Below are 57,671 nucleotides of genomic sequence, written 5' to 3' on the forward strand. Positions count from 1 at the left end.
CATAAATTGTTTTGGCACCCGCAGATACGACTTTGTTTCCTTCAGTAATAATCATCTGACCAAACATATCACGACGATTTGTTGGCAGCTGAACACCTATGTCTAAAGAAAGAGGCTCAATAGTAAGTTTTCCCGATTTTTGAGGATATAAAATCGTCTTTTTTAATACCACAAAATAACATCTTTCTCCTTTATAGCTTCCTTCTTCAACAACTAATCGTTTGATTTCTATGTTCTGATTCCAAAAGTCATTGTATTTCGGTTTTGATAATTCCTTAAAACCGGTTACGCCAATATTATTGAAATATAATTTGTAAACTGCCGTAATAGGTTCGTTTACATACGGATTTGTTTTTGAAATCTCTGCTACCAGATTCAATGTTTCATTTCCTGATCCTTGTTGCTGTTGTGCATTAGGATCTCTTTCCTGAGCTACGGCATTGGTAACCGTTATTTTTATAGGGGCCGTTCTGTAGATCTGTCCGTTATATTCAATGGAAGCTTGTTTGATGGTAACGGTACCTTTTTGATTTGGTAATAAAAAATAAGAATAAATTTTCTGAAAAGAACTTCTTCCATTTACCCAGGACTGACTTATTTGCTGGCTGGGACCGGCAACAATTCTAAAACCGTCAAAAGATGGCTGTTCAAAATTGTCTCCGTCAACATTCATAATAAAGTCGATGCGAAGTCTTTCGTTAAGTCCAAGTGTATTCTTGCTTACTCTGGCTTCAAATTGAACCTGAGCCATAAGCCCCTGAAAAGTGAATAGTAATAGAATTAAATATTTTTTCATTTAATTTTTTAATTGTTTGTTTTAACAATTTAGTAATGATTATTATATTTCTTCTTTGTCAGGCTGAGCAGAGTCGGAAGCTCGTTATGTTATGAGCCTTCGACTCTGCTCAGGGTGACAATTGTTTTAAAGAAAAAGTGTTTACCAGTCTTTTTCTGCTTTTTTAGGATTTGCTTTTACTTTTTGTGCGTTTACTTTATCCTGTATTTTCTTTTCTTCGTTGTTTACGGCATCCAGTAAGTTCTGAACACGTTCTTTTGAAATTCCTCCGGGCATTGGTTTTGGTTCACCTTTATTATCTGACTTGTCATCTTTTTTAGGATCGTTTTTACCGTCTTTTTTATCCTTGTCCTTGTCTCCCTTATCGTCTTTCTTTTGGTCGTCTTTCCCGTCCTTTTTATCTTTATCCTTATTGTCCCCGTCTTTTTTCTGATCGTCTTTTTTGTCGTTCTTCTTATCCTTATTTTTGTCTTTATTTTTGTCGTTTTTCGGAGGATTTTCTTTTAATTTTTGTTTCGCCAAAGCATAATTGTAGCGTGTTTCATCATCAGTCGGATCATTGCGCAATGCTTGTTTGTAAGCTTCGACCGCTTGCGTATAATCTTTCTCTTTCATAAAAACGTTTCCCAAATTATGAAATGCCTTGTGTTTCTCAGGTTTGGTTTTTGCATTTTTAATGGCTTTACCATAAGCAAATTTAGCTTCAGAAACCTGATTTTGTCTATAAATGGTATTTCCTAAATTATAAGAGGCTGTAGCTTTTTTTGGAAATTTTGATTGCGAAATCCTGTAATTTGCTTCAGCATCAACAAATTTATTCTGTTTATATTCTTCATTGGCATCAGGCAATGTTTTGTCTTTCTCCTGAGCTGAAACTGCCAAAGAGAAGGTTAGTAAAATATAAAGAAGTAAATTTTTCATTCTGATTTTTATTTTTTTTGTTCCAAACTTATTAAGAACAATTATTTTTTTTCGTTAAATAAATTCAACTCGTTTATCCAGTTTGTTTTTTTCTCTAACAGAAAAATATCCAAAAACAATAATAAAAAGGCAAAACCCAAAAACCATTGAAATTGTGATTGAAAGTCAGCCATTTGTGTTGCTTCAAACTCTGTTTTCTGAATATTGTTTAATGCATTTTTTATATATTCCAAAACTTCTTTAGTACTTCCGCCATAAACGTAACCGCCTTTGGTAGCTTTTGCAATAGCTTTTAATCCTTCCTGATTCAGTTTTGTAATTACAGTTTCACCGTTATTATCTTTTTGGTAACTCTCGACAACACCATTTCTTTTTAATGGAATGGTGCTTCCTTTTTCTGTTCCGATACCAATTGTAATGATTTTCATTCCAAATTTATTGGCTTCTTCAGCTGCGGACTCAGCACCTTCAGAATGGTCTTCACCATCAGAAATCAGAATTAATAATTTGCTTGTCTTGCTTTTTTCATCAAAATATTTTGAAGATAAATAAATAGCTTCATCCAGTGAAGTTCCCTGAGATGAAACCATATCAGGACTCATACTCTGCAGGAACATTTTTGCTACACTATAATCTGTTGTAATTGGTAAAACCGGAAAAGCACTTCCTGCATACGCGACAATTCCTATTCTGTCGCTTCCTAACTGATTGATAATTTGCGAAACCAATTGCTTACTTTTTTCTAAACGGTTTGGTGCTACATCTTCAGCAAGCATACTTTTTGAAACGTCAACAGCAAAAACAATATCAATTCCTTCGCGTTTAACGGTTTCCATCTTTGTTCCGATTTTTGGATTAACTAATCCTATAATCAAACAGGCCAATGCCAAAAGGAACACTATCAGTTTCAAAACCGGTTTAAAAACAGAACGCTCAGGGCTTAGTTTTTTTACCATTTCCAAATCACCAAATTCGCGCTGTTTTTTTCTTTTCCAATACATATTAAAAAGAAAAACACACACCACAATGGGGATGATAAATAATAGATATAAATATTTTTTTTCGTCTAATTCCATTTTAAATTTTAGATTTCTGAATTTAGATTTTAGATTTTTACATCTAAAATTAAATGAAGCTTCTGTAAACCGTGTTTCGTAATCCTATTTCCAACAATAATAAAAATCCTGACAGAAGTACAAAAAACCTGTATTTTTCATCATAATCGTAGAATTTTAACTCTTGTATTTCTGTAGTTTCCAATTTGTTGATCGAATTATATATTTGGGCTAATTTATCATTACTGGTAGCCCTGAAATAAGTTCCGTCAGTTTTTCTGGCAATACTTTTTAATAATTTTTCGTCAATTTCTACTTTTTGCATTTTAAATAAAAATCCGCCATTTGGAGCGTAGGCATAAGGAAATTCAGCCATTCCGTTTGTTCCAATTCCAATAGTATATACTTTTATTCCGTATTGTTTCGCAATATCCGAAGCCGTTTCAGGTTCAATAAAACCGGCATTATTTACACCATCAGTCAATAAAATAATTACCCTGCTTTTTGCTTTACTGTCTTTCAATCGATTTACTGCCGTTGCCAAACCCATTCCGATTCCGGTTCCGTCCTGTAAAACATTGTCATATTTTATACCTTTTATTGCTTCAAGAATAATTGCCTTATCACTTGTTACCGGTGTTTTAGTATATGCTTCTGAGGCATACACAACCAATCCGATTCTGTCATTCGGGCGCTCAGTGACAAAATCTGCAGCAACTCTTTTTAAAGCCTCCATACGGTTTGGTTTTAAGTCTTTTGCGAGCATACTTCCGGAAACGTCAATTGCCATTACAATATCAATTCCTTTGGTAGTTTTAGTCTGATTGCTGATATCAACAGTTCTTGGCCTTGCTAATGCAATAATTAGAGAACATAATGCAATGATTCTAAAAACATATAAACAAGGTTTTAGCCTTGTTAAAAGTGATTCTGAATTTTTAAAACCTTGTATTGAACTTATTTTTAAAGTAGCTGATTGTTGGTTGCGTTTCCAGAAAAACCAAATGATTGCAATTGGAATTAATAAAAACAGCCAAAAAAATTCCGGATTCAAAAAAGTTATCTTCTCCATTAGTTACTTGCTTTTTTAAGTTCAACAGAATTTAGAATTCTGTCCGAAATATCATTAGCATACGTGTCACCCTCTTCATGAAATATTGCAATTTGCTGCAAACCGCCATCTTGTTTGAACAGTAAGACTTCATAATAAAGTTTAGTGCTGGATTTCAGGTTCTCATTAATATAGGTAAAAGTTCCGTAGCCTTTTATGCCTGTGATTCCTTCTTTGGTCTCAAAATCTTCTTGTTTTACAATCATATTTTTTGCCCCCTGAGTTTCGATTATTTTTAAATTACCTTCCAGTGCTTTTGATAAGTCGATTTCGGTTGGATTTTTAAATTTTGATGTCGAAACAGTCACATAGAAATTATCAAATAAGCTTCCGTATCCAAAAAGCTGCATTTCTTTTATAAGGGCCATTGCTTCTTTTGGTAAAACTTTCTGGGTATCTAATCGTTTTAAAACCCTGGGAGTTTCAATTAAGATACCAGGATTTCCATACTCACTTTTTACCCATTCTCCTTCCAGTAATTCTTTTGTTGGATGTCCAAAAACATTGTCTTTTACATAGTTGAAGCCTTTAGTAACTATAAAAAATGTAGTAGTTGCAGTAAGTAAAAAAACTACTGTACCAACAGCAATTGCAATGCGTTTGTTTCTTTTTTTCTTTAATTGAAGTTTGATCTGCTTCTGCTTCTGAGCTTCATTTAATAATTGATCTTCTTCTTCAGCAGGAATTTCTGTTGGAATTGCGTTATCAAGCGTTAAGATTGCCTTTTGAATTTTATTTCTGTCTTCAGTAATTTCAAATTCTAATGGCTTGGATTTTGCAAATTTCACTAAATCCGCCTGTCTTAAAACACGTTCCAGATTTTCAACAGTTTCAGGCGTTAAACTCATTTTCTTTTTTGCAGAAGCTGACTTTATTCCCTGAATCAATTCAGATGTAGTGCTTTCCATAGCCGGAATCTGAATGGCTTCTTCAATATAATTACGTGCAATATCTGTTAATTCACTATAATATTCTTTTATTTCGCCTTTTTGCCAAAGTTCTTTTTTCTCCAGATTATTTAATAAACTTGTTGCTTTCTCGATAGGTGTTTTATAAACTTCCTCTTCAATTTTTTTCTTTTGGTGTTTTTTGAGAAACCAATAGATAAAAACACCAATTCCGATAATGATTACAAAAATTAAAATATAAATCCACCAGCTCCCAATTCCACTGTTAACAGAAGAAATGTCTTTGATGTCATACATTTTTTGTTGTAACGTATCTACTTTAATATTTGTAACCTCTACACGTATAGAGTCTGATAAAAAAGGTTTTTTATCAATTAAAACTTTAATACATGGAATAGTATATCTTCCTGAATCAAATTGGGTTAAACCATATTTTTTGATCAGCTCGTAAGTATCATTTTTCTTAACCGTATCAATTGGATAGGATTCGATTACCTCTAAAGCGCCAATGTTCTTTAATTTAGGAAAAACAACTTTAGATTTTGAACTCACCACAGTTTTAAGCGTTAGCTTGAATTCAGCTCCAATTTTATTTTTTGTGGTATCAACACTTGTTTCTACCTGTTTTTGTTGTGCAAAAACAACTGTAGAAAGTAAAAATAAAAATATGTAAAATTTTAATTTCATTTGATTTTTGATTTCAGATTTTAGTCTAAAATGAATGCTTAAAAATGGAACACGGATGACTCAGATTTAAGCGGATTGTTGTTTTTGTAATTTTTTGGCAGAGATAAATTAATTGATTTTCAAAAAAATGTAAAATGTAAAATCTGCAATCTAAAATTATATTTATCTCGATTTGAAATAGCCTAATAATTTGGTTACGTAATTCTCGTCAACTCTTGTATTTACAACTCCAGCACCGGATTTACTAAAAATTTCCTTGAAATAATTGACTCTCTCCTGATAATGTTTTTCGTAATTCATACGCACCGATTTAGAACCTGTATTTACCAATTGAATTTTTCCGGTTTCGGCATCAAGCATTGTTACCATTCCTAAATTTGGGATTTTTTCTTCTCGGATATCGTATACACGAACACCTGTAATGTCGTGTTTTTTAGAAGCGATCTTTAAAGTTTGTTCGTAATTCTCAGACATGAAATCAGAAATCACAAATACAATAGCTTTCTTTTTTTGAGTTCCCGAAAGAAACTTCAGGGCCTGGGCGATATCTGTTTTTTGACTTTTCGGCTCAAATTCGATTAATTCACGAATGATTCTCAAAACATGTGAACGGCCTTTTTTTGGCGGAATGTACAATTCAACATTATCAGAGAATAAGATTAATCCAATCTTATCGTTATTTTGTGTAGCCGAAAAAGCCATAGTTGCCGCAATTTCGGTTACGATGTCTTTTTTAAATTGGCTTTTTGAACCAAAACCTTCAGAACCGGAAATGTCAACCATTAACATCATGGTCAGTTCGCGTTCTTCTTCAAAAACTTTTACATGGGCTTCATTATAGCGTGCGGTAACATTCCAGTCAATGTTACGAATATCATCGCCATATTGGTACTGACGTACTTCGCTAAAAGTCATTCCACGCCCTTTAAATGAAGAATGGTATTCTCCTGAAAAGATATGATTGCTCAGTCTTTTGGTTTTGATTTCTATTTTCCGTACTTTTTTTAAAAGCTCTTTTGTATCCATTTTTGATTTGGTTTACGGTTGTTGGTTGTTAGTTAATGGTTTTGAGGCCATCAACAAAAAACAATCAACCATCAACTTTTTAAGGTACTTCAATCTCGTTTACGATTTTGTTGATAATGTCTACAGAAGTAATGTTTTCGGCTTCAGCCTCATAAGTTATCCCAACTCTGTGACGTAACACATCATGTACAACAGCCCGAACATCTTCCGGAATTACATAACCACGACGTTTGATAAATGCGTAACATTTTGCTGCATTAGCTAAATTGATACTTCCACGTGGTGATGCTCCAAAACTAATAAGTGGTTTTAGGTCGGCTAATTTGTATTTTTCCGGATAACGGGTTGCAAAGATGATATCTAAGATATATTTTTCGATCTTTTCGTCCATATAAACCTCACGAACAGCTTCTTGTGCACGCAAAATTTGTTCAACTGAAACTACCGGATTTACTTTTTCGTAACTTCCTTTTAAGTTTTGACGAATTACAAAACGTTCTTCATCTATTTTTGGGTAGTCAATTACCGTTTTCAACATAAAACGGTCAACCTGAGCTTCAGGAAGCTGGTAGGTTCCTTCCTGTTCAACAGGATTTTGAGTTGCCAATACTAAAAACGGACGATCCAGTTTGAAAGTAGTGTCGCCAATAGTAACTTGTTTTTCCTGCATTGCCTCTAATAAAGCCGATTGAACTTTTGCCGGAGCACGGTTAATCTCATCTGCAAGTACAAAATTGGCAAAAATTGGCCCTTTTTTAATCGAAAATTCATTTGCTTTGATGTTGTAAATCATTGTACCAACAACATCGGCAGGTAATAAGTCAGGAGTAAACTGAATACGGCTGAAAGAACCTTGCACTGCCTGCGACAAAGTATTTATCGCTAAAGTTTTGGCCAGTCCGGGAACACCTTCAAGTAAAATATGCCCTTGTCCCAAAAGCCCGATTAATAAACGTTCGACCATATGTTTCTGGCCCACAATAACTTTGTTCATTTCCATTGTAAGAAGGTCTATAAAAGCACTTTCTCTCTCAATTTTTTCATTTATCGCTCTAATGTCTAAAGTCGTTGTATTTTCTTCCATATAAATATTTTTAAAACCTTGATTTTTATGCCTAACTTTTGAGAGTGCAAATTGAATATTTTTTGAGAAGTAAGATGTTAAAGAATGGTTAAAACTTCGACCAACGACCTAATTTTAAGGACGAATTGTGATTCTATTTTTATATTTTTAAGAACTTTGATGATTATGCTTTATCCGCACATAAATATCATTGAAAATAACATAATAAAAACATGAGTAAAACACTATTGTCACCTATAATTTCAGGCACTATGAACTGGGGTGTGTGGGATAAAAATCTTACAAACAGCGAGATGGAAAGTACCATACAGCTTTTTGTCGAAAATAAAATTACTACTTTTGATCATGCCGATATTTACGGATCATATACTACCGAAGCAGACTTTGGGGAAGCATTTAAATCGAGTAAAATTTCGCGGGAAAAAGTGCAGTTAATTACCAAATGCGGTATTCAGATGGTTGCTGAAAATCGTAAAAATAAAATCAAACATTATGATTATTCTAAGGAATATATTGTTTGGTCTGCAGAGGAATCCCTTAAGAAATTAAAAACAGATTATGTAGATGCTTTCTTGCTGCACAGACCGAGTCCTTTAATGCAGGCAGATGAAATTGCCGAAGCAGTTGAAAAATTAAAATCGGAAGGAAAAATTATTGATTTTGGCCTTTCGAATTTTACAAGTTCTCAAACTGAACTGATCCGCCAGAAAACCGAGATAAGTTTTAATCAGGTACAGTTTTCGGCAACCCATTTTGAAGCTATGACTGACGGAAGTTTTGATTACATGCAAATGCACAAAATCAGACCATTGTCATGGAATCCGCTTGGGACTGTTTTTAGAGAAGATACCAAGAAAACACGACGCTTAAAAAAATTACTTTCTACTCTGGTTGAAAAATATCATTTAGGATCTGATACCCTTTTACTTGCCTGGATTTTAAAACATCCGGCAGGAGTTATTCCGATTGCAGGAACTGTAAATGTGGCCAGGATTCAGTCATTGATTAAAGCGGTAGAATTGGATTTGGATAAGGAAGACTGGTTTGCCATCTGGACTGAAAGCATGGGTAATGATGTGCCTTAAAATAATTAAAAGATCAAATAATAATAATTGAAATTAATAGGGATGAAAAAAACAGTTTTAATTACTGGAGCTACAAGCGGAATCGGAAAAGCTACGGCTCAAATATTTGCCAGAAATCAATATAAAATTATTATTTGCGGAAGACGTAAAGAACGATTGACGGAATTGGAAAATGAACTTTCAGAGTATACAGAAGTACATTCTTTAGTTTTTGATGTTCGTGATAAAAACGGCGTTCTTGAAAGTATAAAATCATTACCGGAATATTTTTCTGAAATTGATGTTTTAATAAATAATGCAGGGAATGCACATGGATTAGACCCAATTCAAAACGGAGATTTAGATGATTGGGATGCAATGATAGACATTAATGTAAAAGGACTTTTGTATGTTTCGAAAGCGATTATTCCTCAAATGACTGAAAGGAAATCAGGACATATAATTAACATTGGATCAACAGCTGCAAAAGAAGTTTACCCGAACGGTAATGTCTATTGTGGGTCAAAACATGCTGTTGATGCTATCACTCAGGGAATGCGAATCGATTTGAATCCATACGGAATAAAGGTAGGAGGTATTCATCCCGGATTAGTTGCTACAGAATTTAGCGAAGTACGTTTTAAAGGTGACGTTGACAGGGCTTCAAATGTTTATAAAGGGTTTGATCCGTTACAAGCTGAAGATATTGCTGATATAATTCATTTTGTGGTGTCAAGACCGTATCATGTTAATATTGCGGACTTAGTTGTTATGTGTACTGCGCAGGCATCATCAACGATTGTAAAAAGGGATTAATTATTGTTTATTTCTATTATTTATTCATTATAAAATATGGCGAATTATAATTCTTTTGAAGAAATGGTAATTTATCAATTGGCGAGGGAACAAAGTAATCAGGTTTGGAGTTTAATTTTGACTACAGCTTTAGGACAGGATTATAAGTTGAGAGAGCAAATAAACGATCTTCGGGTTCCGTTATGGATAATATAGCAGAAGGGTTCGGTCGTGGAGGGAATAAGGAATTTATAACTTTTTTAAGTTATTCAAGAGGATCGTGTTGTGAAACTAAAGCTCAATTGCAAAGATGCTTTGATAGAAAACATATTGATGAGATACTTTTTTTAGAATTAAATACTAAAGCTCAAATTATAATTGATCAGATTTCTAAGTTTATGAATTATTTGAAAACTTCAGATAAAAAAGGGTCAAAATATGATTAGTAATAAAATGAATGTGTTAAATATTAGGCAGTAAGAAGAATAAATAATAAAAAATAATCAATTATTGATATGATCAATAAGCGCCTTTTAATAAAAAACCTGCTCGCTCATAATGATGAGAGTAGTTTTTATGATAAGAAGAGGCAGCTGAACTTGCATTCGCGTGAAGGAAAGGCAAAATTTCTAAAACACATTTGTGCTTTATCCAATTCAAATCCAACCAATAACTCTTATATCGTTGTTGGTGTTGAAGATCAGGACAATGAAATTGTTGGAGATGATTTCTTTGACGATAGCCGAATTCAGAATCTGGTAAATGCTTTTCTTGAAAATCCTCCTAAAATTCAATACGAAAATGTACCATTTCCAAACCTTCCAAAAGATAAAGTGATTGGATTGGTAACTATTAAACCCAAAAGTAAAGTATCCTGTTTCAAAAAAGGAATCCATACAATTCCTGCTAACAGTGTTTTTATAAGACGGGGCAGTAATTCGGTTCCTGTTGAAGGTGAAATTGAAAAGAATTATCAGAATACCGAAACGGTTATCGGTATCGAGAATAGTTCCCGAAACAGTATTCAATACACACTTGACGGTGTATTTGATTTTATGAATTTCAGGCATAAAGATATGTCGCCTAAATATCGTGTTTTTAAGGAATTGTTTGTAATCTGCTGGGCTGGCGTCCCTAAAAAATCGAGGGATAAGACCTTTCTTTCCCGTGTAGATATTGAATTAATCAACGAACAGATAAAACTTTTTTATTCGGCTCAGGATGTGGTTACGATTGTGTTTGATGATGATAGTTTTACTATAACTGAGTATGTTCCGTTAGGATTAAATGATAAAACAAGTTATTATCCTCTGGAAAAACAAACCATACATTTTTTTGATAACGGCTATTATAAAATTGATCGTGAGATGCTTTTTCAGCCTCCGGAATTCAATAAAAGAATGCTGTTTCATATTTATAATTCGAATATAGCATTACTTCAAAAATTGCAAAAAGGATTTCCTTTGTCAAACCGTGAATCAAAAGATTTAGAAAACCTTCCTTCAACTTTTATGATTTGTTATTTAAATGGCTTTGATGATGCCAAGCAAAAACTGATTGATGCCAAATTGCTTTTAAAACCATTCGGACAGGTGTATTTGTCGTTTAAAGAAGCATTACGAATTTTGCGAAAAATGAAATATGATTTTCAGGAAGGTTCAAAGTAACAAAGGTTTTTCTGTATAGGCACACTGCAGTGCGTATAACTTTGGCTCAATTATTTTTATTTGAAATTCAAATCATTGATATTTCAAATATTTACTGATTTTATTATAGGGAAACAGAATGTCTTTTGGCCCATCAGCATATGAGGCAGCTTCATACGAATTGTAATATAAGAGCAGGCCGTCATTAGTATAAAAAATATTTTGAGGCAGCTGAAAAGTATCTTTTTCGAACATCAGGCCAGTAACGTTTATATTTGCTTTGGCTGGAATTTTATATTTGTTTCGAAATTCTTTTTCGGCGAAAGCCCTGAATTCTTTTTCGTTTTTAAAAAGCTGATTGTTAAAAATGGTTTTTCCTGTTTTAGGATTAAATAATAAGGAACGAAATCCCTGATAGCCGTGTGCTCCGCCTGTAAAAGTATAATAATCGATTTTGATGTTTAAAATTTGATCTGATTGGTATTCAATATTTCCTTTGATTTTTGCCTCCCAACCAAAGGTTTCATCTGGAAATTTTTTATGCATTTCTTCGTATGAAGTAATAAAAGAAGTAGCAAGATTGTTATAATCTTTTACTTCTGAAGGTTTTTCTCCAAAATAAACAATTTCTTTTACAACGTTTAATATTTTTTTATTGATGCTGTCTGCTACAACAGGAATATTTTTTGCAATAGGAATATCGATTATGATTTGAGGACAATCTGCTTTGCAAGGCAAAGAGGATTTTTTATTAAATGTTTCATTCTTAAATGAAAGTTCTTTGTTACAGCTAATGAATATCAAAAACAAAAAGACTAAAAAAGCATACTGTTTCATATCTAAAAGTGTTAATTATATACAAAGGTAAGAAGTTGCATCAGGATTAGAATAAATTAAACGGTAAATTTGTACAATATTCAAGTGTTTAAAAACTGTAACTATATGAAATTCAATACTAAAGTAATACATGGTGGTCAGCATCATGATCCAACTACAGGAGCGGTAATGCCTCCCGTTTATCAAACTTCAACTTATATTCAGACAAGTCCGGGACAGCCTTTAGGTGATTATGAATATAGCAGAGCATCAAATCCTACGCGTACAGCATTAGAAAATGCTTTGGCAAGTATTGAAAACGGAACCCGTGGTTTGGCATTTTCATCAGGTCTGGCTGCAACAGACTGTATTTTGAGAGCATTTAAAGCCGGAGACGAAGTAATTGCCATGGATGATTTATATGGCGGGACTTACAGAATGTTTACAAGAATTTATAAAGATTCCGGAATTAAATTCCATTTTGTAGATATGACAGATATCACAAAACTGAAGTCTTTGATTAACGAAAACACCAAATTGGTTTGGGTTGAAACCCCTACGAATCCGTTAATGAAACTGGCAGATATACAAGAAATTGCCAAAATTACCAAAGAGCATAAAATTTGGCTGGCAGTCGATAATACTTTTGCAACTCCCTATTTGCAAAAACCACTTGACTTAGGTGCTGATATCGTGATGCATTCGGCCACAAAATATTTAGGAGGACACTCTGATGTTATTGCAGGCGCATTAATTGTAAAGGATGAAGCTTTAGGAGAGCAATTGCATTTTCAACAATTTGCAACCGGTGCTACACTCGGCCCTATGGACAGTTTTTTGGTTTTAAGAGGAATAAAAACACTTTCCTTGAGAGTTCAAAGACATTGTGAAAATGGAGAAAAAGTGGTAGATTTTTTAAGCAATCATCCCAAAATAAAAACTGTTTATTATCCTGGCTTAAAAAACCATCCTTATCATGACATTGCTAAAAGACAAATGAAGGCTTTTGGCGGAATGGTTTCTTTTACTTTTGTTTCAGGTAAAAAAGAAGATTCAATTGCATTTTTAGAAAAGCTGAAAGTATTTACTCTTGCAGAATCTTTAGGAGGAGTGGAATCTTTAGCAAATCATCCTGCTTTGATGACCCATGCTTCAATTCCGGCTGATAAAAGAGCGGAAGTAGGTATTACTGATGACTTGGTTAGATTAAGTGTTGGTATCGAAGATGCAGAAGACTTAATCGCCGATTTAGAGCAGGCCTTAGCATAAAAAAACAAACCCCAATTTTTACAAAAATTGGGGTTTGTTTTTATTAATATTTTAATTCTTTAAAATTCTAAATAATGAGAATATCCTAAATTGAACCAAACTTGTGAATCATTTGATTTATTCTCTTTGTAAAGATCTTTGTTGGGATTTAATCCGTCAATCCAATCTGAATCAAATGCCTGATAACGTATTTCAAAGATTAAATCATTCATTTCGTTTAATTTATAATGAACTCCGACCCCAAGTAGAGCCGAAATTGTAAGACCACTTTCGGTTGCAAAACCATACTGATGCCCATCTGAAGGGGTAAGATATTTATCGATAGTTGTACTTTCTAATCCTAAGGGACCCAGAGAAGAATTGGCTTCGGTGTTATAATAGCTAGCCATAACCCCCAGACTTATATAAGGGGATAGGCTCCCTATATTGTTTTCAAAATCGTGGGTTGTTGTAAAAGGAGTAAAGTTTAATTGGGTGCCAACATTAAACAAAGAAGTTTTTCCGTTCATAGCTTTTAGTTTTTCTTTTCCGGCAGAAGGTTTTCCTTCAACCCAACGGCCAAAATGTTGAAAATCTGTTTTACTAAAGGAAATCTCAGAACGAAGTTTAAAATGTTCATTGAAAAAATAATTTCTATTGGCAGCTGATGAAAAATTTAAAAAATGAACTACTCCAATTCCAAATCCTGTATTACCCAGGTTTGTAGAATTATCGTGTCTTTGTCCATAATCAGACTGAAAAGCTACGGGGCCAAATATCACACCCACTTCATGGGCTAATTGTGCATTTGTTATCGTAGTAACGCCAAATATTGTAAAAAGTGTAAGTGCTATTTGCTTGAACATGAGTTTTTGTGCTTTCAGATCAGGGACAAATATATAAAAAACATAGACGATTTGAAATAATAAATTCTTCAATTAAAAAATAAGCATTAAAATACTTAAAATGATAAGTATAATAAAGGATTTTTATTGGAAATGAACAGTTGTAAAAGCTGATTTTAAGATTGTTTGAAAAATATATAATTCCGATAAAAATGTTATAAAAATTATTATTAATTATGATTTTGATATACCTTTGTTTTAAATAACGAAAACGTTTTCTTGGACGGATTTCCTTATTTAATCAACCAAATACTGGTTGTTTTAAATAATTTATTTCAAAAAATAATGGAACAAAAAATAAATGAATTTATGGCTCTTGTGGAGTCAAAAAACCCAAATGAACCTGAATTTCTTCAGGCTGTCAGAGAATTTGCAGAAACAGTAATTCCATTTATTGCCGAACAAAAAAAATATGATGGAAAAAACTTACTTCTTAGAATTGCTGAGCCGGAGCGCTCTATAATATTTAGAGTTCCTTGGGTTGATGATAAAGGAGAAATTATTGTAAACAGAGGTTTTAGAATTCAGATGAATTCAGCAATTGGGCCTTATAAAGGAGGAATTAGATTTCATCACACAGTAAATTTATCAGTTTTAAAATTTTTGGCTTTTGAACAGGTATTTAAAAATAGCCTGACAACACTTCCAATGGGTGGTGGAAAAGGTGGCTCTGATTTTGACCCTGAAGGCAAATCTGATGGTGAGGTTATGCGTTTTTGTCAATCATTTATGACAGAATTGTGTCGTCATATTGGGCCTGATTTAGATGTTCCTGCAGGAGATATTGGTGTAGGGGCCAGAGAAATTGGTTACTTATTTGGCCAGTATAAAAGAATAAGAAATGAATTTACCGGTGTATTAACCGGAAAAGGGATTGCTTATGGGGGGTCATTAATAAGACCTGAAGCAACTGGATATGGAGTGGTTTATTTTACAGACCAAATGTTACGTACTATCGGGCATGAAATAAAAGGAAAAATAGTATCAATTTCCGGATTTGGAAATGTTGCCTGGGGAGTTGCCTTAAAAATAAATGAATTAGGAGGGAAGGTAGTTACAATTTCCGGGCCTGATGGTTATATTTATGATGAAGAAGGAATTTCAGGAGATAAAATTGAACATATGCTTGAGATGAGGGCAAGCGGTGATAACAGAGCTGAGGTTTATCTTAAGAAATATCCAAAAGCTGTTTTTCATAAAGGAAAAAGCCCATGGGAAGTAAAAGTTGATATTGCTATTCCGTGTGCTACTCAAAATGAATTAAATGGAGAGGATGCTAAAAAGCTTATCGATAATGGTGTTTTATGTGTGACTGAGGCAGCAAATATGCCGTCTACGTTAGATGCAATTAAACTGTTTTTAGATAATAAGGTATTATTTGCACCCGGTAAAGCTGCAAATGCAGGTGGGGTTGCGGCATCCGGGCTGGAAATGACACAAAATTCAATTCGTTTAAACTGGACAAGTGAGGAAGTAGATTTAAGATTAAAAGATATAATGGTCGGAATTCATAACCAATGTAAAAAATACGGTATTGGTAAAGATGGCTATGTTAATTATGTAAAAGGAGCAAATATTGCAGGGTTTGTCAAAGTAGCTGATGCTATGCTTGCTCAGGGAGTGGTGTAAATTTACTATAAAAATAAAAATGCCTTCATTCATTCTTTTAGAATAGAATCGAAGGCATTTTATGTTTTTAGGTTATTTGATGATGATTTTTTAAATCCTACTTAAATTTTAGGTATTGAAAAGAACTTTAATTTTTTGCAGAACAAAATTCAAATACTTTCGTTTGTATTATATTTGTCAATCTGAACCTTCTAAATAATGAAAAAGAGTTTTTTATACATTTTATTTTTAATAACTTTTCAAAACAGTTTTTCTCAAAATAAATTGTCCTGGCAAGGCTATTTTTCATATAACGAAATCAAGGATGTCTCTGAAGCTCCAACTACTGTATTTGCTGCATCTGAAAATGCTTTGTTTTCAAAAAATTCAACTACAAACGTTATCAAAACCACTACAACTATTGATGGGCTTTCAGGACAAACAATATCCACAATATATTATAGTGAAGTTTCTAAAAAAACTTTGGTAGGATATGAAAATGGTTTATTGATTGTCATAAATGAAACAGACGGCAGCATGCTGAAAGTGGTGGATATAATTAACAAACAATTGCCTTCAGGTTCTAAAAGGATAAATCATTTTATGGAACATGATGGATTGGTTTATGTGTCCTGCAATTTTGGAATTGTACAGTTTAATTTGACCACTTCACAATTTGGTGATACTTATTTTATTGGCGATACCGGAGCCGAAATAAGTGTAAAACAAACTGCTTTTTTTAGCGGATTTATTTATGCTGCAACTTCAAACGGAATCAGGAGAGCAAATAGTACTAATCCAAATTTAGTCGATTACAATCAATGGTCAGTTGTGAATCCTGGTGATTGGTGGAGTGTGGAAGCTTTAGATTCAGAACTTATTGCAATTAATTCAGGGGGCTACATTCATCGCTATAATTCTAATGCTTTTATTGGGTTTTCACAACTTCCTCAATCTTCTACAGATATGAGGGCGGTTAATCATAATTTATTTATTACAACACCAGAGGCAGTTTTTGTTTATAATGACAAAATGGTGTTGAGTCGTCAAATTAGTAATACTCAGGTTTTAGATGGTAGTTTGAGTTTTACTTGTGCAACAGCAATAGGAGACATAATTTACATCGGCTCCAAAGATAAGGGATTGTTTAGTTCTTCTCTTTTGAGTGTTGGTGCTTTTGACAATAATACGCCAAGCGGACCTTTTAAAAATAACATTTTTTCTATTGATGCAAGCCCAAATGAAACCTGGGTTGTTTATGGCGACTATGATATATCTTACAATCCGTACGGGTTAGATACTTACGGGATTAGTAAATACAGTTCTTCAGAATGGTTAAATATTCCGTATGATAATGTCTTAGGTGCTAAATCTATGACTCGCATAATCGTAAATCCAAGTAATGAAAAACAGGTATATGCAAGTTCATTTTTCTCAGGGTTATTGAAGATTGAGAATGATATGCCAACTTTTTTGTATAATGAAAAAAATAGCGGTTTAGAAACGTTAACTTTTGTAGGGCCAAATTACATAGATGTTCGTATAAATGGAACTGCTTTTGATAAATCAGGAAATCTTTGGGTAACCAATAGTTTGATAAAAAACGGTTTGAAAGTTTTGAAAACTAACGGCGATTGGGGCAGTTATCCGATGACTTCTATCCTTATTAATGCAGAAAACACCAGTTTTTCAGATGTTGTGATTGATAAAAATAACACGAAATGGATTGGAACCAACCGAGATGGTGTGATTGGTTTTAATGAAAGTACAAATACATTTAAAAAAATGACATTTGGTACAGATAACGGAAATTTACCAGTTGCTGATGTTAGAGCTCTTGCAGTTGATACTAAAAATCAATTATGGATTGGAACTACCAAAGGACTTCGGGTTTTGTCTAATGTAGGTAATTTCCAATCGGAAAGTCAATTAAAAGCAAATCCAATTATTATTATGGAAGATGATTTGGCTCAGGAATTATTATACGAGCAATTTATTACTTCAATTGTAGTTGATGGAGCTAATAATAAATGGATAGGCACTATTGATTCTGGAGTTTTTATGGTTTCGCCAAATGGTCAGGACACTAAATATCATTTTACAATAAATAATTCGCCACTTCCAAGTAATATTATAAACGATATCAAAATCAATAATGCTACAGGTGAGGTTTTTATCGCAACTAATAAAGGAATGATTTCTTTTAAAGGAGTTTCTACTGAGGCAAATGAAAATTTGAATAATGCATATGTGTATCCAAACCCCGTACGTCCTGAATTTTCCGGAACGGTAAAAATTGCAGGCTTGATTGACAAAGCAAATGTAAAAATTACCGATATAGAAGGGAACTTAGTTTATGAGGCCACTTCTGAAGGCGGAACTGTAGAATGGGATACAACAGCTTTCGGTAGCTATAAAGTAGCTTCAGGAGTTTATATGATTTTCATTTCAGCCCAAGATGGAAGTGAAACAAAAGTTAAAAAGGTAATGATAATTCGTTAGTTTTTTGGGTTATTCATATTCAAATTACATGAAATAAGAAGTTAATAATCTAACAGTATAATTTTGCTGATCAAAACAAAAGCAATCGTAATTTCATCACTAAAATTTCAGGAAAAAAGCCTCATTGTAAAATGTTTTACATTTTCAAGTGGTCTGAAATCTTATTTTGTACGTGATGCTTTTTCAAACAGAAAAGCCAGTCAGAAAATTGCTTATTTTCAGCCTTTATCTATTCTGGAGATTGAAGCAGTTCATAAAAACAAAGGTACTTTAGAAAACTTCAAAGAAATAAAAACGGCAGTTCCTTTTCAAAGTATCCATACCGATATCGTAAAAAGCACAATGGCTATGTTCCTGTCTGAAATGCTCCATTATTCTATTCAGGAAGAAGAGAAAAACGAATCGCTTTTTGAGTTTTTAGAAACAGCATTGACGTGGTTGGATCATCATGATGAAGTTTCTAATTTCCATTTAATTCTACTTTTAGAAATTACCAAATATTTAGGATTTTATCCTGATATTTCAGAGATGGATATGCCGTTTTTTGAAATGAATGGCGGGATTTTTACTCTTTTTCATGGAATCGATTCTTTAAATGAACATGAAACGAATTTGTTTAAAAAACTAATCAATTTAAGATTTGACAATGGTCAAAAAGTTTTTCATGTGATAGAAAGACAAATTTTGTTAAAAATCTTAATTGATTATTATAGTTTTCATTTAGATGGATTCAAAAAGCCCAAATCTTTGGAGGTTTTAAAGGAGGTTTTCTCTTAAACCTCTAAAAAGATAAATCCCTTTTGCAAAATCAATTAGAAATTTCATTACATCTTTCTTTTTTCTGTCATCTTTTATCTATTTTACTCAAAATTCCTTACTTTCGCACCTCGATTAAGAAAAGGATAAAATGAGCACAAAATTTACTGAATACAAAGGACTTGACTTACCAACAGTAGCGTCAGAAGTACTTGACTTTTGGAAGAAAGAAAATATATTTGAAAAGAGTGTAACTACTCGCGAAGGTGCTGAGCCTTACGTATTTTTTGAAGGTCCTCCTTCAGCAAACGGATTACCGGGAATTCACCACGTGATGGCGCGTGCGATTAAAGATATTTTTTGCAGATATAAAACTCAAAAAGGTTTTCAGGTAAAAAGAAAAGCCGGATGGGATACGCACGGATTGCCTGTAGAATTAGGTACCGAGAAAGAACTTGGAATTACAAAAGAAGATATTGGTAAAACGATTTCCATCGAAGAATATAACGAAGCATGTAAAAAAACCGTTATGCGTTATACTGACGTATGGAATGATTTGACTGAAAAAATGGGTTATTGGGTAGATATGGAAGATCCATATGTGACTTATAAGCCAAAATATATGGAGTCTGTTTGGTGGCTTTTAAAACAAATCTACAATAAAGGTTTGTTGTACAAAGGATACACGATTCAGCCTTATTCTCCAAAAGCCGGAACAGGGTTGTCTTCTCACGAAGTAAATCAGCCTGGTGCTTACAGAGATGTTACGGATACTACTATTGTAGCGCAATTCAAAACTTTACCGGAAACGCTTCCAGGCTTTCTACAAGGTTTTGGAGATATTCACATTTTGGCATGGACGACAACGCCATGGACATTGCCTTCGAATACTGCTTTAACAGTTGGTCCAAAAATCGATTACGTTTTAGTAAAAACTTTCAATCAGTATACTTTTGAACTAATCAATGTTATTTTGGCTAAAAATTTAGTTGGAAAACAATTTGGAAAAGGATTTTTTGCAAGTGAAGAGGATACTGATTTTGAAAAAGTAAAAAATGGCGACAAACAACTTCCATATAAAATTTTAGCAGAAGCAAAAGGAGCTGATTTAGTAGAAATTCGTTATGAGCAATTATTACCATACGTATTGCCATATCAAAATCCTGAAAATGCATTTAGAGTAATTACCGGAGATTTTGTTACCACAGAAGATGGAACAGGAGTTGTACATACCGCTCCGACTTTTGGTGCTGATGATGCTAAAGTAGCAAAAGAAGCAAAACCGGAAGTACCGCCAATGTTGGTTTTAGATGAAAATGGTACTGCAGTTCCTTTAGTCGATTTACAAGGAAAATTTACTTCTCACATGGGTGAATTAGCCGGTAAATATGTAAAAAATGAATATTACGACGAAGGTCAGGCGCCAGAGCGTTCTGTCGATGTTGAAATTGCTATTCGATTAAAAGAAGAAAATAAAGCCTTTAAGGTTGAAAAATACGTACATAGTTATCCACACAGTTGGAGAACAGATGAGCCATTATTATATTATCCGTTAGATTCCTGGTTTATTAAAGTAACCGATGTAAAAGACAGAATGTTCGACCTGAACGAAACAATCAATTGGAAACCTAAGTCTACTGGTGAGGGACGTTTTGGAAATTGGTTGAAAAATGCCAACGATTGGAACTTATCTCGTTCCAGATATTGGGGTATTCCGTTGCCAATTTGGAGAACAGAAGATAAAAAAGAAGAAGTTCTTATTGGTTCTGTTGAAGAATTGTACAATGCGATTGAAAAATCTATTGAAGCTGGTTTTCAAAAAGAAAATCCGTTTAAAGGTTTTGAAATTGGAAATATGTCTGAAACAAATTATGATTTAATCGATTTGCATAAAAATGTGGTTGATCAAATAACTTTAGTTTCAGCTTCAGGTCAGCCAATGAAACGTGAGAGCGATTTAATTGATGTTTGGTTTGATTCGGGAGCAATGCCTTATGCACAATGGCATTATCCTTTTGAGAACAAAGATAAGATTGACGAGAATAAAGATTTTCCTGCGAATTTTATCGCAGAAGGCGTAGATCAGACCCGTGGATGGTTTTATACCTTACATGCTATCGGAACTTTGGTTTTTGATAAAGTAGCGTACAAAAATGTAGTTTCGAATGGTTTGGTTTTGGATAAAAACGGACAAAAAATGTCGAAACGTTTAGGCAATGCAACAGATCCTTTTGAAACGATAAAAGAGTATGGTCCTGACGCCACACGTTGGTATATGATTTCTAACGCAAATCCATGGGACAACTTAAAATTTGATCTTGAAGGAATTGCTGAGGTTCGTCGTAAATTCTTTGGGACTTTATACAACACTTACTCTTTCTTTTCGTTATATGCGAATATTGATGGGTTTAAATATGCTGAAGCGGAGATTCCGTTAAACGAAAGACCTGAAATCGACCAATGGATTATCTCTGAATTACATTCCTTGATAAAATTTGTTGATGAATGTTATGAAGATTACGAGCCAACAAAAGCAGCAAGAGCTATTTCTGACTTCGTTCAGGAAAACTTAAGTAACTGGTATGTTCGTTTATGTCGCCGTCGTTTCTGGAAAGGCGAATATGCTCATGATAAAATTGCGGCTTATCAAACGCTTTATACTTGTTTATTAACGATAAGCAAATTAAGCGCTCCGATCGCTCCATTTTTCATGGATAAATTGTACCGCGATTTAACAAGTTCTACAGGATCTGAGCAATATAGCAGTGTTCACTTGGCTGAGTTTCCAAAATTTGTCGAAAACTTTGTTAATAAAACGTTAGAAAGCAAAATGCAGAAGGCGCAAACCATCTCATCGTTGGTTTTATCGCTTCGTAAAAAGGAAATGATTAAGGTGCGTCAGCCTCTGCAAAAGGTAATGATTCCGGTACTTGACGAAAATCAGCGTGCAGAAATTGAAGCCATCTCCGAGCTCGTAAAAGCGGAGGTAAACGTGAAAGAAATAATACTTTTAGATGACGCATCCGGTATTTTGGTGAAACAAATTAAGCCTAATTTTAAAGCTTTAGGACCGCGTTTCGGAAAAGATATGGGTCTGATTTCTAAGGAAATACAAAATTTTTCTGCAGATCAAATCAATATGTTAGATAAGAAAGGCACGTTAGATATTGTTATTGCTGGAAATAATGTAACTTTATCACTGGAAGATGTTGAAATAACATCTCAGGATATAGAAGGCTGGCTGGTTGCAAATTCAAATGGAATAACAGTTGCACTTGATATTACAATTACCGATGATTTGAAAAAAGAAGGTATTGCAAGAGAATTAGTAAACAGAATTCAGAATATCCGTAAAGATTCCGGATTTGAGGTTACTGATAAAATTAAAGTGCAAATTAAAAGAAGTGGACTTTTAGAAGAAGCCATTCTAAAAAATGAAGACTATATTAAGTCTGAGACATTAACAGATAGTTTGGTTTTTGTTGACGCTTTGGAAAACGGCACAGAAATTGAGTTTGATGATATTAAAACAACGATATTAATTTCAAAATAATAGATAAATGATAGATGAAATTACAAGATACTCAGATGCTGATTTGGCAGAGTTCAAAGAAATAATTCAAAATAAAATACAAAAAGCACAAGCCGATCTGGATTTAATAAAAAGTGCTTACATGAACGATTTAAATAACGGAACAGACGATACTTCTCCAACTTTCAAAGCTTTTGAAGAAGGAAGTGAAACGATGTCTAAAGAAGCGAACTCACAGTTGGCCATCAGACAGGAGAAATTTATCCGTGATCTTAAAAATGCACTATTCCGTGTAGAAAATAAAACATATGGTATCTGCAAAGTTACCGGTAAATTAATCGGTAAAGAAAGACTGAAAATTGTTCCTCACGCTACAATGAGTATAGAGGCTAAAAACATGCAGCGCTAAAACACCTGAAATTACAAAATATTTAACGCTCCAAATGGAGCGTTTTTTTTGATTTAATTTCTTACTTTTACACATTAAAATTCATAAAATGTCATTAAGAAAAGCATATCTCCTTATATTTATTATATTATTGATTGATCAGGTTTCTAAAATCTATGTAAAAACAAACTTTCTTTTAGGTGAAGAAGTTCATGTTTTTAGATGGTTCAGAATACATTTTATTGAAAATGAGGGAATGGCATGGGGAACAAAAATTCCTGGGGAATACGGAAAATTAATTTTGACGGTTTTTAGAATTTTTGCCGTTTTTGGGATAGGTTATTGGTTGTATGATTCTGTAAAAAAGAAGGCTTCTTCTTATTTAGTTGTAGCAATCGCACTTATTTTTGCAGGAGCTACAGGTAATATTCTGGATTCTGTTTTCTACGGAGTTATTTTTAATGGCAGTTATAATAATGTATCAACTCTTTTTTCGCCTCAGCCTTATGGAACGTGGTTTCATGGTTTAGTTGTGGATATGTTTTATTTTCCTATCTGGAAAGGAGACCTGCCCGGCTGGATACCATTTTTTGGAGGAAAACGATTTGAGTTTTTTAATGCTATTTTTAATGTTGCCGATATCGCTATTTCTACAGGCGTTGGTATTTTGCTTTTTTTTAATAAAAAAGCTTTTCCAAAACATTAAACTTGTTTGTATAATAAATTTTGGTTTTGTAATTAATAGTGCTTTAGAAGTGCTATTTTTACAATACAAAATCAAACTTCATGCAAAGTCCGTCTTTTTCAATTTATGATGCCTCTGCAGGTTCTGGAAAGACCTATACTTTAGTCAGGGAGTATTTGAAAATTATTCTTTCATCACCTAAAAATGATGCATATCGTAACATTCTTGCCATAACATTTACCAATAAAGCGGTTCATGAAATGAAAAGCCGTATTGTTGGGAGTCTGTCTGAGTTCACGAAAGAAGAACCTTCTTCCAAAGCGATAGAGTTAATGGAAGATTTATCTCGTGAAACAGGACTTTCTTTAATCAAAATTAAAACAAAATCTCAAAGTATCATTAAGCATCTTATTCATAATTATGCTGCTTTTGATATTTCTACCATTGATAAATTTACACATAAAGTTATACGTGCTTTTGCCCATGATTTGAATTTACCTATGACTTTTGAGGTGACTTTAGATACTGAGAACTTATTGATAGAAGCTGTTGATGCTATTATTGCACAGGCAGGGCAGGATGAAACATTGACGAAATTACTGATTGATTTTACAATGGAAAAAACCGATGATGATAAAAGTTGGGACATTTCACGTGAAATTTTGGAAACAGGAAGATTAGTTTTGAATGAAAACAATCGAAATGAGATTTTGCATTTTCACGATAAAACCATTGAAGAATTTGTAGAAATTAAAAAGAAAATGCTTTTTCTGTGTAAAGAATTAGAATCCGAAAATGAACAGTTTGCTATTGAAGCATATTCTTTGATTGATAAAAACGGGATCGATTTAAAATCTTTTTCCCGGGGTACTTTTCCGAATCATTTAGAAAGTATTCGTAATGGTAAATTCAATCCGAAAAATAAAACCTTTCATGAATTTGAAGATATAGCGATTAATAAAACAGCAAAAGATAAACCATTAATTGAAAATCTTATTCCGGAACTGCTTCAAATATTAGATAAAGTGTATAAAAATTTCGAAAAAAGAGATTTTTATAAAGCATTTCTGAAAAATATAACACCTCTTTCTTTGCTAAATACGGTTAGTAATGAATTGGCAAAAATCCAATCCGAACAAAATGTTTTGTCAATTTCGGAATTCAATGCCATTATTCATCGTGAAATTCAAAACCAGCCTGCACCTTTCATTTATGAGCGTTTGGGCGAACGTTATCGTCATTTTTTTATTGACGAATTCCAGGATACTTCAGAAATGCAATGGCAGAACCTGATTCCGCTGATTGATAATTCGCTCTCAGGTTTGGATGATTTGGGGAATAAAGGAACTTTAATGATTGTAGGAGATCCAAAACAGTCAATTTATCGTTGGCGAGGTGGAAAAGCGGAGCAATTTATCGAATTAAGTAAAGATGTGAATCCGTTTAATAATCCGGATAAAAAAATAAAGCATTTAAATACAAATTACAGAAGTTACAGCGAAATCATAGATTTTAATAATGCTTTTTTTAAGTTGATTTCAACCGAGTTTTCTAATAAAGACTATAAGGATTTATATGAGAATCACAGTTTCCAAAATACAAATTCCAAAAAAGGCGGATACGTTAATATTTCTTTTCTTCCTGTCATTGAAAAAGATGATTTGGCTGATGATGAAGAAGTAGTAGAGAAGTCAGATTTATATGTCCTGGCAACTTTAAATACTATTCAGAATGTAGTTCGTCAGGGTTTTGAATATAAGGATATTGTTGTTCTAACCCGAAAAAGAGATCAGGGAATCGCCGTTGCAAACTATTTAACAGAACAAAATATTCCTCTTTTGTCTTCTGAAACCTTAATGATTCAGAATGCGACTGAGGTCAGGTTAATAATTCATCTGTTGAAATATCTGAATAATAATGTCGATTTGGAAGCAAAAGCAAATTTTCTGCATTTTCTGGCAGTTAATAAAGAAGTTGGAATGCCAATTCATGATTTTATTTCGATGGGTATGGCACAGAAGTTCGAGAGTGATTTTGAAAAATGGCTTTTAACTTTTGATGTTTCGCTTTCTTTCGAGAATATTAGAAAAAAATCTTTATTTGAAGCTGTTGAAATTATCATATCTAAATTTGTTCTTCCTGCTGAAGGAAATGCTTATGTGCAATTTTTTCTGGATATTGTTCTGGAAAGGGATATTCGCAATCAGGCCGGAATTGCTGATTTCCTGAGTTTTTGGGATAAAAATGCTAAGAAATTCAGTATTCCGTCTCCCGAAGGGAATAATGCGGTTCGGATTATGACAATCCATAAATCGAAAGGTCTTGAGTTTCCTGTTGTTATTATGCCTTTTGCTGAAGAAGATTATAATAGAAAACCAAAAGATAAATTATGGCTGGATACAGAAGACACAAATCTGGATGTGCCGAGAGCTTTAATTGATAACAGTAGTGCTGTTGAAAGTTTTGGTGAAAGTGCTTCGGTAGTTTTTAATTTGAAAAAACAAGAAGAATTACTTGATAATATTAATGTTTTATATGTTGCCTTAACACGTTCGGAAGAGCAATTATATATTATTTCTCAAGCCGTAAAAGAGAGAAAAGATGGAGAATTTCCAAACAATATGGCTTCTTTTTTTATTAAATATCTAATAGATAAAGGAGTGTATAATCTGGAAAAGCTGGAATATGAATTTGGAAACAAAATTAAACTCTCTCCTTTTGACAAAACGTTGAATTTAGTAAAAACAATTCCCATAGTTACGGAAGTTTTAAATCCCAAGAATATTAAAATTGCGCAACGCGAAGCTCTAATGTGGGGGACAAATCAGCAGGAAGCAATTTCGTATGGAAACGTAATTCATGAAATTCTGGCGTTTGTAAAAGATAAATCAGATATTGATTTGGCGATCGAAAAGACGATCGAAAACGGATTAATTACTTATAGACAAAAAGAAATCGTTTTAAAAACACTTCAGGAAATAGTAAATCACCCGGAAATAGGTATTTGTTTTGACCGTAAAAATATTGTCTTAAATGAACAGACAATAGTTCAAAAGCAAGGAAAAATTTTAAAACCCGACCGGATCGTTTTGACTAACAGCAAAGAAGCCTATTTGCTGGATTATAAAACCGGAGCCAGAAATCCTAAATACATACAGCAAATTCAGGAATATCAAGATGCTATTGAAGATTTAGGATATAAAGTGTTAAAAAGGGCTTTGGTATATATAGGTACAGAAATCGATGTAGTAAATTTGTGAAAAAATTAATCAGTTGTTAATAGCTTAATTAGTATAAGTTGTTAATTTTTAACACATTAAACGAATAAAAATGTACGGTAAAATAAAAGAGTATTTGCAAAGTGAGCTGCAAACTATAGAAGAGAACGGAATTTTTAAAAAAGAACGCATAATAACTTCCGCACAAGGTGCTGAAATAACTATTTCTACTGGTGAAAAAGTTTTAAATTTTTGTGCTAATAATTATTTAGGGCTTTCTTCGCATCCTGAAGTAGTGCAGGCAGCGAAAGATGCTATGGATACCCATGGCTTCGGAATGTCTTCTGTGCGTTTTATTTGTGGTACGCAGGATATTCATAAAACATTAGAAAAAAAGATTGCTGATTTTTATGGTACAGAAGATACTATTTTATACGCAGCGGCTTTTGATGCAAATGGAGGTGTTTTTGAGCCTTTATTAGGAGAAAACGATGCTATTATTTCTGATAGCTTAAACCATGCTTCTATTATTGACGGAGTTCGTTTATGCAAAGCCGCGCGTTATCGTTATGAAAACAGTAATATGGAAGATTTGGAGCAGCAATTGATTAAAGCTAATGAAATAGGGGCCCGTTTTAAATTAATTGTTACTGATGGTGTTTTTTCTATGGATGGTCTTGTTGCTCCTTTGGATAAAATTTGCGATTTGGCTGATAAATATGATGCAATGGTAATGGTTGATGAATGTCATGCAGCCGGATTTATCGGGGCAACCGGAAAAGGTACACTTGAGGCAAAAGGAGTTATGGGAAGAGTTGACATAATAACAGGAACACTTGGTAAGGCCTTAGGTGGTGCTATGGGAGGTTATACAACGGCTAAAAAAGAAATTATAGAATTGCTGCGTCAGCGCTCAAGACCTTATTTGTTTTCTAATTCATTAGCGCCGGCAATTGTTGGGGCTTCTATTAAAGTATTTGAGCTTTTAGAAAAAGATACTACATTAAGAGATAAATTAGAATGGAATACTAATTATTTTAAAGAAGGAATGAAAAAAGCAGGTTTTGATATAATCGATGGAGATTCCGCAATTGTACCGGTAATGTTATATGATGCAAAATTATCACAAACAATGGCTAACGAACTCTTAAAAAAGGGAATTTATGTAATTGGGTTCTTTTTTCCTGTTGTTCCTAAAGAAAAAGCCAGAATTAGAGTTCAGCTGTCTGCAGCACATTCTAAAGAACATTTAGACAAGGCAATTAGCGCTTTTGTATTAGTTGGACAAATGTTAAAAGTTATATAATTACCATTTAATTCCATTTTTGTAGGTTTTTTTTAACATTACATTTTGTATTTAAAAAATTAGGTGTTACTTTTGTCTGTAATTAACTAAATTGTAATTAAATAAAATAAGTATGAAACATCTTAACAAACTTTTAGTTGCTGTGATGATGGTGATGGGTTTAAGCTCTCACGCACAAGACAGTAACAATCCATGGGCTATCTCTTTTGGAGTTAATGCCGTTGATACTAGAACAAGTTCTGGGTCAGGAAGTGGGTTCTTTGATCAACACTTTTCACAGCCTTTTGGCGTAAAAGACAATTGGAATATCCTTCCTTCTTTATCTTACATTGGTGTGTCTAGATATGTAGGTAGTGGTTTTTCTCTTGGTTTACAAGGTTCTGTAAACAAAATTGATAAATATGTTACTTTTGATCCAAGTAATCCAGATCATGATTCAAGAGGAAATGTTGTTTCTAACCCTGGCGATTTGATGTATTATGGAATTGATGCTACTATTAAATATAGCTTCCAGGAATTAATTAAATCTAAAGTAATCGATCCTTCCTTATCTGTTGGTGGTGGTTATACTTTCTTTGGTGATAGTAGTTACGGAACAGTAAATCCAGGTGCTGGAATTACTTTCTGGTTTACAGATGCTATTGGTCTTGAACTTGCTTCAAGATACAAATGGGCTGTTGCTGCAGGTGATAATGGTAGAGAAGATGCTGCTGGTGTTCCAGATGCTCCATCTCATTTCCAACACACAGCTGGTCTTGTTTTCAAATTTGGAGGTAAAGATACTGACGGAGATGGAATCTACGATAAAGATGATGCATGTCCGGATGTTGCTGGTTTGAAACAATTCAATGGTTGTCCTGATACTGATGGAGACGGAATTGTTGACGCTAGTGATGCTTGTCCAGATGTATTTGGTTTAGCTGCATTAAACGGTTGTCCTGATACTGACGGAGACGGAGTTGCTGACGCTAGTGATGCATGTCCAGATGTTGCTGGTTTAGCTGCATTAAACGGATGTCCAGATGCTGACGGTGATGGTATTGCTGATAAAGATGATAAATGTCCTACAGTTGCTGGTCCTAGAGAAAATGGTGGTTGTCCTTTCGTAGACGCTGATAAAGATGGTGTTCTTGATAAAGATGATGATTGTCCTACAGTTGCTGGTCCTGCTAGTAACAGAGGTTGTCCAGAAGTTACTTCTGAAGCTTTAGAAGAACTTAAAGTTCAGGCAAGAGCAGTATACTTTAACTCAGGTAAAGCTACTTTCAAAACTGGAGACAAAGAAACTTTAGCCAGATTAGACGCTATCAAACAAATCCTTATTAACTATCCAAATGCTAAATTCAGTATTGAAGGGCACACAGATAGCGATGGTTCTGACAAATTGAACCAAAAACTTTCTGAAGATAGAGCAGCTGCTGTTATGAATGCTTTAATCGAAAGAGGAATTAGCGTTGATAACTTAGTTTCTAAAGGTTTTGGAGAGTCTATGCCAGTTGCAAGTAACAAAACTCCTGCAGGTAAAGCACAAAACAGAAGAACTGAAATCAAACACATTGGTTCTAAATATGAAGGTAAACTATAATTTACTTTTCTAAATAATTTTAAAAAGCCATTCTTAATTGAATGGCTTTTTTTATTTTTATCATATGATAGATATTTCCTTTTTAGAAAAAATTGCCGCCACTATAATTCAGGATTATTCTGGCAGACTTTTCGAAATTACTATTATACTGCCTAATAAAAGGGCTAAGGTTTTCTTAATTGATGCATTAAAGAATCAAACCAATAAAAGTATTTTTTCTCCTAATATTGTTTCAATTGAGGATTTTGTACAAGATGTGGCTTCCATTCGTTCTGCAGATTCCATTGAACTATTGTTCGAATTTTATGAAGTTTATCTTTCTATTACAGAAAAACAAAAGCAACAATCATTTGAATTATTTGCTAATTGGGCAAAAACACTTCTTCAGGATTTTAATGAAATCGATCGTTATCTTCTTGAACCATCATATGTTTTATCATATCTAAAAGATATTGAAGATATTAAAAAATGGGGAATTGAAGTTGAAGACAAAACGAAACTCCTTGAAAATTATATTGATTTTTGGAAATTACTGCCAACCTATTACAAAGCGTTATATAGCCACTTACTAGATAAAGGCTTTGGTTATCAGGGTTTAATTTATCGCGAAGCAGTCAATAACCTCAATCATTTTTCGAATACAATTTCAAATCATACTTTTGTTTTTGCAGGGTTTAATGCTTTGAATGCAGCTGAAGAAAAAATAGTACAACATCTTTTATCATTAGATCAAGCTAAAATTTATTGGGATGCAGATCAGGCTTTTTTAAACGATCCTTATCATGATGCAGGTCTTTTTATTCGACGTTTTAAAGAAAATTGGAAACACTATAAATCAAATCCTTTTGAGTGGATTGTGGATGATTTTTCGCAACCAAAACACATTCAGGTTATAGGAACGCCAAAAACTATCGGACAGGCAAAATTAACCGGAAGTATTATTGAAAATATAATTAAGGATAATCCAATTTCTTCTCTTGATAAAGTAGCTATTGTATTAGGAGAAGAAAATTTATTGATGCCAATTTTGTATGCTTTACCTAATTCTGTCGGGGCATTAAATATTACTATGGGGTATTCAGGTAAAAACAACCCTTCTCAAATTTTGATAGCGAAATTGTTTAAGATGCATACCAATGCGCTTTCAAGAAATGGGGATAGTTATGTTTTTTATTACAAAGATGTTCTTGATGTTTTGACGCATCCATTGATTGAGCCTTATGCGAAAACAAGTCAATTAGTTAAAATTATAAAAGAAAACAATTATACTTTTATAACATATTCCAGATTAAATGAACTTAACCTGAACCCTTCAGATTTATTTAGTTTGTTGTTTCAAAAGTGGGAAAAAGGTTGTTTAGCTGTCTTGGAGGATATTTCAAAACTGTTATTGTTGATAAAAGAAAATTTCAATAATAACAACGAGGAGGAAAAAATCGCAAAAACTTTTGTCTTCTCTATTTTTAAAGTTATCAATAAATTAATTAATTATTATTCTCAACACAGTCATATAGATAATATTCAGACTTTATATGCAATTTACAAACAGGTTATAGAAGTAGCTGAAGTTTCTTTTGAAGGAGAACCGCTGAATGGCCTTCAGATTATGGGAGTTTTAGAAAGCCGGGTTTTGGATTTTGATACTGTAATTGTTACTTCTATGAATGAAGGGAATTTTCCGGCAGGAAAATCTCAAAATTCTTTTATTCCTTATGATGTAAAAAAAGAACTGGGTTTGCCAACTTTTAAAGAAAAGGACGCAATTTATACCTATCACTTTTACCATATGCTGCAGCGGGCTAAAAATATTTATTTGATTTATAATACTGAAAATGAGGGACTGGATGCTGGTGAACGAAGTCGTTTCATAACACAATTAGAAGTAGAAAAGCAATCTAAGCATAATTTAACTTTTGATATTTACAATCCTGTTTTGCCAACAAAAGCATACCTGCCAATGGTGATTCCAAAATCTGAGGCAGTTATGGAACGTTTGAAAGAAATCGCTAAAAATGGCTTTTCACCTTCTGCTTTAACAAGTTACATTAGAAATCCAATTGATTTTTATTTTCAAAAAATACTTCGAATTCGTGAAGTCGAAGAAGTGGAGGAAAATATTGCTTTAAATACACTCGGGACTATAATTCACGAGACGTTAAAAACATTATACTATCCCTTTATTGGTAAATTTATTTCAGAAAGTGATATTTCAAACTGTTTTAAATTGTTAGATGATGAAGTTCTGAAGCAATTTAAACTAATTTATAAGGAAGGTGAAATTAAAAAAGGACGTAACCTTTTGGCTTTTGAAGTAGCAAAAAGGAACGTTTCCAATTTTCTTAAATTAGAATTAGATTCCATCCAAAATGGAGAAAGTATTCAAATAATAGCCTTAGAAAAGACTTTTGAACGTGAACTGACTCATCCAGGTCTGTCATTTCCGGTTCTGATAAAAGGAAATGTAGATAGAATTGAATTGCGCAACGGTAAAATAAGGATTATCGATTATAAGACAGGAAAAGTTGAAAAAGCCAATGTAGTACTTAAATCGTGGAACGGATTGACAAAGGAGCTTAAAAACGATAAAATTATTCAGGTTTTGGCATATGCTTTCATGTTTGAAGGTGCAGCAAATGAAACTCCAATAGAGGCGGGAATTATTTCTTTTAAAAATTTAAAATCAGGCTTTTTACCTTTTGGATTTAAGCAGGATAAAGAACTTAATATGACAGTTACAGCTGGAATCCTGAATAATTATCTGGAAGAAATTGTTTTGTTGCTAAATGAAATTTTTGATAGGAATATTCCATTCGAAGAAAAAATAAATTAGATAATTATTAGAAAGTTCAATAACATATTTGAGTTTTTCAAAACAACTTTGGTTATTAATTTAAGCATTTGTACCGTTGGTGTTATTTTCGGAGGGTTTGATTGTTTTTTTATATGTTTTTTGAGTTTTGGTTTTCTAATGAGTTTAGGTTTCAAAGAAATCTATCGAAAAAATGATTATTTATTTTATTTGAATAACAAAATTAGTAAAATTCAGCTTTTCGCTTATAGTTATATTTTGACATTTTTGACTACTCTGGTCTTCGGGTTGATTATTTTTTTAATAAAGAAACTATTTTGAAAAAGCATATTTTAGAAGTTGACGGAGTTCAGAAAAAATTCAATGAAAAAATCGTACTTTCTGATGTTTATTTAAAATGCGAAACTGCTGAAATAATAGGTTGATTGGAAGAAATGGTTCAGGTAAATCTACCTTATTAAAGATTATTTTTGGAATTATACCTGTACCAAACAAATGCATTCGTATTGATGGAATTTCAAAAAACCAAATCAAAAGTTTATTTAATGAAATTAGTTATTTGGATCAGGGACACTCAATTCCGAATCATTTATCAGTAAAGAAGACCATTTCATTATCAATTGAAAAAGAAAGAATAAACAGTTTTTGTGCAGACAATCATATTCAATCCATTCTAAAGAAAAAAATAAAGCACTTGTCAGGTGGTGAATTGAGGTATCTGGAAATTAAATTGATACTTTTTAATTCTTCCAAATTTGTATTATTAGATGAACCTTATAATGGTTTGTCTCCAATTATGACTGAATTGGTTAATGAATTGATAAAAGAAAATTGATTTTCCTTTGAGAAAGGGCTATTTTTTAAATAAAGTTCGTTTTTTATGTTAATTATTTTTACACATCTTGTTTTTAAAATAGTTTAAAATTATCGAATAAATAAAAGTAACTCAGGTGGTTAGATAACGCTCTTTTTTTAACAAGTGTTTAAGTTATAATTACCTTTTAAAAAATACCTTTGGCACTTCAAAAAAACAGATTTATTAAGCATATGAATTGATTTAAACACACTGGTAGCGGAGACTGGAGCTGATTCCGGATTGATTTTTACTATAGATGGAATTTTAATTGAATCTTACAATTTAGAATACGACGGTAATGTTGCTGCGATGATTGGGATGATATTGAAAATGAGTTTGGAGATGTCTGAAGATCTTAAAAATGGTGATTTAAAACAAGTGATGATTAAGAACTGTGATGGTATTTTAGTAGCTAATAAAGATCTTAATAATAATTGTATCGCTTTACTTTCTAAAGATTTAAGTAAGATGGAGCTTTTGCTTCGTAAAATGGATACGATTTTTAATAATTAAATTTAATTCACACATGTCACATTTTTTACAAGACTTTTAAAATAACCTGAAAGAAAATATTAATGGTTTATTGCTGTTTCTGTAACAGAGATTGAAACAGGAATGTCATATAGATCACTTTCAACAGATTCGAATTTTGATCCTCCAGTTTTGTCAAAATATAAAAAAGAAATAGTTTCAAGGCTATAAAGATTTTTGCCCCCGATAATGAGGAAAAGGCTGTTTCATCATATGAACAGCCTTTTTTGTTTTTAAGCAAGTTTTAAATTTTGAAAAAACTCTAATAAAACTTTCTTCAATTCTTCTTTGTTTTCAATATGGCTCATATGTCCATCATCAAATGAAACAAGTTCTGCTGTTGTATTTTTAATTTGGGAAATACTTTCATCATAATTTAAAACAGGGTCTTTTTTCCCTAAAACCAATAAGGTTGGAAAAAGATTTTGTTTCAAAAGACTTTCTCTGTCTTTTCTGATTTTCATTCCTTCAAGTGAAGCCACAATTCCCTGCAAAGGAGTTTTTAAAGCCTGTGTTTTTACTTTTTCAATTTCATCAGCTAATCGGGTTCGGTTGTTTTCGCTAAACAAATTCGCAATCGCTAAACTAACAAAATTCACATAATTTTGTTTTACTGCTTTAATAGCACGGGTTCTGTTTAATTTCTTTTCAGCGCTGTCTTCTTTGGAAGTGGAATTCTGTAAAACTAGTTTAATAATTTTAGCAGGGAACAATTCGGCGAAAGCCAAACTAACATAACCACCCATAGAATGCCCGACAATAATAGCTTTTTGGATATTTAAATGTTCCAGAACTTCATTAACCATATTTGCATTTTCTTCCATCGAATGCACATAACCCAAACAATCCGTTTCGCCATGACCTAATAAATCAATGGTGATCACGCGATAGTTTTTAGAGAATAAGGTCACATACTCCTGCCACATTTTTTTGTTTTCCAAAAAGCCATGAAGCAAAACAATAGTGGTGCCTTCGCCTGAATCAGTATAAGATATTTTGGTGTTTTTATATAGAAGAGTTTTCAAAAATGACGTTTTAAGTTATAATGCAAAGATAAGAAAACGTAAAACCATATAAGTGATATAAGTTTATTTGAGTTAAAATTACTATTTATTCAGTCCAATTTTTAAACGAACTTATATCACTTATATGGTTAAAACAGAAACGGCCAGCATTTCTGCCAGCCGTCTCTATCTATATTCTATGCTCTCTTTATGAATTCATCAAACTCTCAATCTCATCCACTTCAACCGGAATATTACGCATCAAATTAAAAGGCTCTCCTTTTTCCTGAATCACAACATTGTCTTCCAGACGAATTCCGAAACCTTCTGCCGGAATATAAATCCCGGGTTCCACCGTAAAAACCATATTGGCTTTCATTGGTTCGTGAAGCAATCCGTAATCGTGTGTGTCAAGTCCCATGTGATGAGAAGTTCCGTGCATGAAATATTTTTTGTAAGCTGGCCAGTCCGGATTTTCGTTCTGAACATCAACTTTGTCGATCAAACCTAAACCAAGCAATTCCGAAGTCATGATTTTACCCACTTCAACATGGTATTGTTTCCAAAGTGTTCCCGGTGTCAGCATTTTTGTAGCTTCGTTTTTAACTCTCAAAACGGCGTTGTAAACTGCTTTTTGTCTGTCAGAGAATTTTCCCGAAACCGGAATCGTTCTCGTCATATCGCTCGAATAATTAGCATATTCTGCTGCCACATCCAACAAAATCAAATCTCCTGCTTTGCATTGCTGATTGTTTTCGATATAATGCAAAACGTTGGCATTGTTTCCCGAAGCAATAATTGGTGTATAAGCAAAACCTTTAGAACGGTTACGGATGAATTCGTGAATCAATTCGGCCTCGATTTCATATTCCGTAACATTTGGCTTCACGAACGGAAGCAATCTGCGGAAACCTTTCTCGGTAATATCACAGGCTTTCTGAATCAAATCAATTTCTTCGCTTTCTTTTACAGAACGAATACGCTGCAAAATCGGGTTGCTTTTCGCCACATTGTGTGCCGGATACTTTTCTTTCCACCATTTTACAAAACGCGCCTCACGTGTTTCTGTTTCAACAGCTGCACGATAATGTTCGTTCGTATTAATATACATGGTATCGGCATATGCCATCATTTCGTTCAAAACTTTATGAAAATCCTGAAGCCAATAAACAGTTTTGATTCCCGAAATCTGAAAAGCACGTTCCTTAGTCAGTTTTTCGCCTTCCCAAATGGCGATATGCTCGCTGGTTTCTTTTAAAAACAAAATCTCTTTTTGATTTTCATAAGGTGCATCCGGAAACAAAAGTAAAATACTTTCTTCCTGATCCACACCGCTCAGATAAAAAATATCCCTGTGCTGTGCAAAAGGCATTGTGCTGTCTGCACTAATTGGATAAATGTCATTAGAGTTGAAAACGGCAACACTGTTAGGTTTCATTTCTGCCGTGAATTTTCTGCGGTTTTTTATAAAAAGAGCGCTGTTTATTTGATGATACTTCATAATAACGTAGTTTTTGAGCTTTGAATTTCAAAATTAGTGATTTTAGAGAAGTAGCACAAAATAGGTTTATTAAAGTTTTCATATTATTTGTGCGTGTCCCAAGGGCCGGGCTTTCGGCTATATCTTTTATTCCGCTGTCGTTTCATAAAAGGATACCGCCTCTATCCCTCACGCTAACTCGGTTTCATAAGAAAATTTATCGAAATGGATTTAATAATTCGATTTTGTATATTGTGATGATTTTGATTTAATAAAAATGAAAGAACTGCTAATTGAAAGTAAAGGAATAAGAACCGACCAATATTTTATACCGCCTTTTGAGCTAAGAGAAGGAGAGCTGGTCGTTTTGTATTTGTACGGCGGAGCTCATTTCCAAAGTATCAAAACGGAATTAGTTAATATTTTTACGGGAAAAATAAAAAACGAAAATGTAATTATCTTCAGGCCTCTGACTTATGTAGATTATTTTAAAGAATCGAAATTTAGAAACTTGTTTTTTCCAGTTAGAGTTGATGGATATTTAAGTAAAAATGCAAATTTGGAAAGTAAGTTTATCCAGAAAATTTTTGAAATTCCCTGGATTAATAAGAAGACGAAAATAAATGAACTTAACTGGAATACTAAAAGACTACTTGCATTATATGCAACGTTCTCTAAAACAAAATATATCGTTTTTGAATTAGCGGGGCAAGGACCTAAGGATGCAAAAGAAACTTGTGATATTGTTAGAAATGAAATTAGAAAAGGAGGTTCTGCGATATTAATTGACTGGGCTTCTGATATGAATGATAATTGTGATAAATTCATAACTTTAGAATGGTTAACTTTTAACCGATAGTACGGATTTGCAATCCGTGCCCCAACAATTGTTGCTAAAAACGTGTTTAATCAAAACTAAAACCACATATGAATAAACTATTTACTCTGCTTGCTTTAATAATTTCAATTAATCTTTCGGCACAAAAACTTCAATTTGATAAAAAACTTGTTGAGAGCGAAGATAAGTGGGTTGCTTTTCCGGCAGATAGTATCGGAAATTATAATTTCGGTTTTATATATATTGATGCTCAGGCTGGATTAACATTGGATTATGAAGGATTTTTTAAAATTGATCAAACCGGCAAATTTATATTTGATAAAAAAGAAAAGACAAGTTCGATGAAATATCGATTACAGCCAAACAATAACTTAGTGGCATTTATTCCCGAATCAAAATTTGCCGAGTTACATATTCAAAAAACGCCGGACTGGCTCAAACTTTATAAAGGAGATGAAAATTCAATAGGACGCCTTTATAAATGGGGATTCATGTACAACGGCTGGAATGAATGTGAAAAAGCGTTGGAATATCTTGAAAAAGCAAATAAAATGGATCCTGATTATAAAGGACTGCGTGTTGAGTTGGCTTTTTCTTATAATTGTCTAAAACAATATCAAAAAGCGGTTGATGTGCTAAAAATTGCTTTGGAGAAGAATCCACTTGATGCCTATACAAATAAGGAATTAATTTATGCTGAAACTAAAAATGGCAATCTACAGGATGCAGAGAATGTTTGCCGCAAAGTTTTTAAAGAATGTAAAGATAAGACCTATAACTCTGAAAATGCCTATAACGTTTTGCAAGCTTATTATATTAAAAAAGATATCAAAAATTTCAATAGTTGGTTTACAGAAGCGAATTCATATTTGATGGGCCATGAAAAAATTAAATTATTAGCCGAACAAATGAGGGCTGAATTGAAACAATAAAGAATTGATTATTAGATATTCGTATATTTAATTTTCTAAATTCCAGCAAGTTTTATGAAAAAGAAATATACATTGAAAAAGATTTTAAAAACCATTTGGATAACGGCAGGATTACTTTTTACACTCTGGATGTTTTATTCTTATGAATCTCATGGTGTTGATGAATCTCTTTTTCAAAGCAATACTATAGTCAAAGTAGAAAATACAGGGGAGTATTTTTTATTTACGCCAAAAAAGGAATTCAAAAACGTTGTTATTTTTTATCCCGGAGCAATGGTAGAAACTGAAGCCTATGTTCCGCTTTGCAGAAAAATAGCTGATAACGGTATTCAGGTTTATTTAATGAAAATGCCGTGGCGGCTTGCCTCAAAAGGATATAATAAACCTAAAGAATTGGGTCTTTTTAAAGATACTGCCAAAAACTATATTCTGGCAGGACATTCTCAGGGCGGAAAAATGGCAGCGCAATTTGTATATGAAAATCCCCAATTAATAGATAAACTAATATTGATTGGAACTACACATCCAAGGGATATTTCACTTGCGGAAGCTGAAATTCCAATTTTAAAAATTTACGGTTCCAATGATGGCGTTGCAAGTGAAAAAGCGATATTTGAGAATAAGTCAAAATTACCGAAGTCTGCAAAATTCTTTAAAATAGAGGGAGCCAACCATGCTCAGTTTGGATATTATGGTTTTCAGTTGGGAGACGATAAAGCGAATATTAGCAGGGAGCAACAGCAAAAGGAAACTTTAGATGAGATATTGAAATTTATAAATCAATAAAAGAATTAAAATCATACAAAATGGCATCAGAAGATATTTTAGCAAATCCGGAAAACGAAATTGTTACAACGAGAGTTATACCGTTTCCGATAGAACTTGCTTATTCAGCTTGGACAGAACCGGAACATTTAAAAAACTGGTGGGGTCCAAAAGGATTTACAAACACTTTTAATGAATTTGATTTAAGACCGGGCGGAAAATGGAGTTTTATCATGCACGGTCCCGATAAAGGAAACTACGCAAATGAATGTGAATTTCTAAAAGTTGAAAAACCCAGTTTTCTGAGCTGGAAGCGCCATTCGAAACCACTTTTTCAGGTAGCTGTATCTTTTGAACCTGTTTCGGGAAACTCGACGAAAATTGTATTCAAAATGATTTTTGATACGCCAGAAGAGTGTAATAAATTAAAACCATTTGTAGTGGATAAAAATGAAGAAAACTTTGACAAACTGGAAATTGAGTTGTCAAAAATGAAATGAGAATCAAATTCAATAATTAATTCAAAGATTTAAAATGTATTTACAATAATACTTAAACAATAAGAAGTAAATTTGGCTACTCAAATTTCTGCAAATGCATCATAATTGAATACATATCTAAAATATCTTCTTTCTCTCTTTTTGGCTTTTGTCCTGATTGCGAATGACGGTACTTTAGATTCTCAGGCAAAATCAGCAGATTATTACCAATCTTCCTATGTAATTCTCAAAAGGGAATTAGATTTCAAGGACTCCCGATTGTATGTTTTTGGTCAATTTATTTTTCGATTACCAACTTCGTTTTCAATTCCTGTTTTTTCTCTGGGTTTTTCAGTAGTTTGTAGTTTTCAAATTCGGGTTCTTTTAAAATTACGAATCTTCATTTATCAAAATATTAATTCATTTATAAAACAATTAGTATTGGTAAATGAAATGATTACTTCAAACCATTTATATAAAAGTTTATACAGCGCTTAGATAATTTCTTTTCTAAGCATTTTTGCGTTTCAACGCATGCGATGATATAATAATGTCTAATCATTTATCATTTAAAAAATGTATAAACAAAATAACAAAACACATTTGGAGAAATCCGGACGACCGCTTCTTTGGATAAAAAGAAAACTGATTCTAATCATGACTGCTTTTATGCTCGGAATGTCAAACGGAATGGATATGGAGGATCGAACTATTAAAGGAAATCACATTCATACAGAAGAACAGGATAAGAAAGATTGATTGTTTTTGCCAAATGACAAATGGTGTAAAAATAACTTTAACTAACTTGCATTCATGAAACAGTTTATAGATTATATCCTGCAGTATGGCAGTTTAAACCAACAGCAAATTGACCTGATTACAAAAAAGGCAGTCGAAATACAGCTTTCAAAAGACCAGTATTTTTCGGAAGCCGGGAAAATCGCGCAACAAGTTGGTTTTATTTTAGATGGTGTAATACGAGTTTGTTACTACAATAATAAAGGCGAGGAGATTACTAAATATTTTATTGAAGAAAATAATATGGTCGTAGATTTGGAGAGTTTTGATAATGAAATTTGTTCAAATGCTTATGTGCAGGCAGTCACCGATTGTAAAATGATTGTTTTTTCCAGAAAAGACTGGACAGAACTTTTAGATATTATTATTCCGTGGCAGGCAATTGTAAATAAAATTATTTCAAGAGCATTAAGGCAAAAAGTAGAAAGAAGAAGTCCTTTGGTTTCTGAAGATGCTACAACTCGTTATTTGATGTTTTTGAAAATCTATCCCAATATTGTTAATCGTGTTCCGCTTTCTTATGTCGCTTCTTACTTAGGGATGACGCAATCTTCCCTGAGCAGAATCAGAAAAAATATTCTGTAAGTTGCTTTTTGCCAAATGACAAATGATTTCATTTTTAAACGAATCACCTTTGTATTATTAATTTAAAACAGTAAAAAATGAAGTCAGTATTGATCACAGGGGCCAACAGAAGCATTGGTTTGGAAATAGTAAAACAGCTTTCTAAAAAAGGATTATTTGTTTATTTAGGAAGCCGTGACCTTGAGAAAGGCAAAGCAGCAGTAACAGAATTAAACGAAAATGGTTTTGAGAATATTCAGGCTATTGAAATTGATGTTACAAATCCGGATTCAATTTTAGCTGCAAAAAAGATTGTTGAAAACGAGCAGGGCAAATTGGATATTTTGATCAATAATGCAGGAATATTGGGAACAAATCCACAGCAAGCATCAGATACATCTATTGCAGATATTCAAAAAGTGTTTGATACAAATTTCTTTGGTGTAATTAATGTTACACAGACATTTTTGGAATTGCTTAAAAAATCAGAGAGTCCAAGAATCAGTAATATTACTTCTGGGCTGGGTTCATTAACATTGCACAGTGATCCAAGCTGGAAATATTATGAGATTAAAACAGCGAGTTACGGAACTTCAAAGGCAGCTCTGAATGCTTACACCATTAATTTGGCTTACGAACTAAAAGATTTGCCTTTTAAAGTAAATGCGATTGACCCGGGTTATACCGCAACGGATTTCAATCATCATAGCGGACCCGGAACAGTTGAAAGTGCAGCAAGTTTTATTGTAAAACATACGTTAACAGATGAAAATGGACCAACAGGAAAATTTTTCAGCAATGATATTGAAGATGAAAGTGAAGAAAGTCCGTGGTAAGAAGTAATTTTGGATAATTCGATTTTTTCAAATCATGTTCAGTAATAAAATGTAAAACCCGAAACGATTAGTTTCGGGTTTTGTTATTTAATCAATCCACTTATAATATCTCGCACCAATTAAATGTGGGATCTCTTTTTCGATCCGGTCTAAAATCCATTCGTTTTTAGGCGTTCTAACGCTTTGTTTTTGTTCTTTTTTGTGAAGGCTTTCATAAGTTTCAAAGCCTATTTCTGTACTTTCTTCCAGATTTTCAAAAAGTTTGGTTTTGGCTAAAGCCGATTGCCATTCCGGTTGAATCGTTCCTTCAAAAACTTTTGATTTTGATCCGCTTCCGTAAGCCAGGAATCCGAATTTAGTTCCGGCAACTTCTTGCTTTGTATCATAATAATGAGCCAAAGTCGATAATAATCCCATGAAAATGGAACCTGTATAAAGATTCCCAATTAACGATGAAGCCAACTCTGCAGGCTGTAATTTCCCGGTTACAAACTTTCTGTATTCATCAGATTTTCCAACTTCTTTAATTTTATTCTGATATTCTGCCGGCTCGATATTTTCTGAAATGATTTTATCAGTATGGTCTAAAGCATAGATTTCAGATAACATTCTGCGTCCCTGAAAAGAATAAGGCAAGTGCATGATAATACTGTTCCAGGAATTGTATAAAGTTTCGGTCGTGTTTTTTAATTTCTTGAATGAAAAGTAAGCAGCACGCGTACGATCCATATAACATTGATTAGAATATTGACCATCAAAAACCGGCTGGTCTTTATGGATTTCGATTTCAGCTTCTAAATTGTCAAACCACGGATCATTGTTTTCGTTTTGTGTAATTGCTTCTTTCGAAATGCTTCTGTACGGTTTGAAAAAGTCAAAAACACCTTTTGTACTTGTTGCCCAATTGTCATCAAAAGCAATAATTCTAGGGTTTGAACTCACTAACATGGCTAAAGCTCCCGCACCTTGTGTATATTCTCCGGTTGAATTTAAATCGTATTTGGCAAAATCAGTTGTAACCACAATTGCTTTTTTGGCTGGATTCAGCTTTACGAAATCAATACAGTTTTGCAAAGCATCAACGCCGCCGATACAGGCAAAAGTAAAATCGACAACATCACATTCGGTAAGTGAATCTTCGCCAAATTTCTGTTCCATTAAGCTGATTAAGAAAGAACTGATGGGTTTCGAACTGTCAATGCCGCTTTCGGTTCCAACATAAATTCGGCTGATTTCATTTAGGTTTATTTCGTTTTCAAGGATTAGTTTGGTTAAGGCATTGGCTCCAAAAACAACAGCATCCTGATGAACGTCCGGTAAAGTCATTTTAAGTAATCCGAGTCCTTTTTCTAATTTTTCTGGTTCAATATTTCTGGCTGTGGCCAAAGTTTTGATGGGTAAGTATATGTTGGCTACATCAAAAGAAATAGCATCAATTCCTGTTTTCATTCTCATTTTTTTTGAAGCGGATAAAGGTACGATAAAAGGGTAATTTTTTAAGGGTACAAAAATACTCTTTTCAGACACTTTTGATCAAAACAAATCAAAAGTTTGATTAAAATAATAATTTTGTAAATTTTTGTTATTTTTTTTCGGATTATATATTTTCTTAAATAAAACAGCTTAATTATGTTTTTGGAAATTTTTAATGTAAAAAAATGTATTATCTGTTTTTTTTATACGTAAAAGTACGTATACGTAGTCTATTTTAAAATCATTATAAATAACAACGAAATGGTTGTAGTTGATGTGTAATTGGTTTATTTTTGCTTAATTTTTTAAAACAAACTACTTAACACTTATGGCACAATCTGCACTATTGAATGCTTCCATTTTAAAGAAAGTCGCTATGGCACTTTCGGGAATATTCTTAATCACGTTTTTAGCGCTGCATGTTTCCTTAAATTTCATTTCTATTCTTAGTGAAGATGTTTTTAACGAAGCTTCTCACTTTATGGGTTACAATCCGCTAATACAATATGTAATGCAACCAGTTTTGGCAATCGGGGTAATTTTCCATTTTATAATGGGATTTGTACTGACTATTCAAAACAGAGCTGCACGACCAATTGCTTATGCAAATTACAACGGAGCTGCAAATGCTTCATGGAGTTCCAGAAATATGATTATTTCAGGATTGGTTATCCTTGCTTTCTTAGGATTGCATTTTTATGATTTTTGGTTTCCTGAAGTTGCCTACAAATATATTGCAGGTACTGAGCCAGATGCTACAAGATACTACGGAGAGTTAGTTCATAAATTTCATGATCCGATTCGTACAGGATTATACTGCATATCTTTTGTGCTATTAGGATTCCACCTTTGGCACGGATTCGGTTCATCCCTTCAATCTATGGGGATGCACAATAAATATTCCCGATTCTTAAGTAAAGTAGGTTATTGGTTCGCAGTTGTTGTGCCGGCCCTTTTCGTAATTATCGCATTATTTCATCATTTCAATAATTAATATCAAATTATAATGGCATTAGATTCAAAAATTCCACATGGCCCAATATCGGACAAATGGACAGATTATAAAGATCATATTAATTTAGTAAACCCTGCGAACAAGCGTAATTTAGATATCATTATCGTGGGTACAGGTTTGGCTGGAGGTTCTGCTGCGGCAACTTTAGCTGAATTAGGTTATAACGTAAAAGCTTTCTGCTTTCAGGATTCACCAAGACGTGCGCACTCTATTGCAGCGCAAGGGGGGATCAATGCAGCAAAAAATTATAAAGGAGACGGTGACTCAGTTTACAGATTGTTTTACGATACTGTAAAAGGTGGTGACTACCGTGCTCGTGAGGCAAACGTTCACCGTTTGGCCGAAGTTTCGGCAAATATTATCGACCAGTGTGTGGCTCAAGGGGTGCCATTGGCTCGTGAATATGGCGGACTTTTGGATAACCGTTCTTTTGGAGGAACTTTGGTTTCCCGTACATTTTATGCACAAGGACAAACTGGTCAGCAGTTATTGTTAGGAGCTTATTCTGCAATGAACCGTCAGATTGGCCGTGGAAAAATAAAAATGTACAACCGTCACGAAATGCTTGATTTAGTAATCGTTGACGGAAAAGCGAGAGGTATTATCGCTCGTAACTTAATTACCGGAGAAATAGAAAGACACTCTGCTCATGCCGTAGTTATTGGTTCTGGAGGATACGGAAACGTATTTTTCCTTTCGACAAATGCTATGGGAAGTAACGCAACAGCAGCCTGGAAAATACATAAAAAAGGAGCGTTTTTCGCAAATCCTTGTTACACACAAATTCACCCAACCTGTATTCCGGTTTCAGGAGATCATCAGTCAAAACTGACTTTGATGTCTGAATCGTTACGTAATGACGGTCGTATTTGGGTTCCTGCAAAATTAGAAGATGCTCAGGCAATTCGTGAAGGAAAGAAAAAAGCAACAGATTTATCTGAAGCTGAAAGAGATTATTTCTTAGAAAGAAGATATCCTGCTTTTGGTAATCTTGTACCTCGTGATGTAGCGTCCCGAGCTGCAAAAGAAAGATGTGATGCCGGTTTTGGAGTAAATAAAACTGGTGAAGCAGTTTACCTTGATTTTGCCGCCGCTATCGAACGTTACGGAAAAGAAGCTGCTTATGTAAAAGGTTTAGATGCTAATGACAAAAAAATAGTAACTAAATTAGGAACTGACATCGTAAAAAGCAAATACGGAAACTTATTCCAAATGTATTTGAAGATTGTTGATGAAAATCCCTATACAACGCCAATGATGATTTATCCAGCGGTTCACTATACTATGGGTGGAACATGGGTTGATTATAATTTAATGACTACCATTCCCGGATGTTTCTCAATCGGGGAATCTAACTTCTCTGATCACGGAGCAAACAGATTGGGAGCTTCTGCCTTGATGCAAGGTTTGGCTGATGGATATTTTGTTCTTCCTTATACTATCGGAGATTATTTGGCTCCGGATATTAAAATGGGACCAATTTCTACAGATTTACCGGAATTCGTTGAAGCGGAGAAAGGGGTAAAAGATCAAATCGACAGATTTATCAATAATAAAGGGACACATTCTGTAGATTATTTCCATAAGAAATTAGGAAAAATCATGTGGGATAAAGTAGGTATGGCTCGTAATGAAAAAGGATTAAACGAAGCTATTGTAGAAATTGCTGCTTTACGCGAAGAGTTTTACAGAGACGTAAAAGTTCCTGGAACCGCTGACGGATTTAATCAGGAATTAGAGAAAGCGACTCGTGTTGCCGATTTCCTTGAACTAGGAGAATTGTTTGCCAAAGATGCTTTACATCGTAACGAATCTTGTGGAGGTCACTTCCGTGAAGAATACCAGACAGAAGAAGGAGAAGCACTTCGTGATGATGAAAACTTTGCATACGTAGCAGCCTGGGAATACAAAGGAAAACCAAGTGATGCCGTATTACACAAAGAGCCTCTGGTTTACGAAAATATTAAATTAGTACAGCGTAGTTACAAATAGCAATTAGTCAAAAGACAAAAGTTATAAAGTCAAACGACTTTCGGCTTTCGACTTTATGACCTTCAAACTAAAACAGTATGAAACTTACATTAAAAATATGGCGTCAAAAAAACGCCCAGGATAAAGGGGGAATTGTTGATTACCCAATCGACGGAATCGAACCGGATATGTCTTTCCTTGAAATGCTTGATGTTCTTAATGAACAATTAATCAACAAAGGTGAAGAGCCGGTAGCATTTGATCACGATTGTCGTGAAGGAATCTGTGGAATGTGTTCCTTATTCATCAATGGAGAAGCACACGGACCAGACAGAGGCGTAACGACTTGTCAGTTGCATATGCGTATGTTTAAAGATGGCGATACGATTTTTATCGAACCATTTAGAGCAAAAGCTTTCCCGGTAATTAAAGATTTAGTTGTTGACAGAAGTTCTTTTGACAGAATTCAACACGCAGGAGGATTTATCTCGGTAAATACTTCCGGAAATACAATTGATGCCAATACAATTCCAATTAACAAAGACGATGCAGACAAATCATTTGATGCAGCTGCTTGTATTGGTTGTGGAGCTTGTGTTGCAACTTGTAAAAACTCATCGGCAATGTTGTTCGTGGGTGCAAAAGTATCTCAATATGCTTTATTGCCACAAGGTAGAATTGAGGCTACAGAGCGTGTACTAAACATGGTTCACCAAATGGATTTAGAAGGTTTTGGTAATTGTACCAATACAGGAGCTTGTGAAGTAGAATGTCCAAAAGGAATTTCTCTTGAAAATATCGCACGTATGAACCGTGAATATTTAGCTGCAAGTTTAAAAGGATAATAAATTACTAACATAGTTTTTATAAAAGCGCATTCATTAATTTGAATGCGTTTTTTTTATCTTTATATGAAAATTAAGTAAAAATGAAAATTGCACTTATTCAATCTGATCTTGTTTGGGAAAATCCTCAGGGAAACAGAATTAATTTCGAAGTTAAAATAAATGAAATAAGCACAGATGTTGATTTAATTGTTTTGCCGGAGATGTTTTCAACAGGATTTACTATGCAGGCTTCAGAAATGGCTGAAACGATGCAGGGAGAAACTATTCAATGGATGCAAACAATTGCTCAAAGTAAAAATTGTGCAATTACCGGAAGCCTCATTATTACTGAAAACAATAAATTCTATAATCGATTTATATTTGTTTTTCCATCGGGAGAAATCCAGTTTTATGATAAAAGGCATTTATTCTCGCTCGCCGGCGAAGATAAAGTTTACACTCGTGGTACACAAAAAGTAATAATTGATTATTCAGGCTGGAAGATTTGCCTGCAGGTTTGTTATGATCTGCGCTTTCCGGTATTTGCCAGAAATGTAGAAAATTATGATCTGCTTTTGTATGTTGCCAATTGGCCAAAAGTACGCGTGAACGCATGGGATATTCTGCTAAAAGCACGGGCTGTCGAAAACCAGAGCTATGTTGTCGGAATAAACAGAATAGGCATGGATGGACATAATTATGAACACAACGGGCATTCGCAAGTTGTTGATTTTCTTGGGAATTCAGTTTTAGAACCACAAGAAAAGGGAGGTGTTTTTATGGTTGAATTAGATAAAAACGCACTGTTGGAAGCCCGCAAAAAATTTGATTTTTTGAGTGACAAAGATGTTTTTGAAATTAAGAATTAGAAAGCAGTTTTCTTTTTCTTTTTTTCATCTTTAATCTTTTTTTCATCTTCCTTCTTTTCAATATCAGGATCGTACTGAACGCTTAAATCAAAAGCCTGGTCAACATCCCAATTGGCTCTGACATCAACTTCTTTTTGTAAATAGTTGACCTCTTCAGCATATCTTTTTTCTAAATAGTTCCCAGGGTCATACATTTTGTTTTTGTTGTCATCATAAATCACGCGAACAAAAAATACATTGGGTTCTAAAAGCTGAAATTCAAATTTTGTCTTGTCTTCAGAATAATCACTGGCAAGTACAACATCTCCTTTTTTATTGGTTAATTCAACAATAATCGGAAAACGTTTTACATTTTGTAAATTCAAGGTAAGATTTCCATATTCATCAACTGCTTTCGTAGTTAATTTGTAAGATAGCGTATCATTTGATTTTTCATAGAAATCTGTTAAAGCTCCCGGTAAAAAAGTGAAATTATATTTCTCCGAAGGCTCTTTTTTAAAATCGATAAATAGTCTTTGATCAAATTCATCATATTCAGTTGTAAAATCTACTGCAAGAGAATCCTTGTTTAGTAATTTTATTTTTGATTTGTCAAATTTTACAAGTGGAATAGTCGTTTCGAGTGTAAATCTGTCCCGAAAATGTATAATGCCGTTTTGTAGAGCAGTTATGTTTAAGGTGTCTTTTTTCTGGTTTTTAATTTTAAAATTAAACTTTTTATTATAGTTTTCTTTACTGATTTCCAGTGATAGGGAATCTGCTTTTATTGGCTGATACCAAACTTGCAGGGAATCCTTTTTTGGAAATTGGGTTATGATGGTTTCCAGAATTTCAGTATTGTTTTTAAGTACAATTTTAGGTTTTGAATTTTTGAAATTCTGTTTTCCTTCGTATGGAAGTAATAATCTGTTTCCTGAAGCTTGTATAGGTTTGAAAGCTTTTATCGGAATTTGTTCCTTAAACAATTCTAATTCAAAAACAGTATCATTCGGAATAGTAATGTAATTTTTGATAAAACCAATTTTATCATCTTTTGGATTATACCTGTTGTTGCTTCCTTTGTCTTTTAAAGCTAATAAAAGATATTTTCCGGCTTTTAAATTCTCTAATCTAAAAGTTCTTAAACTGTCTAAAGTATTGGTAATATAGCGAGGACTTTCTTTATAAATAACAGAATCCTTAAATTTATCATTCACTTCATACAGCATTACGGACACAAAATTATCAGGTGTTTTGTTATACGAATCCTTAATTCTTCCGTTTAAGGCAAGTGAATCAATATAGGTACCTGTCGAAAAAACATATTTGAACTGGTTATAAGGGTTTCCTTCGTTATTGTCTGTAATGCTTTCTCCAAAATTAAAACTGTAGGTTGTATTGGGCTGTAAAGTATCTTTTATTTTGATATTGATAAATTTACTTGCATTTGAGGGAGTAATAACGGGCGGATTTTTCATTGGAGGTGAAATAATCAGCTGTTTATTAAGGTTCTTAAGTTTTACATATTCATCAAATGTCAAAATGATTTCATCACCTTTAAATTCGGTACTGAAATTTTTAGGTGAACTTGATTTTAAAATTGGGGCAAGGGTATCTTTTAAACCTCCTGTTATGCTGCCGCGCTTTGCGCAGCTCATCATTAAAAATACTAATAAAAAAGAAAAATATTTTAAGCTGTTTTTCAACATAACGGTTTGTGATTTAATTCCACAAAATAACAATTATATTTGCTTTAATCGAAATTTTTTATCGTTTTATTAGGTTTTGGTAATTCCCTGAAATTTGTTTTTTAACTTAATAAAAAAGAAATATCTGTCAGGATGTAAATGACGTGCAATATTCTTACATTTGAACCTGAATTTAATTTTATCAGGTTTGAAAAAAGGCGTTTTTTGGGTGTTACTATTTTTATTGATTTCATGTAATGAAAATGATAAACCGGTTATTTCCTTTTATTACTGGAAAACGATTTTTAAATTATCTGAAACAGAAAAAGAAGTTCTTACTGAAAATAATGTCCGTAAAATTTATATCCGATATTTCGATATTGATCTGCATCCGAAAAATGAAAATCCCATTCCCTTAAGTCCTGTTCGGTTTCAGGAAATAATGAGTGGTTTTGATATTGTTCCTGTGATTTATATTAAAAATAAAGTGATGCTGAAACCAAGTCTTGATATTGAAGATCTGGCTGGGAAAGCAGTCGGATTAGTGAATGAAATCAATTCTGAAAATAAAATCAACTGTAAAGAAATTCAGATTGATTGCGATTGGACACTTTCAAGTAAAGATAATTATTTGAAGTTTATTGCAGTTTTTAAAAAGCTTTCAAAGAAAAAACTTTCAGCAACAATTCGTCTGCATCAGGTGAAGTATTTTAAAAAGACTAAAATACCAAATGTTGATTCCGGCGTTTTGATGTATTATAATATGGGGAAAATCGCTGCAGATTCGTTAAATTCTATTTATGATAAGGAAATTGCTGAACGATATCTCAAAAGCTTGAAAAAATATCCTTTGCATCTTGATTTTGCATTGCCTATTTACTCCTGGTCTGTTCATATCAGGAATCAAAGGGTGATTGGATTGCGTTCAAAGTTAAGTGTTTCATCACTTAAAAAAGATGCAAATTTTGAACAAATAAGTTCTGTTTTTTTTAAAGTTAAACGTTCGAATTATAAAAACGGTACCTTTTACGAAGAAAATGATTTGTTGAAAACAGAAGCAGTTTCTTCAGAAGATTTAATACAAATGGCAAATGAGTTGGACAAAAACTTAGTTACCCCTCCAAAAGAAATTATATTTTACGATTTAGACGAATTCAATATAAAAAACTATGAAAAGAATATTTTTAAGCAAGTTGTTTCTTATTACTAGCACTTCCCTGCTTTTTGTTTATGGAATAATTTATGCCTGCTCTGATGGAGGTTTTGGTTATTTTGAAGATTCCAATTTTACGCCCGAAACATTTGTCGATGAATCATACAAACCGCTTTTTTTATCAGGTGATATTTTTTATGGAATCGGTTTTGACACCGAACATAATTCCAGATTTAATGATGATATAAAATCAGATTGGCAAACGTATCTGAAAGGAAAAGCAGATGCTGCAATAATAAGTTATTTCCTGATTGGCGCTGATGAACCAAAATCATATGATGAAAAAGACAGAGCTTTAGAAAATAAGACAGACGTAGAACAGCTTCATGTTTTTTTTAAAACAAAAAAAGAAAATAAAACCTCTCTGAAATGGGGTAAAAAAATCAGTTTAAAAGAAGATAAAATCAAGAGTTTTATCGAATTTTTATACTTGGCACAAAAAATAGAAACCGTTTCTATCGGGGAAGATTATTGGAGCTATGATCCGGTTGTGGCAAAAACTTTTGATGATCAGAAAATGATTCAGTCAATTGAAAATGTTTATAACACAACCTCAGATTCATTCTTAAAAAACAGATATTGGTTTCTTACCATGAAAGCACGTTTTTATAGTAATGACAAACAAAAAGCAATAGTCTTTTTTAATAAAACAGAAAGCGATGCTCCTAAAAACGCTTTATATTATCGTGCTCTTTCTTATGTGGCAGGAATAAATTACAAGCAGAAAAAATATGCGGTTTCCAATTATTTATACGCACAGGTTTTTGATAAATGTCCGGAAATGAGAATCGTGACGGCTTACTGTTTTCATCCTCAAAACGATGCTGATTGGAATAAATCTTTAGCTATGGCTAAAACAAACAAAGAAAAAGCTGCTCTTTGGGCAATTCATGGATTTTATAAAGATGAAACTCAGGCTATTGAAAAAATTTATGGATTAGACTCTAAAAGTGAACATCTAAATTATTTGCTGACCAGACTGGTCAATAAACAAGAACAGGGAATTAATAATTCGTTTTATGAAGGTAAAACGGAAAACGTGCAGGCAAAGCAACAAACTGTTATAGAAAACAAAGAATTAAATAAAAGCAAAATTGATAATAAAGCTTTCGATTTAGTCTCAAAAATAGCTTCTGCCGGAAATACGGAGAAACCTTATTTGTGGGACATTGCTTTGGGTTATTTGCAAATTCTAAAATCCGATTTCGCAAAAGCGGATGCAAATTTTGATAAAGCCGAAAAAACAATGCCAAAAACCGAGCTTTCTATTTATCAATTAAGATTGCTTCGGTTTGTAAATAATTTGAGTAAAATTGACAAACTTACTTCGAAAAACGAAAAAACAATTCTGGCTGATTTGAACTGGCTGTATCAGGAACTTCCTAGAACATATAAAGGAGAAGAATTCCGTTATCAAAATGCTTCTGCATGGAGCAAAAAATATTTGGCGGTACTTTACAAAGAGCAATCAAATCCTGTTATGGCTGAATTATTTGGTAATTCTCAAGACTATTGGGATGGTGGAAGTTCTTTTTATGATAATGAAAAAGAATTATTAGCAATGAAATCGTTTTTGGCTAAGTCAAATAAATCTGAAATCGAGAAAATTGCTGCCGGAATTTATAGTTTAAAACTGAAGGATATTAATAATTTTCAGGCAGTTCAGGCTACTTTTAAGAACAAAATCCCTGAAGCAATTGCTTTCATAAAAGAAACAGATTCGGTTCAGTATTATGTGTTTTCAGGGAATCCATTTAATGGAAGCATTAAAGATTGTCACGATTGTGATCACGCAGCATATCAGAAAAAGAAATATTCTCAAATTGATTTTCTGAATATGATAAAAGCTATGCAGGATAAATTAGCAGAGAAAGAAGATGTGTATACAAACAGTTTGTTGTTAGGAAATGCATTTTATAACATTACCCATTTTGGAAACGGAAGAAGTTTTTACGAAATAAATATTGTCGGCTATGGATCGAGTCCGTATTCGTTTAGGGATTCCATGAAAAAAATGATTACTAATTGTGACCTGCCAAAAATGTATTACCAAAAAGCGTTTGAAGCAGCGACAACAAAAGAGCAAAAAGCAAAATGTATTTACTTATTGTCTAAATGCGAACGAAATGAATACTATAATAAAAAGTATAATGAAATAAATGGTTGGTGGGAAGTCCAGGATGACAAGGTTAATTTCATCGCCTGGAATGGATTCAAAACGCTAAGAAAAGAATATTCAGACACGGAATATTATCAGGATGTCATTGCAGAATGTGGTTATTTTAATACATATGTAAATCGATAATTTGAAGTAAAACACAATGGTAAATAAAATTGAACATATAGGAGTAGCAGTAAAAAACCTGGAGGAGTCTAATCTTTTGTTTGAAAAATTATTAGGAGTTTCATCGTATAAATCTGAAGAGGTACAAAGTGAAGGGGTTTTAACTTCATTTTTTCAGACAGGCACAAATAAAATTGAACTTTTAGCGGCGACTAATCCGGAGAGTCCAATTGCTAAGTTTTTAGAAAAAAAAGGAGAAGGGATTCATCATATTGCTTTTGATGTAGAAGATATTTTTGCGGAAATTGAGCGATTAAAAAAGGAAGGATTTATTTTGATAAATGAAGTCCCTAAAAAAGGTGCCGATAATAAATTAGTAGTTTTTTTGCATCCAAAAAACACAAATGGTGTTTTGGTAGAACTTTGTCAGGAAATTAGTTGATTTTTGAAGGTTTAATAATTGCTTGATAATCAATTTGATTTTTAATAAGAATTGTTAATATTCAATTTAAGTACAAATGATAGTGCAAAATATTTGGAACGAATAAAAAATAGTAGTAATATTGCAACCTCAAACCGGTCCTATAGCTCAGCTGGTTAGAGCACCTGACTCATAATCAGGTGGTCCCTGGTTCGAGCCCAGGTGGGACCACAAAAAGCTTCATAAAAATTTTATGAAGCTTTTTTTTGTTTATTGTTTTTTTTTAGAGAAAAAACAATACATTTGCTTCGAATTTTTTGTGAAAGAACCACGCTTTTGCTAAAAGTTACAAAAACATTTTTAAGTATACTAAGATTTTAAAGTATGTCGGTTTTTATGAAAATGATAAGTAAAATTGCAATTGTATTTTTGTTTGGGATAGTAAATGTTTTTGCTGCCTCAGCACCACCTACACCAGTTTCTACAGCAAAAAGTGCAGCAGGTCCGGAACCACAGCCTGATTTGCCAATTGACAGTAATTTGTCATTTTTGCTAATTGCAGCACTTTTATTAGGGATATATATAATATACAAGCATAGGTTAAACACAAAAGCTTCAATGTAAATTGAAGCTTTTGTGCTTTTACGAAACTGTTATTATTTGTTTATTGAATAAAGTCTTGAAATATATTTTCCGACTACATCAAATTCAAGATTAATTTTTGTTCCAACTTTGAAGTTTTTGAAATTAGTGTTCTCATAAGTGTAAGGTATAATAGAAACACTGAATTCATTTGTTTTAGAATTTACAACTGTCAGGCTAACTCCGTTTACAGTTATTGAGCCTTTTTCAATAGTAATATTGCTCAGTTGTTTATCGTATTCAAAAGTATAATTCCAGCTTCCATTGGCTTCTTCAATTTTAATACACGTTCCCGTTTGGTCTACGTGACCCTGTACTATGTGTCCGTCTAAGCGGTCGCCGAGCTTCATTCCTCTTTCTAAATTAATAATGTCGCCAGTTTTCCAGTCTCCAATATTAGTTTTTAAAATTGTTTCGTCAATAGCTGTTACGGTATAATAAGAATCTTTTATAGCAACAACTGTCAGGCAGATTCCGTTATGGGATACACTTTGGTCTATTTTTAATTCGTTTGTAATAGATGAATCGACAGTTATATGAAGATTGTTTTGGTCTTTTTGTATTTCGTGAATCCTTCCTAAGGTTTCTATGATTCCTGTAAACATTGTTGGTTTTATTTTACTAAATTTGCACATCAAAATTAGTAATAAATAATTGGAGCTCATGAATAAAAAAGCAGAAAATATAATTGTTGGAATTTCGATTGGAGATTTAAACGGTATTGGAAGCGAAGTTATACTCAAAACATTCGAAGATTCTCGTATGTTAGAATTGTGTACGCCAGTTATTTTTGCAAATGCCAAAATACTTTCTTTTGTAAAAAAGAGTTTTACTTCGACTGTTCAATTTCATGGAGTTGATAAACTGGATCAGGTTGTGCCGGGAAAACTGAATGTTTTAAATTTATGGAAAGAAGGAGTTGATGTTAATCTTGGCGTCAATGACGAGAAAATAGGAGAGTATGCTATAAAATCATTTGTAGCGGCAACCAAGGCATTAAAAGAAGACTTAATAGATGTTTTGGTTACAGCACCTATTAATAAATATAATATTCAGTCGGAAGATTTTAAATTTCCGGGACATACAGACTATTTGGATCAGGAATTAGAAGGGAATGCATTGATGATGATGGTGCAGGATAATCTAAGAGTTGGTTTGCTGACAGATCATGTGCCTTTAAATGAAGTTTCTTCACATCTGACAGAGGAATTAATTAGAAGAAAAATTGAAACGGTTAGAAAATCTTTAATTCAGGATTTTAGTATCGTAAAACCAAAAATTGCTGTATTGAGTTTAAACCCGCATGCCGGTGATGGCGGTGTGATTGGAAAAGAAGATGATTTGGTTTTGAAGCCCGTTTTAAAAAAAATATTTGATAGCGGAACTATGGTTTTTGGTCCGTTTCCGGCAGATGGTTTTTTTGGAAGTGGTCAGTATGAAAAGTATGATGCTATTGTGGCAACTTATCACGATCAGGGATTGATTCCGTTTAAAACATTATCATTTGGAAAGGGAGTCAATTATACTGCGGGGTTAAACAAGATTAGAACCTCGCCGGATCACGGTACAGCTTATGATATTGCAGGAAAAGACATGGCAGATTACAATTCTTTTAAAGAAGCTGTTTATCTTGCAATTGATATTTTTCGCTCGCGTAATCAGTATGAAGAGATTAGCGCAAAACCTCTTAAAATAAAAGAAAAACAGTTATAAACAAAAAAAGGTGAATAAGATTATTAGTTTTATAATAATTTTATATCTTTGCACCCCAATTCAGGTATCTGTGTTTTAAGTATGAATTGATCAAATTGATGTTGAAATGAGCAAAACAAAAGAATTTTTAATTCCCTTCGTGGGATTAAAGTTAGGAAAACACCATTTTGAGTATCAAATTAGTAAAGAGTTCTTTGAGGACTTTGATTACGATGAATTTCAAAGTTCAGAGATCAAAGTCAGTTTAGTTTTAGATAAGAAAAACAATATGCTTGAACTGGATTTCAAACATAAAGGAACAGTAAATGTGCCTTGTGATTTAACCAGTGAAGATTTTGATTTGCCAATAAAAGGAAAGATGAAACTCATCGTTCGTTTTGGAGATGAATTCAATAATGATAATGAAGAATTGTTGATCCTGCCTCACGGTGAATATGAATTAGATGTATCACAATATATCTATGAAATGATTGCATTGTCTGTGCCTCTAAAACGAGTTCATCCAGGTGTAAAAGACGGAAGTTTACAAACCGAAGCTTTAGCAAAACTGAATGAATTGACAGTAAAAGAACAAAAGAAAGAGAGTAAAGAAGAAGAAGATATTGACCCGCGTTGGGACAAATTAAAAAAACTATTAACGGATAAATAATATAGTAAAATGGCACATCCTAAGAGAAAAATCTCGAAAACAAGAAGAGATAAGAGAAGAACACATTATAAAGCTACTGTAGCTCAGATCGCTACATGTCCTATTACTGGGGAAGCACATTTATACCACAGAGCTTACTGGCATGAAGGTAAAATGTATTACAGAGGGCAAGTTGTTATCGATAAATCTGTAGCGGTTGCTTAATACGTTTTTGTAAATGATATTAGAACTCTCACTATGTGAGAGTTTTTTTTGTTGTTTATAACTTTCTTTTTTAAGGAAATTTACGACAATGCGTTTAGATTTTTTTTTGTAATTTTCAAGTCTTTTAAAAATTTTTCAAATAGCAGTATTTGGGAGGAAATAATAGAATATAATGAATACAATCACAGCCGCAATTACCGCTGTTGGAGCTTATGTTCCAGACTTTGTACTTTCAAACAAAGTACTAGAAACAATGGTCGATACTAATGATGAATGGATTACTACTCGTACCGGGATAAAAGAAAGAAGAATTTTGAAAGATGCTGATAAGGGAACCTCGTTTCTTGCCATAAAAGCAGCACAGGATTTAATAGCAAAAGCTAATATTGATCCATTAGAAATTGATATGATTATCATGGCTACAGCCACAGCGGATATGCCGGTAGCATCTACAGGAGTTTATGTTGCAACAGAAATTGGAGCAACAAATGCATTTGCCTATGATCTTCAGGCAGCTTGTTCCAGTTTTTTATATGGAATGTCGACTGCAGCAGCTTATATACAATCTGGCAGATATAAAAAAGTATTATTGATAGGTGCTGATAAAATGTCATCTATTGTTGATTATACAGACAGAACAACTTGTATTATTTTTGGAGACGGAGCAGGAGCGGTTTTATTTGAACCGAATTATGAAGGATTAGGATTGCAGGACGAATATTTGCGTAGTGATGGCCTGGGACGTGATTTTCTTAAAATTCCAGCAGGTGGTTCTCTTGTACCAACTACTTTAGAAACTGTACAGCAAAACAGACACAATATTATTCAGGACGGAAAAACTGTTTTTAAATATGCTGTAACCAATATGGCTGACGCAAGTGAAACAATTTTGAAAAGAAACAATTTGACCAACGAAGATGTAAACTGGTTAGTACCACATCAGGCAAATAAACGTATTATTGATGCTACTGCAAGCAGAATGAATCTTGAAGATTCTAAAGTATTAATGAATATCGAAAGATATGGTAATACAACTTCGGCAACTTTGCCATTAGTGTTAAGTGACTTTGAGCACTTATTCAAAAAAGGAGATAATATTATTTTTGCCGCTTTTGGTGGTGGATTCACTTGGGGATCTATTTACCTAAAATGGGCTTACGATAAAAAATAAATTAAAACTAAAAACGAA

52 protein-coding genes and 1 tRNA gene (1 of these 53 only partly in view) are annotated in these 57,671 nt (G+C 33.2%); 39 read left to right on the forward strand and 14 right to left on the reverse strand.

The window, feature by feature from the left end; genetic code table 11:
- From ACEN92_RS15970 to ACEN92_RS16000, 7 genes are all read right to left on the reverse strand, one after another.
- Window positions 1-796, reverse strand: partial view of a BatD family protein gene (locus ACEN92_RS15970; protein WP_495639335.1) — the 5' end (the start) only. The gene continues 953 nt to the left of window position 1, outside the view; 796 of the gene's 1,749 nt are visible here — the first part of the coding sequence; the start codon lies at window positions 794-796; its stop codon lies beyond the left edge, outside the window.
- 141 nt (window positions 797-937) lie between these two features.
- On the reverse strand, window positions 938-1,717 hold the full coding sequence (locus ACEN92_RS15975) for a tetratricopeptide repeat protein (RefSeq protein ID WP_495639336.1): 780 nt from the start codon (window positions 1,715-1,717) through the stop codon (window positions 938-940).
- A gap of 41 nt (window positions 1,718-1,758) precedes the next feature.
- Window positions 1,759-2,793: a vWA domain-containing protein gene (locus tag ACEN92_RS15980; RefSeq protein ID WP_495639337.1), complete on the reverse strand. Its 1,035-nt coding sequence runs from the start codon at window positions 2,791-2,793 to the stop codon at window positions 1,759-1,761.
- Window positions 2,794-2,842: 49 nt separating this feature from the next.
- On the reverse strand, window positions 2,843-3,844 hold the full coding sequence (locus ACEN92_RS15985; RefSeq protein ID WP_495639338.1) for a vWA domain-containing protein: 1,002 nt from the start codon (window positions 3,842-3,844) through the stop codon (window positions 2,843-2,845).
- Window positions 3,844-5,478, reverse strand: coding sequence for a hypothetical protein (locus ACEN92_RS15990; RefSeq protein WP_495639339.1), 1,635 nt, complete (start codon window positions 5,476-5,478; stop codon window positions 3,844-3,846). The genes ACEN92_RS15985 and ACEN92_RS15990 overlap by 1 nt, the downstream gene beginning before the upstream one ends.
- Before the next feature lie 162 nt (window positions 5,479-5,640).
- Window positions 5,641-6,504, reverse strand: a complete 864-nt coding sequence (locus tag ACEN92_RS15995) for a DUF58 domain-containing protein (protein ID WP_495639340.1) — start codon at window positions 6,502-6,504, stop codon at window positions 5,641-5,643.
- Window positions 6,505-6,583: 79 nt separating this feature from the next.
- Entirely contained in the window at window positions 6,584-7,588 is a 1,005-nt protein-coding gene (locus tag ACEN92_RS16000) for an AAA family ATPase (protein ID WP_007807095.1), read from the reverse strand.
- Between the two features lie 212 nt (window positions 7,589-7,800).
- On the opposite strand from ACEN92_RS16000, the gene ACEN92_RS16005 reads away from it, so the two are divergent.
- From ACEN92_RS16005 to ACEN92_RS16025, 5 genes are all read left to right on the forward strand, one after another.
- Window positions 7,801-8,673, forward strand: a complete 873-nt coding sequence (locus ACEN92_RS16005) for an aldo/keto reductase (protein ID WP_495639341.1) — start codon at window positions 7,801-7,803, stop codon at window positions 8,671-8,673.
- A 42-nt stretch (window positions 8,674-8,715) separates the two neighbouring features.
- Window positions 8,716-9,468: an SDR family NAD(P)-dependent oxidoreductase gene (locus ACEN92_RS16010; protein WP_495639342.1), complete on the forward strand. Its 753-nt coding sequence runs from the start codon at window positions 8,716-8,718 to the stop codon at window positions 9,466-9,468.
- Between the two features lie 36 nt (window positions 9,469-9,504).
- Complete coding sequence (locus tag ACEN92_RS16015; RefSeq protein ID WP_495639343.1) at window positions 9,505-9,663, forward strand: hypothetical protein; 159 nt, start codon at window positions 9,505-9,507, stop codon at window positions 9,661-9,663.
- Window positions 9,651-9,893, forward strand: a complete 243-nt coding sequence (locus ACEN92_RS16020; RefSeq protein WP_495639344.1) for a four helix bundle protein — start codon at window positions 9,651-9,653, stop codon at window positions 9,891-9,893. Before ACEN92_RS16015 ends, ACEN92_RS16020 begins: the two co-directional genes overlap by 13 nt.
- A gap of 69 nt (window positions 9,894-9,962) precedes the next feature.
- Window positions 9,963-11,114 carry an ATP-binding protein gene (locus ACEN92_RS16025; RefSeq protein ID WP_495639345.1) on the forward strand — a complete coding sequence of 384 codons (1,152 nt, stop codon included), beginning with the start codon at window positions 9,963-9,965 and terminating at the stop codon, window positions 11,112-11,114.
- A gap of 72 nt (window positions 11,115-11,186) precedes the next feature.
- Here ACEN92_RS16025 and ACEN92_RS16030 read toward each other — a convergent pair whose 3' ends face one another.
- The gene (locus ACEN92_RS16030) at window positions 11,187-11,930 is read right to left on the reverse strand and encodes a DUF3298 and DUF4163 domain-containing protein (protein ID WP_495639346.1); all 744 of its coding nucleotides are present in this window, start codon (window positions 11,928-11,930) and stop codon (window positions 11,187-11,189) included.
- 105 nt (window positions 11,931-12,035) lie between these two features.
- On the opposite strand from ACEN92_RS16030, the gene ACEN92_RS16035 reads away from it, so the two are divergent.
- The gene (locus ACEN92_RS16035) at window positions 12,036-13,178 is read left to right on the forward strand and encodes a cystathionine gamma-synthase (RefSeq protein WP_495639347.1); all 1,143 of its coding nucleotides are present in this window, start codon (window positions 12,036-12,038) and stop codon (window positions 13,176-13,178) included.
- A 59-nt stretch (window positions 13,179-13,237) separates the two neighbouring features.
- Here ACEN92_RS16035 and ACEN92_RS16040 read toward each other — a convergent pair whose 3' ends face one another.
- Entirely contained in the window at window positions 13,238-14,023 is a 786-nt protein-coding gene (locus ACEN92_RS16040) for a THC0290_0291 family protein (RefSeq protein WP_495639348.1), read from the reverse strand.
- Between the two features lie 324 nt (window positions 14,024-14,347).
- On the opposite strand from ACEN92_RS16040, the gene gdhA reads away from it, so the two are divergent.
- The 12 genes from gdhA to ACEN92_RS16100 all read left to right on the forward strand — a co-directional run bounded on the left by gdhA (window position 14,348) and on the right by ACEN92_RS16100 (window position 33,820).
- Window positions 14,348-15,691: an NADP-specific glutamate dehydrogenase gene (gdhA, locus tag ACEN92_RS16045; RefSeq protein WP_495639349.1), complete on the forward strand. Its 1,344-nt coding sequence runs from the start codon at window positions 14,348-14,350 to the stop codon at window positions 15,689-15,691.
- Between the two features lie 198 nt (window positions 15,692-15,889).
- Window positions 15,890-18,172 carry a type IX secretion system anionic LPS delivery protein PorZ gene (porZ, locus tag ACEN92_RS16050; RefSeq protein WP_495639350.1) on the forward strand — a complete coding sequence of 761 codons (2,283 nt, stop codon included), beginning with the start codon at window positions 15,890-15,892 and terminating at the stop codon, window positions 18,170-18,172.
- A gap of 63 nt (window positions 18,173-18,235) precedes the next feature.
- A complete protein-coding gene (recO, locus tag ACEN92_RS16055; RefSeq protein ID WP_495639351.1) occupies window positions 18,236-18,949 on the forward strand; it encodes a DNA repair protein RecO in 714 nt (237 codons plus the stop codon).
- A gap of 130 nt (window positions 18,950-19,079) precedes the next feature.
- Entirely contained in the window at window positions 19,080-22,481 is a 3,402-nt protein-coding gene (gene ileS / locus ACEN92_RS16060) for an isoleucine--tRNA ligase (protein WP_495639352.1), read from the forward strand.
- 7 nt (window positions 22,482-22,488) lie between these two features.
- Entirely contained in the window at window positions 22,489-22,869 is a 381-nt protein-coding gene (locus ACEN92_RS16065) for a TraR/DksA family transcriptional regulator (RefSeq protein ID WP_495639353.1), read from the forward strand.
- 88 nt (window positions 22,870-22,957) lie between these two features.
- The gene (locus ACEN92_RS16070) at window positions 22,958-23,554 is read left to right on the forward strand and encodes a lipoprotein signal peptidase (RefSeq protein ID WP_495639354.1); all 597 of its coding nucleotides are present in this window, start codon (window positions 22,958-22,960) and stop codon (window positions 23,552-23,554) included.
- 80 nt (window positions 23,555-23,634) lie between these two features.
- Window positions 23,635-26,793, forward strand: coding sequence for a UvrD-helicase domain-containing protein (locus tag ACEN92_RS16075; RefSeq protein ID WP_495639355.1), 3,159 nt, complete (start codon window positions 23,635-23,637; stop codon window positions 26,791-26,793).
- A 70-nt stretch (window positions 26,794-26,863) separates the two neighbouring features.
- The gene (gene kbl, locus ACEN92_RS16080) at window positions 26,864-28,057 is read left to right on the forward strand and encodes a glycine C-acetyltransferase (RefSeq protein WP_495639356.1); all 1,194 of its coding nucleotides are present in this window, start codon (window positions 26,864-26,866) and stop codon (window positions 28,055-28,057) included.
- A gap of 112 nt (window positions 28,058-28,169) precedes the next feature.
- Window positions 28,170-29,642, forward strand: a complete 1,473-nt coding sequence (locus ACEN92_RS16085) for an OmpA family protein (protein WP_495639357.1) — start codon at window positions 28,170-28,172, stop codon at window positions 29,640-29,642.
- A 64-nt stretch (window positions 29,643-29,706) separates the two neighbouring features.
- A complete protein-coding gene (locus ACEN92_RS16090) occupies window positions 29,707-32,472 on the forward strand; it encodes a PD-(D/E)XK nuclease family protein (protein WP_495639358.1) in 2,766 nt (921 codons plus the stop codon).
- Window positions 32,473-32,872: 400 nt separating this feature from the next.
- A complete protein-coding gene (locus tag ACEN92_RS16095) occupies window positions 32,873-33,286 on the forward strand; it encodes an ATP-binding cassette domain-containing protein (protein WP_495639359.1) in 414 nt (137 codons plus the stop codon).
- A gap of 231 nt (window positions 33,287-33,517) precedes the next feature.
- On the forward strand, window positions 33,518-33,820 hold the full coding sequence (locus tag ACEN92_RS16100; RefSeq protein WP_495642356.1) for a roadblock/LC7 domain-containing protein: 303 nt from the start codon (window positions 33,518-33,520) through the stop codon (window positions 33,818-33,820).
- Between the two features lie 251 nt (window positions 33,821-34,071).
- Here the strand turns inward: ACEN92_RS16100 and ACEN92_RS16105 are convergent, their stop codons facing one another.
- Both ACEN92_RS16105 and ACEN92_RS16110 read right to left on the reverse strand, forming a co-directional pair.
- A complete protein-coding gene (locus ACEN92_RS16105; RefSeq protein ID WP_495639360.1) occupies window positions 34,072-34,863 on the reverse strand; it encodes an alpha/beta fold hydrolase in 792 nt (263 codons plus the stop codon).
- 187 nt (window positions 34,864-35,050) lie between these two features.
- Window positions 35,051-36,343, reverse strand: a complete 1,293-nt coding sequence (locus ACEN92_RS16110) for an aminopeptidase P family protein (protein ID WP_495639361.1) — start codon at window positions 36,341-36,343, stop codon at window positions 35,051-35,053.
- 256 nt (window positions 36,344-36,599) lie between these two features.
- Between ACEN92_RS16110 and ACEN92_RS16115 the strand changes: the two genes are divergently transcribed.
- The 8 genes from ACEN92_RS16115 to ACEN92_RS16150 all read left to right on the forward strand — a co-directional run bounded on the left by ACEN92_RS16115 (window position 36,600) and on the right by ACEN92_RS16150 (window position 41,534).
- Window positions 36,600-37,181 (forward strand): hypothetical protein, encoded by a 582-nt coding sequence (locus tag ACEN92_RS16115; RefSeq protein ID WP_495639362.1) that lies wholly within the window; start codon window positions 36,600-36,602, stop codon window positions 37,179-37,181.
- Between the two features lie 68 nt (window positions 37,182-37,249).
- On the forward strand, window positions 37,250-38,092 hold the full coding sequence (locus tag ACEN92_RS16120) for a tetratricopeptide repeat protein (RefSeq protein WP_495639363.1): 843 nt from the start codon (window positions 37,250-37,252) through the stop codon (window positions 38,090-38,092).
- 54 nt (window positions 38,093-38,146) lie between these two features.
- Complete coding sequence (locus ACEN92_RS16125; protein WP_495639364.1) at window positions 38,147-38,878, forward strand: alpha/beta fold hydrolase; 732 nt, start codon at window positions 38,147-38,149, stop codon at window positions 38,876-38,878.
- Between the two features lie 20 nt (window positions 38,879-38,898).
- On the forward strand, window positions 38,899-39,357 hold the full coding sequence (locus ACEN92_RS16130) for an SRPBCC family protein (protein WP_495639365.1): 459 nt from the start codon (window positions 38,899-38,901) through the stop codon (window positions 39,355-39,357).
- A 105-nt stretch (window positions 39,358-39,462) separates the two neighbouring features.
- Complete coding sequence (locus tag ACEN92_RS16135) at window positions 39,463-39,834, forward strand: hypothetical protein (RefSeq protein ID WP_495639366.1); 372 nt, start codon at window positions 39,463-39,465, stop codon at window positions 39,832-39,834.
- Between the two features lie 78 nt (window positions 39,835-39,912).
- Complete coding sequence (locus ACEN92_RS16140; protein WP_495639367.1) at window positions 39,913-40,095, forward strand: hypothetical protein; 183 nt, start codon at window positions 39,913-39,915, stop codon at window positions 40,093-40,095.
- 54 nt (window positions 40,096-40,149) lie between these two features.
- Window positions 40,150-40,719 (forward strand): Crp/Fnr family transcriptional regulator, encoded by a 570-nt coding sequence (locus ACEN92_RS16145; RefSeq protein WP_495639368.1) that lies wholly within the window; start codon window positions 40,150-40,152, stop codon window positions 40,717-40,719.
- A gap of 77 nt (window positions 40,720-40,796) precedes the next feature.
- Window positions 40,797-41,534, forward strand: a complete 738-nt coding sequence (locus ACEN92_RS16150; protein WP_495639369.1) for an SDR family oxidoreductase — start codon at window positions 40,797-40,799, stop codon at window positions 41,532-41,534.
- 87 nt (window positions 41,535-41,621) lie between these two features.
- On the opposite strand, the gene ACEN92_RS16155 is transcribed toward ACEN92_RS16150, so the two are convergent.
- Complete coding sequence (locus ACEN92_RS16155) at window positions 41,622-42,983, reverse strand: hydroxymethylglutaryl-CoA synthase family protein (protein WP_495639370.1); 1,362 nt, start codon at window positions 42,981-42,983, stop codon at window positions 41,622-41,624.
- 352 nt (window positions 42,984-43,335) lie between these two features.
- On the opposite strand from ACEN92_RS16155, the gene ACEN92_RS16160 reads away from it, so the two are divergent.
- The 4 genes from ACEN92_RS16160 (at window position 43,336) to ACEN92_RS16175 (ending at window position 47,689) form a co-directional block, all read left to right on the forward strand.
- Entirely contained in the window at window positions 43,336-44,001 is a 666-nt protein-coding gene (locus ACEN92_RS16160; protein ID WP_495639371.1) for a succinate dehydrogenase cytochrome b subunit, read from the forward strand.
- 12 nt (window positions 44,002-44,013) lie between these two features.
- Window positions 44,014-46,014 (forward strand): fumarate reductase/succinate dehydrogenase flavoprotein subunit, encoded by a 2,001-nt coding sequence (locus ACEN92_RS16165; RefSeq protein ID WP_495639372.1) that lies wholly within the window; start codon window positions 44,014-44,016, stop codon window positions 46,012-46,014.
- A 77-nt stretch (window positions 46,015-46,091) separates the two neighbouring features.
- Window positions 46,092-46,838, forward strand: a complete 747-nt coding sequence (locus tag ACEN92_RS16170) for a succinate dehydrogenase/fumarate reductase iron-sulfur subunit (protein ID WP_495639373.1) — start codon at window positions 46,092-46,094, stop codon at window positions 46,836-46,838.
- Between the two features lie 83 nt (window positions 46,839-46,921).
- Window positions 46,922-47,689: an amidohydrolase gene (locus ACEN92_RS16175; RefSeq protein ID WP_495639374.1), complete on the forward strand. Its 768-nt coding sequence runs from the start codon at window positions 46,922-46,924 to the stop codon at window positions 47,687-47,689.
- On the opposite strand, the gene ACEN92_RS16180 is transcribed toward ACEN92_RS16175, so the two are convergent.
- Window positions 47,686-49,377, reverse strand: a complete 1,692-nt coding sequence (locus ACEN92_RS16180) for an Ig-like domain-containing domain (RefSeq protein WP_495639375.1) — start codon at window positions 49,375-49,377, stop codon at window positions 47,686-47,688. The genes ACEN92_RS16175 and ACEN92_RS16180 overlap by 4 nt on opposite strands.
- A 187-nt stretch (window positions 49,378-49,564) precedes the next feature.
- Between ACEN92_RS16180 and ACEN92_RS16185 the strand changes: the two genes are divergently transcribed.
- From ACEN92_RS16185 to ACEN92_RS16205, 5 genes are all read left to right on the forward strand, one after another.
- A complete protein-coding gene (locus ACEN92_RS16185; RefSeq protein ID WP_495639376.1) occupies window positions 49,565-50,566 on the forward strand; it encodes a hypothetical protein in 1,002 nt (333 codons plus the stop codon).
- The gene (locus ACEN92_RS16190; RefSeq protein WP_495639377.1) at window positions 50,526-52,874 is read left to right on the forward strand and encodes a hypothetical protein; all 2,349 of its coding nucleotides are present in this window, start codon (window positions 50,526-50,528) and stop codon (window positions 52,872-52,874) included. The genes ACEN92_RS16185 and ACEN92_RS16190 overlap by 41 nt, the downstream gene beginning before the upstream one ends.
- A gap of 16 nt (window positions 52,875-52,890) precedes the next feature.
- Window positions 52,891-53,295 (forward strand): methylmalonyl-CoA epimerase, encoded by a 405-nt coding sequence (mce, locus tag ACEN92_RS16195; protein WP_495639378.1) that lies wholly within the window; start codon window positions 52,891-52,893, stop codon window positions 53,293-53,295.
- 136 nt (window positions 53,296-53,431) lie between these two features.
- Window positions 53,432-53,505, forward strand: a tRNA-Ile gene (locus tag ACEN92_RS16200).
- Between the two features lie 165 nt (window positions 53,506-53,670).
- A complete protein-coding gene (locus tag ACEN92_RS16205; protein WP_495639379.1) occupies window positions 53,671-53,898 on the forward strand; it encodes a hypothetical protein in 228 nt (75 codons plus the stop codon).
- A gap of 32 nt (window positions 53,899-53,930) precedes the next feature.
- Here the strand turns inward: ACEN92_RS16205 and ACEN92_RS16210 are convergent, their stop codons facing one another.
- Window positions 53,931-54,521, reverse strand: a complete 591-nt coding sequence (locus ACEN92_RS16210) for a riboflavin synthase (RefSeq protein WP_495639380.1) — start codon at window positions 54,519-54,521, stop codon at window positions 53,931-53,933.
- 58 nt (window positions 54,522-54,579) lie between these two features.
- On the opposite strand from ACEN92_RS16210, the gene pdxA reads away from it, so the two are divergent.
- The 4 genes from pdxA to ACEN92_RS16230 all read left to right on the forward strand — a co-directional run bounded on the left by pdxA (window position 54,580) and on the right by ACEN92_RS16230 (window position 57,653).
- The gene (gene pdxA / locus ACEN92_RS16215; RefSeq protein ID WP_495639381.1) at window positions 54,580-55,629 is read left to right on the forward strand and encodes a 4-hydroxythreonine-4-phosphate dehydrogenase PdxA; all 1,050 of its coding nucleotides are present in this window, start codon (window positions 54,580-54,582) and stop codon (window positions 55,627-55,629) included.
- Between the two features lie 106 nt (window positions 55,630-55,735).
- Entirely contained in the window at window positions 55,736-56,278 is a 543-nt protein-coding gene (locus ACEN92_RS16220; protein ID WP_495639382.1) for a YceD family protein, read from the forward strand.
- A gap of 9 nt (window positions 56,279-56,287) precedes the next feature.
- Window positions 56,288-56,482 (forward strand): 50S ribosomal protein L32, encoded by a 195-nt coding sequence (rpmF, locus tag ACEN92_RS16225; RefSeq protein ID WP_007137315.1) that lies wholly within the window; start codon window positions 56,288-56,290, stop codon window positions 56,480-56,482.
- A gap of 172 nt (window positions 56,483-56,654) precedes the next feature.
- Window positions 56,655-57,653, forward strand: coding sequence for a beta-ketoacyl-ACP synthase III (locus tag ACEN92_RS16230; RefSeq protein WP_495639383.1), 999 nt, complete (start codon window positions 56,655-56,657; stop codon window positions 57,651-57,653).
- Window positions 57,654-57,671: the final 18 nt, after the last annotated feature.

The organism is Flavobacterium sp. Flavsp81 (genome assembly GCF_059491325.1).

Coding starts and splice junctions, on each gene's coding strand:
- ACEN92_RS15975 (WP_495639336.1), bottom strand. CDS start 1,717: ATGAAAAATTTACTTCTTTATATTTTACTAACCTTCTCTTTGGCAGTT.
- ACEN92_RS15980 (WP_495639337.1), bottom strand. CDS start 2,793: ATGGAATTAGACGAAAAAAAATATTTATATCTATTATTTATCATCCCC.
- ACEN92_RS15985 (WP_495639338.1), bottom strand. CDS start 3,844: ATGGAGAAGATAACTTTTTTGAATCCGGAATTTTTTTGGCTGTTTTTA.
- ACEN92_RS15990 (WP_495639339.1), bottom strand. CDS start 5,478: ATGAAATTAAAATTTTACATATTTTTATTTTTACTTTCTACAGTTGTT.
- ACEN92_RS15995 (WP_495639340.1), bottom strand. CDS start 6,504: ATGGATACAAAAGAGCTTTTAAAAAAAGTACGGAAAATAGAAATCAAA.
- ACEN92_RS16000 (WP_007807095.1), bottom strand. CDS start 7,588: ATGGAAGAAAATACAACGACTTTAGACATTAGAGCGATAAATGAAAAA.
- ACEN92_RS16005 (WP_495639341.1), top strand. CDS start 7,801: ATGAGTAAAACACTATTGTCACCTATAATTTCAGGCACTATGAACTGG.
- ACEN92_RS16010 (WP_495639342.1), top strand. CDS start 8,716: ATGAAAAAAACAGTTTTAATTACTGGAGCTACAAGCGGAATCGGAAAA.
- ACEN92_RS16015 (WP_495639343.1), top strand. CDS start 9,505: ATGGCGAATTATAATTCTTTTGAAGAAATGGTAATTTATCAATTGGCG.
- ACEN92_RS16020 (WP_495639344.1), top strand. CDS start 9,651: ATGGATAATATAGCAGAAGGGTTCGGTCGTGGAGGGAATAAGGAATTT.
- ACEN92_RS16025 (WP_495639345.1), top strand. CDS start 9,963: ATGATCAATAAGCGCCTTTTAATAAAAAACCTGCTCGCTCATAATGAT.
- ACEN92_RS16030 (WP_495639346.1), bottom strand. CDS start 11,930: ATGAAACAGTATGCTTTTTTAGTCTTTTTGTTTTTGATATTCATTAGC.
- ACEN92_RS16035 (WP_495639347.1), top strand. CDS start 12,036: ATGAAATTCAATACTAAAGTAATACATGGTGGTCAGCATCATGATCCA.
- ACEN92_RS16040 (WP_495639348.1), bottom strand. CDS start 14,023: ATGTTCAAGCAAATAGCACTTACACTTTTTACAATATTTGGCGTTACT.
- gdhA (WP_495639349.1), top strand. CDS start 14,348: ATGGAACAAAAAATAAATGAATTTATGGCTCTTGTGGAGTCAAAAAAC.
- porZ (WP_495639350.1), top strand. CDS start 15,890: ATGAAAAAGAGTTTTTTATACATTTTATTTTTAATAACTTTTCAAAAC.
- ileS (WP_495639352.1), top strand. CDS start 19,080: ATGAGCACAAAATTTACTGAATACAAAGGACTTGACTTACCAACAGTA.
- ACEN92_RS16065 (WP_495639353.1), top strand. CDS start 22,489: ATGATAGATGAAATTACAAGATACTCAGATGCTGATTTGGCAGAGTTC.
- ACEN92_RS16070 (WP_495639354.1), top strand. CDS start 22,958: ATGTCATTAAGAAAAGCATATCTCCTTATATTTATTATATTATTGATT.
- ACEN92_RS16075 (WP_495639355.1), top strand. CDS start 23,635: ATGCAAAGTCCGTCTTTTTCAATTTATGATGCCTCTGCAGGTTCTGGA.
- kbl (WP_495639356.1), top strand. CDS start 26,864: ATGTACGGTAAAATAAAAGAGTATTTGCAAAGTGAGCTGCAAACTATA.
- ACEN92_RS16085 (WP_495639357.1), top strand. CDS start 28,170: ATGAAACATCTTAACAAACTTTTAGTTGCTGTGATGATGGTGATGGGT.
- ACEN92_RS16090 (WP_495639358.1), top strand. CDS start 29,707: ATGATAGATATTTCCTTTTTAGAAAAAATTGCCGCCACTATAATTCAG.
- ACEN92_RS16110 (WP_495639361.1), bottom strand. CDS start 36,343: ATGAAGTATCATCAAATAAACAGCGCTCTTTTTATAAAAAACCGCAGA.
- ACEN92_RS16115 (WP_495639362.1), top strand. CDS start 36,600: ATGAAAGAACTGCTAATTGAAAGTAAAGGAATAAGAACCGACCAATAT.
- ACEN92_RS16120 (WP_495639363.1), top strand. CDS start 37,250: ATGAATAAACTATTTACTCTGCTTGCTTTAATAATTTCAATTAATCTT.
- ACEN92_RS16125 (WP_495639364.1), top strand. CDS start 38,147: ATGAAAAAGAAATATACATTGAAAAAGATTTTAAAAACCATTTGGATA.
- ACEN92_RS16130 (WP_495639365.1), top strand. CDS start 38,899: ATGGCATCAGAAGATATTTTAGCAAATCCGGAAAACGAAATTGTTACA.
- ACEN92_RS16140 (WP_495639367.1), top strand. CDS start 39,913: ATGTATAAACAAAATAACAAAACACATTTGGAGAAATCCGGACGACCG.
- ACEN92_RS16145 (WP_495639368.1), top strand. CDS start 40,150: ATGAAACAGTTTATAGATTATATCCTGCAGTATGGCAGTTTAAACCAA.
- ACEN92_RS16150 (WP_495639369.1), top strand. CDS start 40,797: ATGAAGTCAGTATTGATCACAGGGGCCAACAGAAGCATTGGTTTGGAA.
- ACEN92_RS16155 (WP_495639370.1), bottom strand. CDS start 42,983: ATGAAAACAGGAATTGATGCTATTTCTTTTGATGTAGCCAACATATAC.
- ACEN92_RS16160 (WP_495639371.1), top strand. CDS start 43,336: ATGGCACAATCTGCACTATTGAATGCTTCCATTTTAAAGAAAGTCGCT.
- ACEN92_RS16165 (WP_495639372.1), top strand. CDS start 44,014: ATGGCATTAGATTCAAAAATTCCACATGGCCCAATATCGGACAAATGG.
- ACEN92_RS16170 (WP_495639373.1), top strand. CDS start 46,092: ATGAAACTTACATTAAAAATATGGCGTCAAAAAAACGCCCAGGATAAA.
- ACEN92_RS16175 (WP_495639374.1), top strand. CDS start 46,922: ATGAAAATTGCACTTATTCAATCTGATCTTGTTTGGGAAAATCCTCAG.
- ACEN92_RS16180 (WP_495639375.1), bottom strand. CDS start 49,377: ATGTTGAAAAACAGCTTAAAATATTTTTCTTTTTTATTAGTATTTTTA.
- ACEN92_RS16190 (WP_495639377.1), top strand. CDS start 50,526: ATGAAAAGAATATTTTTAAGCAAGTTGTTTCTTATTACTAGCACTTCC.
- mce (WP_495639378.1), top strand. CDS start 52,891: ATGGTAAATAAAATTGAACATATAGGAGTAGCAGTAAAAAACCTGGAG.
- ACEN92_RS16205 (WP_495639379.1), top strand. CDS start 53,671: ATGAAAATGATAAGTAAAATTGCAATTGTATTTTTGTTTGGGATAGTA.
- ACEN92_RS16210 (WP_495639380.1), bottom strand. CDS start 54,521: ATGTTTACAGGAATCATAGAAACCTTAGGAAGGATTCACGAAATACAA.
- pdxA (WP_495639381.1), top strand. CDS start 54,580: ATGAATAAAAAAGCAGAAAATATAATTGTTGGAATTTCGATTGGAGAT.
- ACEN92_RS16220 (WP_495639382.1), top strand. CDS start 55,736: ATGAGCAAAACAAAAGAATTTTTAATTCCCTTCGTGGGATTAAAGTTA.
- rpmF (WP_007137315.1), top strand. CDS start 56,288: ATGGCACATCCTAAGAGAAAAATCTCGAAAACAAGAAGAGATAAGAGA.
- ACEN92_RS16230 (WP_495639383.1), top strand. CDS start 56,655: ATGAATACAATCACAGCCGCAATTACCGCTGTTGGAGCTTATGTTCCA.